At 67.4% G+C, this 56746-nt stretch carries 56 protein-coding genes and 1 tRNA gene (2 of these 57 only partly in view); 19 read left to right on the top strand and 38 right to left on the bottom strand.

Features of this window, described 5'->3' with window-relative positions; genetic code table 11:
* The 8 genes from LL236_RS04815 to prmC all read right to left on the bottom strand — a co-directional run.
* On the bottom strand, positions 1 to 142 hold the 5' portion of the coding sequence (locus tag LL236_RS04815) for a F0F1 ATP synthase subunit delta (protein WP_228177662.1). It extends 647 nt beyond the left edge of the window; the window shows 142 of its 789 coding nt (coding positions 1-142); its start codon is at positions 140 to 142; the stop codon falls past the left edge of the window.
* Positions 142 to 696: a F0F1 ATP synthase subunit B gene (locus LL236_RS04810; protein WP_228177661.1), complete on the bottom strand. Its 555-nt coding sequence runs from the start codon at positions 694 to 696 to the stop codon at positions 142 to 144. The genes LL236_RS04815 and LL236_RS04810 overlap by 1 nt, the downstream gene beginning before the upstream one ends.
* Before the next feature lie 29 nt (positions 697 to 725).
* Entirely contained in the window at positions 726 to 959 is a 234-nt protein-coding gene (atpE, locus tag LL236_RS04805) for an ATP synthase F0 subunit C (protein WP_292728372.1), read from the bottom strand.
* A gap of 42 nt (positions 960 to 1001) precedes the next feature.
* Positions 1002 to 1793 (bottom strand): F0F1 ATP synthase subunit A, encoded by a 792-nt coding sequence (atpB, locus tag LL236_RS04800; RefSeq protein ID WP_228177660.1) that lies wholly within the window; start codon positions 1791 to 1793, stop codon positions 1002 to 1004.
* Between the two features lie 165 nt (positions 1794 to 1958).
* A complete protein-coding gene (locus LL236_RS04795) occupies positions 1959 to 2426 on the bottom strand; it encodes a hypothetical protein (RefSeq protein ID WP_228177659.1) in 468 nt (155 codons plus the stop codon).
* Positions 2423 to 3580: an MraY family glycosyltransferase gene (locus tag LL236_RS04790; RefSeq protein ID WP_228177658.1), complete on the bottom strand. Its 1158-nt coding sequence runs from the start codon at positions 3578 to 3580 to the stop codon at positions 2423 to 2425. Before LL236_RS04790 ends, LL236_RS04795 begins: the two co-directional genes overlap by 4 nt.
* Positions 3577 to 4287, bottom strand: coding sequence for an L-threonylcarbamoyladenylate synthase (locus LL236_RS04785; RefSeq protein WP_228177657.1), 711 nt, complete (start codon positions 4285 to 4287; stop codon positions 3577 to 3579). Before LL236_RS04785 ends, LL236_RS04790 begins: the two co-directional genes overlap by 4 nt.
* A 50-nt stretch (positions 4288 to 4337) precedes the next feature.
* Positions 4338 to 5234, bottom strand: coding sequence for a peptide chain release factor N(5)-glutamine methyltransferase (prmC, locus tag LL236_RS04780; protein ID WP_228177656.1), 897 nt, complete (start codon positions 5232 to 5234; stop codon positions 4338 to 4340).
* A 111-nt stretch (positions 5235 to 5345) separates the two neighbouring features.
* Here prmC and cysK point away from each other — a divergent pair, with 111 nt between their 5' ends.
* Both cysK and epsC read left to right on the top strand, forming a co-directional pair.
* Positions 5346 to 6284, top strand: coding sequence for a cysteine synthase A (cysK, locus tag LL236_RS04775; RefSeq protein ID WP_228177655.1), 939 nt, complete (start codon positions 5346 to 5348; stop codon positions 6282 to 6284).
* Between the two features lie 2 nt (positions 6285 to 6286).
* On the top strand, positions 6287 to 6865 hold the full coding sequence (gene epsC, locus LL236_RS04770; RefSeq protein WP_228177654.1) for a serine O-acetyltransferase EpsC: 579 nt from the start codon (positions 6287 to 6289) through the stop codon (positions 6863 to 6865).
* 3 nt (positions 6866 to 6868) lie between these two features.
* Here the strand turns inward: epsC and LL236_RS04765 are convergent, their stop codons facing one another.
* The 3 genes from LL236_RS04765 to LL236_RS04755 form a co-directional block, all read right to left on the bottom strand.
* On the bottom strand, positions 6869 to 7375 hold the full coding sequence (locus LL236_RS04765) for a hypothetical protein (protein ID WP_228177653.1): 507 nt from the start codon (positions 7373 to 7375) through the stop codon (positions 6869 to 6871).
* Positions 7376 to 7618: 243 nt separating this feature from the next.
* Positions 7619 to 9349 (bottom strand): amidohydrolase, encoded by a 1731-nt coding sequence (locus LL236_RS04760; protein ID WP_228177652.1) that lies wholly within the window; start codon positions 9347 to 9349, stop codon positions 7619 to 7621.
* Between the two features lie 39 nt (positions 9350 to 9388).
* A complete protein-coding gene (locus LL236_RS04755) occupies positions 9389 to 9793 on the bottom strand; it encodes a hypothetical protein (protein ID WP_267189575.1) in 405 nt (134 codons plus the stop codon).
* A 137-nt stretch (positions 9794 to 9930) separates the two neighbouring features.
* Here LL236_RS04755 and LL236_RS04750 point away from each other — a divergent pair, with 137 nt between their 5' ends.
* Positions 9931 to 10947: a sodium:calcium antiporter gene (locus LL236_RS04750; protein ID WP_228177650.1), complete on the top strand. Its 1017-nt coding sequence runs from the start codon at positions 9931 to 9933 to the stop codon at positions 10945 to 10947.
* 43 nt (positions 10948 to 10990) lie between these two features.
* Here the strand turns inward: LL236_RS04750 and prfA are convergent, their stop codons facing one another.
* The 13 genes from prfA to LL236_RS04685 form a co-directional block, all read right to left on the bottom strand.
* The gene (gene prfA, locus LL236_RS04745) at positions 10991 to 12073 is read right to left on the bottom strand and encodes a peptide chain release factor 1 (protein ID WP_228177649.1); all 1083 of its coding nucleotides are present in this window, start codon (positions 12071 to 12073) and stop codon (positions 10991 to 10993) included.
* A gap of 30 nt (positions 12074 to 12103) precedes the next feature.
* Entirely contained in the window at positions 12104 to 14185 is a 2082-nt protein-coding gene (gene rho / locus LL236_RS04740) for a transcription termination factor Rho (protein WP_228177648.1), read from the bottom strand.
* Between the two features lie 212 nt (positions 14186 to 14397).
* Entirely contained in the window at positions 14398 to 15345 is a 948-nt protein-coding gene (gene thrB, locus LL236_RS04735) for a homoserine kinase (protein ID WP_228177647.1), read from the bottom strand.
* The gene (thrC, locus tag LL236_RS04730) at positions 15342 to 16430 is read right to left on the bottom strand and encodes a threonine synthase (RefSeq protein ID WP_228177646.1); all 1089 of its coding nucleotides are present in this window, start codon (positions 16428 to 16430) and stop codon (positions 15342 to 15344) included. Before thrC ends, thrB begins: the two co-directional genes overlap by 4 nt.
* A gap of 1 nt (position 16431) precedes the next feature.
* Positions 16432 to 17769: a homoserine dehydrogenase gene (locus LL236_RS04725; RefSeq protein WP_228177645.1), complete on the bottom strand. Its 1338-nt coding sequence runs from the start codon at positions 17767 to 17769 to the stop codon at positions 16432 to 16434.
* The gene (lysA, locus tag LL236_RS04720; protein WP_292727697.1) at positions 17766 to 19193 is read right to left on the bottom strand and encodes a diaminopimelate decarboxylase; all 1428 of its coding nucleotides are present in this window, start codon (positions 19191 to 19193) and stop codon (positions 17766 to 17768) included. Before lysA ends, LL236_RS04725 begins: the two co-directional genes overlap by 4 nt.
* A 137-nt stretch (positions 19194 to 19330) precedes the next feature.
* Positions 19331 to 20341 carry an adenosine deaminase gene (add, locus tag LL236_RS04715; protein ID WP_228177643.1) on the bottom strand — a complete coding sequence of 337 codons (1011 nt, stop codon included), beginning with the start codon at positions 20339 to 20341 and terminating at the stop codon, positions 19331 to 19333.
* Positions 20341 to 21084, bottom strand: coding sequence for a GntR family transcriptional regulator (locus LL236_RS04710; protein WP_228177642.1), 744 nt, complete (start codon positions 21082 to 21084; stop codon positions 20341 to 20343). The genes add and LL236_RS04710 overlap by 1 nt, the downstream gene beginning before the upstream one ends.
* 64 nt (positions 21085 to 21148) lie before the next feature.
* Positions 21149 to 22084, bottom strand: coding sequence for a nucleoside hydrolase (locus tag LL236_RS04705; RefSeq protein WP_228177641.1), 936 nt, complete (start codon positions 22082 to 22084; stop codon positions 21149 to 21151).
* A 66-nt stretch (positions 22085 to 22150) separates the two neighbouring features.
* Positions 22151 to 23221: an ABC transporter substrate-binding protein gene (locus LL236_RS04700; RefSeq protein ID WP_228177640.1), complete on the bottom strand. Its 1071-nt coding sequence runs from the start codon at positions 23219 to 23221 to the stop codon at positions 22151 to 22153.
* A 162-nt stretch (positions 23222 to 23383) separates the two neighbouring features.
* Positions 23384 to 24214, bottom strand: coding sequence for an LmeA family phospholipid-binding protein (locus LL236_RS04695; RefSeq protein WP_228177639.1), 831 nt, complete (start codon positions 24212 to 24214; stop codon positions 23384 to 23386).
* A 3-nt stretch (positions 24215 to 24217) separates the two neighbouring features.
* Entirely contained in the window at positions 24218 to 25882 is a 1665-nt protein-coding gene (argS, locus tag LL236_RS04690) for an arginine--tRNA ligase (protein WP_228177638.1), read from the bottom strand.
* A 194-nt stretch (positions 25883 to 26076) separates the two neighbouring features.
* Positions 26077 to 26913 carry a transglutaminase-like domain-containing protein gene (locus LL236_RS04685; RefSeq protein WP_228177637.1) on the bottom strand — a complete coding sequence of 279 codons (837 nt, stop codon included), beginning with the start codon at positions 26911 to 26913 and terminating at the stop codon, positions 26077 to 26079.
* 107 nt (positions 26914 to 27020) lie between these two features.
* Here LL236_RS04685 and LL236_RS04680 point away from each other — a divergent pair.
* Together LL236_RS04680 and LL236_RS04675 are read left to right on the top strand one after the other, a co-directional pair.
* Positions 27021 to 27093 (top strand) — tRNA-Arg (locus LL236_RS04680).
* A gap of 302 nt (positions 27094 to 27395) precedes the next feature.
* Positions 27396 to 28628 (top strand): alpha/beta hydrolase family protein, encoded by a 1233-nt coding sequence (locus LL236_RS04675; protein WP_228177636.1) that lies wholly within the window; start codon positions 27396 to 27398, stop codon positions 28626 to 28628.
* Between the two features lie 101 nt (positions 28629 to 28729).
* On the opposite strand, the gene LL236_RS04670 is transcribed toward LL236_RS04675, so the two are convergent.
* The 4 genes from LL236_RS04670 to LL236_RS04655 form a co-directional block, all read right to left on the bottom strand.
* Entirely contained in the window at positions 28730 to 29644 is a 915-nt protein-coding gene (locus LL236_RS04670) for a CPBP family intramembrane glutamic endopeptidase (protein WP_374198005.1), read from the bottom strand.
* Positions 29641 to 30300 (bottom strand): tRNA (guanosine(46)-N7)-methyltransferase TrmB, encoded by a 660-nt coding sequence (gene trmB / locus LL236_RS04665; protein ID WP_228177635.1) that lies wholly within the window; start codon positions 30298 to 30300, stop codon positions 29641 to 29643. The genes LL236_RS04670 and trmB overlap by 4 nt, the downstream gene beginning before the upstream one ends.
* A gap of 89 nt (positions 30301 to 30389) precedes the next feature.
* Complete coding sequence (locus tag LL236_RS04660) at positions 30390 to 31679, bottom strand: mannosyltransferase family protein (RefSeq protein WP_228177634.1); 1290 nt, start codon at positions 31677 to 31679, stop codon at positions 30390 to 30392.
* 108 nt (positions 31680 to 31787) lie between these two features.
* On the bottom strand, positions 31788 to 32627 hold the full coding sequence (locus tag LL236_RS04655) for a DUF3097 domain-containing protein (RefSeq protein ID WP_228177633.1): 840 nt from the start codon (positions 32625 to 32627) through the stop codon (positions 31788 to 31790).
* Positions 32628 to 32766: 139 nt separating this feature from the next.
* On the opposite strand from LL236_RS04655, the gene LL236_RS04650 reads away from it, so the two are divergent.
* From LL236_RS04650 to LL236_RS04635, 4 genes are all read left to right on the top strand, one after another.
* On the top strand, positions 32767 to 34791 hold the full coding sequence (locus LL236_RS04650; RefSeq protein WP_228177632.1) for a TPM domain-containing protein: 2025 nt from the start codon (positions 32767 to 32769) through the stop codon (positions 34789 to 34791).
* A gap of 42 nt (positions 34792 to 34833) precedes the next feature.
* Positions 34834 to 35571, top strand: a complete 738-nt coding sequence (locus tag LL236_RS04645; RefSeq protein ID WP_228177631.1) for a PspA/IM30 family protein — start codon at positions 34834 to 34836, stop codon at positions 35569 to 35571.
* Positions 35572 to 35583: 12 nt separating this feature from the next.
* Positions 35584 to 36399 carry an arginase family protein gene (locus LL236_RS04640; protein ID WP_228177630.1) on the top strand — a complete coding sequence of 272 codons (816 nt, stop codon included), beginning with the start codon at positions 35584 to 35586 and terminating at the stop codon, positions 36397 to 36399.
* Positions 36400 to 36464: 65 nt separating this feature from the next.
* Entirely contained in the window at positions 36465 to 36878 is a 414-nt protein-coding gene (locus LL236_RS04635) for a Fe-S oxidoreductase (RefSeq protein ID WP_228177629.1), read from the top strand.
* Here LL236_RS04635 and LL236_RS04630 read toward each other — a convergent pair.
* Positions 36868 to 37581 carry a tyrosine-protein phosphatase gene (locus LL236_RS04630; RefSeq protein WP_228177628.1) on the bottom strand — a complete coding sequence of 238 codons (714 nt, stop codon included), beginning with the start codon at positions 37579 to 37581 and terminating at the stop codon, positions 36868 to 36870. The two genes, LL236_RS04635 and LL236_RS04630, sit on opposite strands and share 11 nt — an antisense overlap.
* 126 nt (positions 37582 to 37707) lie before the next feature.
* Here LL236_RS04630 and LL236_RS04625 point away from each other — a divergent pair, with 126 nt between their 5' ends.
* The 6 genes from LL236_RS04625 to LL236_RS04600 all read left to right on the top strand — a co-directional run bounded on the left by LL236_RS04625 (position 37708) and on the right by LL236_RS04600 (position 43884).
* Positions 37708 to 38655, top strand: a complete 948-nt coding sequence (locus tag LL236_RS04625; protein ID WP_228177627.1) for an alpha/beta fold hydrolase — start codon at positions 37708 to 37710, stop codon at positions 38653 to 38655.
* 124 nt (positions 38656 to 38779) lie between these two features.
* Positions 38780 to 40291, top strand: coding sequence for an ABC transporter substrate-binding protein (locus LL236_RS04620; RefSeq protein WP_228177626.1), 1512 nt, complete (start codon positions 38780 to 38782; stop codon positions 40289 to 40291).
* Between the two features lie 83 nt (positions 40292 to 40374).
* On the top strand, positions 40375 to 41325 hold the full coding sequence (locus LL236_RS04615; RefSeq protein WP_228177625.1) for an ABC transporter permease: 951 nt from the start codon (positions 40375 to 40377) through the stop codon (positions 41323 to 41325).
* Positions 41322 to 42251 carry an ABC transporter permease gene (locus LL236_RS04610; protein WP_228177624.1) on the top strand — a complete coding sequence of 310 codons (930 nt, stop codon included), beginning with the start codon at positions 41322 to 41324 and terminating at the stop codon, positions 42249 to 42251. The genes LL236_RS04615 and LL236_RS04610 overlap by 4 nt, the downstream gene beginning before the upstream one ends.
* Positions 42248 to 43039, top strand: coding sequence for an ABC transporter ATP-binding protein (locus LL236_RS04605; RefSeq protein ID WP_228177623.1), 792 nt, complete (start codon positions 42248 to 42250; stop codon positions 43037 to 43039). Before LL236_RS04610 ends, LL236_RS04605 begins: the two co-directional genes overlap by 4 nt.
* Complete coding sequence (locus LL236_RS04600; RefSeq protein WP_228177622.1) at positions 43036 to 43884, top strand: ABC transporter ATP-binding protein; 849 nt, start codon at positions 43036 to 43038, stop codon at positions 43882 to 43884. The genes LL236_RS04605 and LL236_RS04600 overlap by 4 nt, the downstream gene beginning before the upstream one ends.
* On the opposite strand, the gene LL236_RS04595 is transcribed toward LL236_RS04600, so the two are convergent.
* From LL236_RS04595 to LL236_RS04585, 3 genes are read right to left on the bottom strand one after another with little or no spacing between them, the layout of a single operon-like run.
* Entirely contained in the window at positions 43817 to 44455 is a 639-nt protein-coding gene (locus LL236_RS04595; RefSeq protein ID WP_228177621.1) for a GNAT family N-acetyltransferase, read from the bottom strand. The two genes, LL236_RS04600 and LL236_RS04595, sit on opposite strands and share 68 nt — an antisense overlap.
* 9 nt (positions 44456 to 44464) lie before the next feature.
* Complete coding sequence (locus LL236_RS04590) at positions 44465 to 45163, bottom strand: uracil-DNA glycosylase (protein WP_228177620.1); 699 nt, start codon at positions 45161 to 45163, stop codon at positions 44465 to 44467.
* Between the two features lie 3 nt (positions 45164 to 45166).
* Positions 45167 to 45667, bottom strand: coding sequence for a phosphoribosyltransferase (locus LL236_RS04585; RefSeq protein WP_228177619.1), 501 nt, complete (start codon positions 45665 to 45667; stop codon positions 45167 to 45169).
* A gap of 63 nt (positions 45668 to 45730) precedes the next feature.
* Here LL236_RS04585 and LL236_RS04580 point away from each other — a divergent pair, with 63 nt between their 5' ends.
* Complete coding sequence (locus LL236_RS04580; RefSeq protein WP_228177618.1) at positions 45731 to 47239, top strand: MFS transporter; 1509 nt, start codon at positions 45731 to 45733, stop codon at positions 47237 to 47239.
* A 129-nt stretch (positions 47240 to 47368) separates the two neighbouring features.
* On the opposite strand, the gene LL236_RS04575 is transcribed toward LL236_RS04580, so the two are convergent.
* A complete protein-coding gene (locus LL236_RS04575) occupies positions 47369 to 48145 on the bottom strand; it encodes an SDR family oxidoreductase (protein ID WP_228177617.1) in 777 nt (258 codons plus the stop codon).
* A gap of 138 nt (positions 48146 to 48283) precedes the next feature.
* Between LL236_RS04575 and LL236_RS04570 the strand changes: the two genes are divergently transcribed.
* Positions 48284 to 49606 carry a bifunctional o-acetylhomoserine/o-acetylserine sulfhydrylase gene (locus LL236_RS04570; protein ID WP_228177616.1) on the top strand — a complete coding sequence of 441 codons (1323 nt, stop codon included), beginning with the start codon at positions 48284 to 48286 and terminating at the stop codon, positions 49604 to 49606.
* Positions 49607 to 49749: 143 nt separating this feature from the next.
* The gene (gene metX, locus LL236_RS04565; protein ID WP_228177615.1) at positions 49750 to 50955 is read left to right on the top strand and encodes a homoserine O-acetyltransferase MetX; all 1206 of its coding nucleotides are present in this window, start codon (positions 49750 to 49752) and stop codon (positions 50953 to 50955) included.
* A 17-nt stretch (positions 50956 to 50972) separates the two neighbouring features.
* Here the strand turns inward: metX and LL236_RS04560 are convergent, their stop codons facing one another.
* The 3 genes from LL236_RS04560 to LL236_RS04550 are packed head-to-tail and all read right to left on the bottom strand — an operon-like array spanning position 50973 to position 53469.
* Positions 50973 to 51281, bottom strand: a complete 309-nt coding sequence (locus LL236_RS04560; RefSeq protein WP_228177614.1) for a thiamine-binding protein — start codon at positions 51279 to 51281, stop codon at positions 50973 to 50975.
* Complete coding sequence (locus LL236_RS04555) at positions 51278 to 52561, bottom strand: hypothetical protein (protein ID WP_228177613.1); 1284 nt, start codon at positions 52559 to 52561, stop codon at positions 51278 to 51280. Before LL236_RS04555 ends, LL236_RS04560 begins: the two co-directional genes overlap by 4 nt.
* A gap of 56 nt (positions 52562 to 52617) precedes the next feature.
* Complete coding sequence (locus LL236_RS04550) at positions 52618 to 53469, bottom strand: ADP-dependent NAD(P)H-hydrate dehydratase (protein ID WP_228177612.1); 852 nt, start codon at positions 53467 to 53469, stop codon at positions 52618 to 52620.
* A gap of 27 nt (positions 53470 to 53496) precedes the next feature.
* On the opposite strand from LL236_RS04550, the gene LL236_RS04545 reads away from it, so the two are divergent.
* Positions 53497 to 54573, top strand: coding sequence for an NADH:flavin oxidoreductase/NADH oxidase (locus LL236_RS04545; protein ID WP_228177611.1), 1077 nt, complete (start codon positions 53497 to 53499; stop codon positions 54571 to 54573).
* Positions 54574 to 54583: 10 nt separating this feature from the next.
* Here the strand turns inward: LL236_RS04545 and LL236_RS04540 are convergent, their stop codons facing one another.
* Both LL236_RS04540 and LL236_RS04535 read right to left on the bottom strand, forming a co-directional pair.
* Positions 54584 to 55651 carry a hemolysin family protein gene (locus LL236_RS04540; protein WP_228177610.1) on the bottom strand — a complete coding sequence of 356 codons (1068 nt, stop codon included), beginning with the start codon at positions 55649 to 55651 and terminating at the stop codon, positions 54584 to 54586.
* On the bottom strand, positions 55648 to 56746 hold the 3' portion of the coding sequence (locus LL236_RS04535) for a hemolysin family protein (protein ID WP_228177822.1). 227 nt of this gene lie beyond the right edge of the window; 1099 of the gene's 1326 nt are visible here — the last part of the coding sequence; the start codon falls outside the window, past its right edge; its stop codon occupies positions 55648 to 55650. The genes LL236_RS04540 and LL236_RS04535 overlap by 4 nt, the downstream gene beginning before the upstream one ends.

Below are 56746 nucleotides of genomic sequence, written 5' to 3'. Positions count from 1 at the left end.
CGAGCGCGCCGCTGAGCTGCGAGGTCTGGCCGAGCTCACGCGCGGCGACGAACAGCTCGCGGGCGACGGTCAGGTCGACGCTACGAGCCGCAGCCAGCGCCGCGGTCGTTTCCGCGAGCGCCTGATTCGTCGCGCTACCCATTACTTCGCCGCCGTCTCGGATGCCTCGAGATCGGCGAGGAAGCGGTCGACGACGGCCTTGGCCTTAGCGTCGTCCGACAGGGTCTCACCGATCACACCGCCGGCGAGGTCGAGGGCCAGGGTGCCAACTTCGCCGCGCAGCGACACGAACGCGGTCTGGCGCTCGGCGTCGATCTGAGCGTGCGCGGCAGCCGTCAGGCGCGCGGCCTCGGCAGACGCGCTCTCCTTGGCCTCGGCGACGATCTTCTTGCCGTCCTCGCGAGCGGCGTCGCGGATTTCACCAGCCTCGCGGCGGGCATCAGCCAGCTGCGCGGTGTACTCCTCGAGGGCGGCCTCAGCCTTGCGCTGGGCCTCGTCGGCCTTCGCGATGTTGCCTTCGATCGCCGCAGAACGCTCGTCGAGCAGCTTTTTCATCCGCGGCAGAGCGTACAGCCAGAACAGCACGAGGATGACGATGAAGCACACCGACGACCAGATGATGTCGTACCACGCCGGGATGAGCGGGTTGTGCGCAGCCCCCTCTTCGGCGGCGTACGTGACAAGAGCCGTGAGCATCCTGTCTCCTTAAGGCTGGGTGAGTCGGATCAGACGAAGATGAAGTAGGTGGCGATACCGATGAACGCCAGCGCCTCGGTGAAGGCGATACCGATCCACATCAGCACCTGGAGGCGACCGGCGAGCTCGGGCTGACGAGCGACGCCCTCGATCGTCTTGCCGACGACGATGCCCACGCCGATGGCCGGGCCGATGGCGGCGAGGCCGTAGCCCATCGTCGCGACGTTGCCGGTGACCTGGGCGAGAACCGTAGTTGCGTCCACGGATTTTTCCTTTCGGTTGAGGGCGGCTTCGGGCCGACCCGCTTAGTGCTCTTCCGCCACCGCGAGCTGGATGTAGACCGCGGTGAGGAGGGCGAAGACATAGGCCTGGAGGACGGCCACCAGGATTTCGAACAGAGTGAAGACGAACCCGAAGGCGAGGCTGCCGGCTGCCAGAGCCGACCACCAGCCACCGAGGTCGAAGAGGAAGAACTGGGTAGCCGCGAAGAAGAGGACGAGCAGGAGGTGACCGACCATCATGTTCATAAGCAGACGGAGAGTCAGCGTCACCGGACGGATGATGAAGGTCGAAATCAGCTCGATCGGGGTGACGATGATGTAGATCGGCCACGGAACACCCGAGGGGAACAGCGAGTTCTTGAAGAAGTTCTTCGGGCTCTTGCGGATACCGGCGTAGATGAACGTCACGTAGCTGATGATCGCGAGCACCAAGGGCACGGCGATGACGCTGGTGCCGGCGATGTTCATGAACGGGATGATCCCCGTGATGTTCATAAAGAGGATCATGAAGAACATCGTCGTGAGGATCGGCAGGAACCGTTGGCCGTCCTTCTTGCCCAGCAGGTCTTCGGCGATGTTGACGCGCACGAAGTCCAGGCCCATCTCGACGAGGCTCTGGAACCGGCCGGGAACCACCCGCATCCGGCGCGTGCCGAGCCAGAAGATCAGGACGATGGCGATCGTCGCAGCGAACTGAATCAGGTTGATGCGGGTGACGGCGAGCGCCTCGATCCCGAACAGATGGAAGATCGGCTCCGGGAAGAACTCATCGACGGACGGGCCGTGGAAACCCCCGCCATCTTCGGCAGTGGACACGATAAGGCTCGCAGCTTGAGTAAACAGCGCTGGCTCCAGCTTCGGGGCACCGGGGATAAGCCGTTGCGACGATGGGCGATGAGTTGGCGATCCCGGCAGCGCTCGTCAGGCGAACGGGCGGGCGCAAGACCACATTAGCAAACCCGGAGGGGTCTCGGCGCCGCGTCACTCCCTTACGGAGGTGTCGTCGGGGTCTGCGGTCGGCAGTTTCGTGTCGCTCGCGTAGGGCAACCGCATTCGGGTGAGCACGATGACGTCGACGGCGAGCGAAGCGAGAATCCCCGCGACGATGGCAAGGAAGAACACGAGCGAGTTCACCCACGGCTGGTCGCGCACCACGAACAGCACGACCAGGAACACGATGAATTTCAGCAGCCAGCCGCCCAGCACGATGCCGAAGAAGATCGGAACGTAAAGGTCGGTTCCGAACCACCGGTTGGCGATGAGGATGCTGACGCTCGTGATCCCGAGGAACACCGCTGCCAGCAGCACGCCGAGCAGCGCACTCCAGAGCCCGGACTCGCCGGCGACGAGGTAGCCGACGAGGGCACCGACCACGGCGAGTGCGCCAGTCACAATTGCCGACCAGATCACCGTGGTACGCAGGATCGGGGTGCTTGACACGGTGCTCACGAGGCCTCCTGGGCGGTGGTGACGGGGGCGGGGCGGCGCCCCCGGGGCATGAGGGTGACAACGAGGCAGGCGATAGCGCCGACGACTCCGAATCCGACGCCGAGAAGGTACTCCCCCGGCCAGTCGGAGGCGGTTCCGATATACATCAGCAACATCGAAAGACCAACGATGGCGGTCCAGGCATAGAAGATGAGCACCGCGGTCCGGTCGCTGTGACCCATGTCGAGCATCCGGTGGTGCAAGTGCTTGCGGTCGGGCGAGAACGGCGACTTCCCGGCGCCGACACGACGGATGATCGCGAGACCGAAATCCAGCAGCGGCAGCAGCACGATAGTGATCGGCAGCAGGATCGGGATGAACGCACCGAGCAGCTGCGACCTTCCGAAGTTGTCGGGGTCGAGCTGTGACGGGGTGATCTGCCCGGTGATCGCGATGGCCGACACTGCCATCAACAGGCCTAGCATCAGGGCTCCGCTGTCTCCCATGAAGAGCTTCGCTGGCGTCCAGTTCAGCGGCAGGAACCCGATACAGGCGCCGATGAGCGCCGCGGCGATGAAGGATGCGAGGTTGAAGTAGGTGGTCGCTCCGGCGTCGCGGACGAGCAGGTACGAGTACGCGAAGAAGACCCCGTTGGCGATGAGGGCGACACCGGCGACGAGCCCGTCGAGCCCGTCGATGAAGTTGACGGCGTTCATCACGATCACGATCGACAGGACCGTGAGCACGAAGCTCATCCAGCTCGAGCCGACAGTCAGCCCGCCGATCGGGAGCGAGAGGATCTGCAGCTTGCCGAACCAGGCGATGATTCCCGCCGCCGCGAACTGCGCGCCGAGTTTGATCATCCAGTCGAGGTCCCAGATGTCATCGGCGACACCGACGAGGACGATGAGCGTCGTTGCGCCGAGGATCGCCCACACCGCAGCGGGGTCTGCCCAGAAGATCGAGAAGAACGGATGCTGTGACGAGGCCAGAAACGCGGCGACGATGCCGATGTACATGGCGACGCCACCGAGCCGCGGCGTCGGCGTCTTGTGCACATCGCGCTCCCGGATGCCGGGATAGAGCTTGTAGCGCATGCTCAACTGCCACACCGCCCACGCCAACACGAGGGTGATGGTCGCGGTCAGGATGACGACGAACAGGTATTGCTTCACGCGGATCCGGTGACGTCGGCATCCGTCTCGACCGGCGGCGCAGCGGGGTCCTCGAGCAGGTCGCCGATTACCTCGCGGATCTCATCAGCCGTCACCGCGCCAACCCGCAGGATTCGCGCCGTGCCGGGCTCGCGACGGGCAAGTCCCGTGGCGTCGAGGATCGTGGAGGGAACTCCCGTGGCGACCGGCCCCGAGTCCAGATACACGTCGATGCGGTCGCCGAGCATCTGGTGGGCGCTGAGGATGTCGATGGCTGCCGCTTCACCCGTCAGATTCGCGCTGGAAACTGCGAGCGGACCGGTCTCTTCAATGAGTTCGAGAGCGATGCGGTGATCGGGCATCCGAACCGCGACCGTGCCGCGGGTCTCGCCCAGGTCCCACGTCAAGGACGGCTGCGCGGGCAGCACGATCGTCAGTCCCCCGGGCCAGAACCTCTCGATGAGTCGCTCGACCGGCTCCGGCAGTTCAGCCACGAGGGCGCGAACCATCGCGGTTCCTGCGACGAGCACAGGCGGCGGCGACTCACGGGTGCGACCCTTGGCATCCAGCAACCGCTGCACGGCGGCAGCGCTGAACGCGTCGGCGGCTACCCCATAGACGGTGTCGGTCGGGATGACGACAAGGGCACCCCGGCCGATCGCTTGGCGCGCCTGTCGCATGCCGGGCAGAAGCTGGGCATCGTCACGGCAGTCGAAGATGTCGGACATGGCCTGCTCAGTCTACGGAAGCTGCGGGCTGTTCCGGGAAGCGGAGGCGGTTACGGATGCAGCGCGGTGGTGACCCGGTCACGGCGCGTGAGATCCATGTGGGTCGCGGCAGCCCGCCATCCGTCAGCACTCAGCAGATCCCGGATCTCGGCGCCCTGGCTCTCGCCGTGCTCGATCGCCACGATCCCCCCGGGGTGCGCAAGGCGCAGCGCCGTCGCACTGACCTGCCTGACGACATCCAGTCCGTCTGCTCCGCCGTAGAGAGCAGTCGGCGGATCGAACCAGCGGACCTCGGGATCGCGTGGCACCGCGGCATCCGGTACGTAGGGCGGATTGCTCACCACGACGGATGCCGTCCCGTCGAGGTCGGGAAAGGCGCGCGCGAGATCGATGAAGGCGAGGGCGGCGTTCTGGGCACCGACATGAGCGAAGTTCTCTTTTGCCCACACGAAGGCATCGACGGCGTTCTCGGCGGCGAAGACGCGGGCGTGCGGAGCCTCGGTCGCCAGTGCGAGAGCGATCGCGCCCGACCCGGTGCCGAGGTCGATGGCGATCGGCGAGGGTGACGCCGCCGCGAGCAGCGCATCCAGCGCGATCTGCACGAGGGTCTCGGTCTCCGGACGCGGCACGAACACTCCCGGCCCGACCCGCAGCTCGAGATGGCGGAACGGGGCAGTTCCGGTGATGTGCTGCAGCGGCTCCCGGCTCGCACGCCGCGCCACCAGGCCGTGGAAGTGCGCGTCGGATGCCGCATCCAGCGTGTCGCCGCGAAGGGCCGCTGCCTGCAACTCACCGCGACCTACGCGCAGAACGTGCGCCAGCAGCAACTCGGCATCCACGCGAGCATCGCCGATGCCAGCTGCGGTCAGAGCGTCGGTCGCGGCGGACAGGGCACCGGCGATCGTCTCGGTGGGGCGGATGTCATCGGGGGCACTGTGGGCAGGCATAGGCGCCCCAAGCCTAGGACCCCGGGACGTTCTTCGTCACAATCGGGCCCCCGCCGGTGAGGCTCGCCTAAGCTGAATGGCTGTCACCCACGTCGCCCGAAAGGCCCCGAAATGACCGGCATCCACAACGACATCACCAGTGCGTTCGGCAACACCCCCCTCGTCCGGTTGAACCGGGTCGCCGAGGGTGTGGAGGGCACCGTGCTGGCAAAGCTCGAGTTCTACAACCCCGCCTCCAGCGTCAAGGACCGCCTCGGCATCGCAATCGTGGATGCTGCGGAAGCATCCGGCGAGCTCCCCCCGGGCGGCACGATCGTCGAGGCAACCAGCGGTAACACCGGTATCGCACTGGCCATGGTCGGTGCGGCACGCGGCTACAAGGTCATCCTGGCGATGCCCTCGTCGATGTCGACCGAGCGCAAGCTTCTGCTCAAGGGTTACGGCGCCGAACTCGTGCTGACCGACCCGGCTCAGGGCATGAAGGGCGCTGTCGCGAAGGCCGAGGAGATCGCCGCCGAAACGCCGGGTGCGGTTCTGGCCAAGCAGTTCGCCAACGAGGCGAACCCCGCCATCCACCGCAAGACCACCGCTGAAGAGATCCTGCGTGACACCGACGGCAAGGTCGACTACTTCGTTGCCGGTATCGGCACGGGTGGCACGATCACGGGCGTCGGCCAGGTCCTCAAGGAGCGCGTGCCCGGCGTCAAGGTCGTCGCTGTCGAGCCGAAGGATTCCCCGCTGCTGACCGAGGGGCGCCCCGGTCCCCACAAGATCCAGGGCATCGGCCCGAACTTCATCCCCGAGATCCTCGATCAGGATGTCATCGATGAGGTGATCGACGTCGAGTTCGACGACGCGATCACCACCGCCCGCGCCGTGGGCACGAAGGACGGCATTCTCGTGGGCATCTCCAGCGGTGCTGCAGTGTGGGCTGCCCTCCAGGTCGCGGCCCGACCCGAGGCTGCGGGCAAGAACATCGTCGTGGTCATCCCCTCCAACGGCGAGCGCTACCTCTCGACGCCGCTGTTCGAGCACCTGCGCGAGGACTGAGCGTGGGGGTGCTCCACGTCGTCGGCCGCATCCGCGAGGACATCGCAGCGGCCAAGCTCCGAGACCCTGCGGCCCGCAGCGGTCTCGAAATCGCGGTGCTCTACTCGGGCCTGCACGCGATCTGGGCGCACCGCATCAACCACTGGCTATGGACCCGCAACGCGCGCTTCCTTGCGCGCGCCGGGTCACAGCTCACTCGCTGGCTCACCGGCATCGAGATCCATCCCGGAGCACGGATCGGTCGCCGCTTCTTCATCGACCACGGCATGGGCGTCGTGATCGGCGAAACTGTCGAGATCGGCGATGACGTCCTGCTCTACCACCAGGTCACGCTGGGCGGACGGCAGCGCGAGGGCGGCAAGCGCCACCCCACAATCGGCGACGAGGTGGCAGTCGGCGCCGGCGCGAAGATCCTCGGCCCGATAACGATCGGCGACCGCTCGGTCGTGGGCGCGAACGCCGTGGTCACGCGGGACGCGCCGGCAGACAGCATCCTCACCGGCATCCCGGCGAAAGCCCGCAAGCGCAAGGACGGCATGGACACCCGCGCCATCCTGACCATGCCCGACTACCAGATCTGACTCTCACGCCGGTCGTGCGCGGCGCCACCGGCCCCGAGGTTCGCAGAATCGCACGAAGTTCGCAGGATGCCGCGACAATTGTGCGAACTTCACGCCTTTCTGCGAACTTCGCGCGGGGCGGCTTCGCTCGTGCGTGCGTGTCGCTCCCCCGCTGATCAGGATCGCGGTGGCAGGAGAGAACCCGGCGCTGAGCCTGCGACCGATGTAGATCGACGCTGCAACCGAAATGACGGTCACCGGCAGCTGACCCAGCGACACCTCGACTGTCGAGAAGCCGTAGACGTATTGCCAGATGTTGGCGAGCTGCAGGATGCCGACGGCCTGCGCGAGATTGAATGCGATGCCCATGCCGATTGCGGCGAGGAAACCGGGATTGCGGAACAGCTGCATCGGGAAGAACGGATGCGCGCCGCGCAGTTCCACCACAGCGAAGAGGGCCAGCAGCGCGGCACCCGAGGCCAGCGGTGCCCACGTGAGCGGCGAGGTGAGCCCCTCGCCGGCATGGGACACGCCGGCCGATCCGGTCGGCGAGGAGGCCGGTGGAGATGACGGTAGCCGCAAGCATCAGGGTTGACACGCTGGCAGCGATCGCCTGGAGTCCGGCATCCCTCTGCAGCGCGCGAGCGGACTCGACCAGCGCCGTGCTCGCGATCGTGGGATCAGCGGTCTGGACCCCACCCATGATCCCCAGCAGCGGGATCGCGAGCGCCGTCTGCCGACGGGAGACTCCCGCGCCGACAGCGGAGGCAGCGCTCACGCGTCGGCTCCGGGAAGGTGACAGCACGCCGGCACGCCGTACGTACGCAACTGCGCGAACGCGGCGTCGTCGACCTGGTGGGATGCCGCGGCAAACTCCCCGAGATCGATGCGAGAGCCGCCGAGCCATGTGCCGAGGACTCCGATGGCACCGATCTTGTCGGGCACCACGGCATACGGATCAGCATCGAGCTCGACGAAGTCAGCGAGCTTGCCGACCTCGATGGAGCCGATCTCATGCTCGCGCCCGAGAGCGAACGCGGCGTTGACCGTGTGTGCGCGCAGCGCCTCATCCAGCGTCGCTGCCTGTTCGGGGGCATGCAGGTTTCCGGACGAGCACCGGCGAGTGACTGCAGCCTGCATGTTCAGCAGCGGCGTGGGAGGCGTGACAGAACCGTCATTGTGGAACGAGACGGGCAGGCCCGCGTCGAAGGCATCCCGGAATCGCTGCCAGGACCCACCCACGGCCGGCTCGAACATGCCCCCGTCGAGCAGATCGCCCCAGTAGTAGAACTGGAAGGGGCCCATCGAGGGCACGGCGCCGATCGAGGCCATCCGGGCGAACTGGTCGGCGCGCGCACCGCCGATGTGTTCGACCCGCCAGCGGTGATCGCTCTCGATCATGTTGTGGCGGCCGAGCACCGTCGTGAAGGCATCCAGCACGATGTCGATCGCGATGTCACCATTGGCGTGGAACGCCATCTGCCACCCTTCGCCGACGTGCGCCTCCAGCAGCGCGTCAAGCTGGTCGCGGGTGTAGTTCATCATCTTCTCGCCGGGGATTCCGGGCGCGATCCCCGCGGCTCGGGTGACCTCGGTGTCAAGGTACGGCGAGCTCATCGCGACGTTGCCGACCCACGGCGATCCGTCGGCCCAGAGCTTGATTCCCTGCTTGCGCAGCATGTCGTCGGGGGCAGCTGAGGTGAACCGATCTCCGCAGTCTGCCTCCGTCGACATGTGGTACAGCGAGATCCTGAGCGGGCTATTGGGGAGCGAGGCAAGAGCTTCGTACGCAGGCTTCAGCTCGGTCTTGTACGTGTGTTCCGAGGTCGAGGTGATCCCCGCTGATGACAGCAGCACGTAGTACTCAACGGCGCCCTGCAGCGGATGCGGCCCCTTGGCGATCGCCTCGAGAACGGGAGCTGCCTGCGCCATCGCCGCGGGGATCTCGGTGGCCACGCCGTTGAGGGAGCCGTCGGCATTACGGCCGAAGAAACCACCCACGGGGTCCTCGGGCGGGTTCTTCACCCAACCGAGGTGCTCAAGGACCGCGGTCGTGACATAGGACGTGTGGCCCGAGTTGCCGAACACCATCACCATGCGGTTCCCGAAGATCGCATCGAGTTCGGACGCTGTCGGATCGGCGTGCTGCTGCAGCAGGCCATCGAAGCCGAAGAACGCGAGCGGCTGGTCAGCGGGCGTCTCGTCGATGGCCTTCCGGAAGGCTGCGACGACGTCATCCCACGTGGGCGCGAACCACGGCGCAATCCAGTACGCCGGAGGCATCGTCGCCATGCCGCTGAGAACCGGATGCGAGTGCGGCTCGACGAACCCGGGCAGCAGAGCGGCGGCGCCCGTATCGTGCACTCTCGCCCCGGGCAGCGCCTGCTGACAGTCAGCCGCTGTTCCTACCGCGACGATGCGCCCGTCCGAAACGGCGACAGCCTCTGCTCGGGTGCGCGCTGGATCCATCGTGATGATGGTGCCCGCGGTGACGATGACGTCCATGTCTCCCCCACTGTCTGCCGCCTCCGGCCGCGGCTCTCGCTACTTCTCGGAGCGACGCTCCTCGACCTTCTTCTTGATGAAGACCATCGGCAGCAGCCACGTCGCGAGGGCAGTGACCAGCCACACGATGACGGGCGCGAGAATCCAGGTGAGCACGAAGGGCTCACCGATGCTGATACCGCCTCGGGGGATGAGCACGACGATCACGAGCGCGACGAGGGTCGAGATGATTCCGATCCCGCCGAGCAGGGCCGGCGCGTTGCGCTTGGCGACCGTCGCGATCCACGGCGAGAGCACGCTCTGGAGCACCGCGAAGATCAGCACGGCGAGGACGAAGCCCCACCAGTCAGCCCAGTCGATGCGGAAGCCCGGAAGCAGCAGGTCGGCGGCGATCAGCCCGACAGCTGCGGATAGCACGAAGATCAGGGCGCGGATGAGGAACATGACCACGCCCCGACAGTAGCGCGTCGACCCACGCAGCGACAGGATGCCGTGCGGCGCCGCTCCGGGAAAGTCAAGGCCTGCGGCTCTGTGCGCTCCTCTTGCTACCGTGTGTGGCTGCGAATCGCGGAAGGGGCGCCGTGGACGGGACCTGGGGACTGTGGCAGAGTGCGGTTGCACTCACCGCTTCGATCGTCGTGCTCTGGTTCGCCGGTACCCGTCTTGCTCGCACTGCCGACGAGCTGGCGGGCCGGACCGGAATGGGGCGTGCGATCGCGGGAGCTGTGTTCCTCGGCGCGGTGACCTCGCTGACCGGCATCATCACCACGATCACCGGAGCGCTCGCCGGGGATGCCGGGTTCGCGCTTGCCAACCCGGTAGGCGGGGTGGCGATTCAGACAGTCTGGCTGGCGGTGGCCGACCTCCTCTACCGGCGCGCGAACCTCGAGCACGCCGCGGCCTCGCTCGAGAATCTCGGGCAATCTCTGACCCTCGTCGCACTGCTGACAATTCCGGTGATCGCCTACGCGACACCCACCCTCTCGTGGGGATGGATTCACCCGCTGTCACTTCTGATCCCGGTGATCTACGTTTACAGCCTGTTTCTGCTGCGACGGATGCGGGCCGACGAGATGTGGAGTCCGCGCCGGACGTCGCAGACGGTTGACGACGATGACACGACGCAGCCGACGACATCTCTCCCCCGCCTGTGGGTCACCTTCGCGGGACTCGCCCTCGTCACGGCAGGGACCGGATGGGTCATCGGCCGCGCGGGGCTGGGAGTTGCGGCGGCGACGGAGTGGCCGAGCGATGTCACCGGGTTCACGGTGACCACTGCCATCAGCTCGCTGCCCGAACTGATCACCCTCATCGCGGCGGTCCGGATGGGCGCTCTGACCCTCGGGGTCGGGAACATCATCGGCGGGAACGTGTTCGACACGCTGATGATCTCGATAGCCGATGTGTCGTACCGCGACGGCACCATCTACGAGGCCGCAGGTCCGTCGAGTCTGGTGCTGTTGGCGGGAACAGCGTTCATGTCAGCGGTCCTCGCGATCGGGCTTCTCGTGCGCGATCGTCGCGGCATCGGATTCGAAGGGGTCGCGATTCCCGGCGTCTACCTCGGGACGATTGGCCTGGCCATCGTTGCGCGGTAGAGACCGTCGGGGCGGGCTATGCGGCCAACCGGGTGGCGGGGAATCAGTTCCCGCCTGACCCCAGAGCCGCGAGCCGTTCCTCCTCGTCGGCGGCGATGCACGACGCGATGATCGGCTCGAGGGCACCGTCCATCACCTGATCAAGGTTGTAGGCCTTGTATCCGGTACGGTGATCGGCGATGCGGTTCTCGGGGAAGTTGTACGTGCGAATGCGCTCGGAGCGATCCATCCCTCGGATCTGCGAGCGCCGGGCATCGGATGCCGCGGCATCCCGCTCCTCCTGCTGCTTGGCCAGCAGCCGGGCTCGCAGCACGCGCATCCCAGCCTCGCGGTTCTGCAGTTGCGACTTCTCGTTCTGCATCGACACCACGATTCCGGTTGGCAGGTGCGTGATCCGCACCGCGGAGTCCGTCGTGTTCACCGACTGGCCACCCGGACCTGACGAGCGGAAGACATCGATCTTCAGGTCGTTCTGATCGATGTGGATCTCTTCGGGCTCGTCGACTTCGGGAAAGACCAGCACACCGGTGGTCGACGTGTGGATCCGCCCCTGTGACTCGGTGGCGGGAACGCGCTGGACGCGATGCACACCCCCCTCGTACTTCAGGTGGGCCCACACTCCCTGCGCCGGATCGCTCGAGGAGCCCTTGATGGCGACCTGGACGTCCTTGAACCCGCCGAGGTCTGACTCGTTGCGCTCGAGCAGTTCGGTCTTCCACCCCTTCGAAGCGGCATACTGCAGGTACATCCGCAGCAGATCAGCGGCGAACAGGGCGCTCTCTGCGCCGCCTTCGCCCTGCTTGATCTCCATGATCACGTCGCGCGCGTCATCCGGGTCGCGCGGAATCAGGAGCCGTCGGAGCCGTTCCTGGGTGTCGGCGAGGCGCTCTTCGAGGGCCGGGACCTCTTCGGCGAAGGCGTCGTCTTCGCGCGCGAGGTCGCGGGCAGCGACAAGGTCGTCGGATGCCGCCACCCACGCATCGTGGGCAGCGACGATCCGACTCAATTCCGCGTACCGCCTATTGACCCGCTTTGCGCGGGCGGGGTCCGCGTGCACCGCCGGATCGGACAGCTCAATCTGCACCTCGCGGTGCTCGTCGATCAGCGCACGGACGGAGTCGAACATCGCCGGCTCGGCCATCTCGATGCCGCCGGGTCAGCGGATGCTGTTCTCGTGCCCGTGACCGTGTCCGCCAGCGCCGTGACCGTTGGAGGTCGGCGCCGGAATCGACTTCTGCATCTGCACGAGGAACTCGACGTTGGACTGGGTTTCCTTGAGCTTGCCGAGCACGACCTCGAGCGCCTGCTGGGGGTCCAGGCCCGCGAGAGCGCGACGGAGCTTCCAGGTGATCTTGACCTCATCGGGCGAGAGCAGCATCTCTTCGCGGCGCGTGCTCGACGCGTTGACATCCACCGCGGGGAAGATGCGCTTGTCGGCAAGCTGACGGTTCAGACGCAGCTCGCTGTTGCCCGTGCCCTTGAACTCTTCGAAGATGACCTCGTCCATCTTCGAACCGGTCTCGACCAGCGCGGTCGCGAGGATCGTGAGCGATCCGCCGTTCTCGATGTTGCGAGCAGCGCCGAAGAAGCGCTTCGGCGGGTAGAGCGCCGAAGCGTCGACACCGCCGGTGAGGACGCGCCCAGAGGTCGGCGCCGAGATGTTGTAGGCGCGGCCGAGGCGGGTGATCGAGTCCAGCAGCACGACGACGTCACGGCCGAGCTCAACGAGGCGCTTGGCGCGCTCGATGGCGAGCTCGGCAACGGTCGTGTGGTCTTCGGCGGGACGGTCGAAGGTCGAGGCGATGACCTCGCCCTTCACGGTGCGCTGCATGTCGGTGACCTCTTCGGGCCGCTCGTCGACGAGCACGACCATGAGGTGGACCTCGGGGTTGTTCGTCGCGATCGCGTTCGCGATCTGCTGCAGCACGATCGTCTTGCCAGCCTTGGGCGGCGCGACGATGAGGCCGCGCTGGCCCTTACCGATCGGGGCCACCAGGTCGATGATCCGCTGCGTGAGCTTTTCGGGCGCCGTCTCCAGGCGCAGACGCTCCTGCGGGTACAGCGGCGTGAGCTTGCCGAACTCGACGCGGTTCGCGGCGTCGTCGACGGACAGGCCGTTGACGGCATCCACCTTGACGAGGGCGTTGTACTTCTGACGGCCGGTCTGCTCGCCCTCGCGGGGCTGCTTGATAGCGCCGACGACGGCGTCACCCTTGCGCAGGTTGTACTTCTTGACCTGGCCGAGCGAGACGTACACGTCACTCTGGCCGGGAAGGTAGCCGGTCGTGCGGACGAACGCGTAGTTGTCGAGCACGTCCAGGATGCCGGCGATCGGAATCAGGACGTCGTCCTCGCCGACCTCGGGCTCGAACTCGTCGTTCTGGTTCGGACCGCGGCGCTTGTTGCGCTGCCGGCCACGACCGCCAGACGAACCGCTGTCGTCATCAGAACCGGTCGACGCCGACTGCTCGGCACCGCCCGAAGAACCACCGTTGCCGTTGCCGTTGTTACCCGCTCCGTTGCCGCTGCCCCCGGATGCCCGGTTGCGGCTACGACTCCGGCTGCGGCTGCGGCTGCGGCTGGGTGTGGACTCCTCGCTGGCGTCGTCGGAGGACTCGGCATTCGTCGCCGACTCGTCGGTCGTTGCGGCCTCGGCTGACGCGGCATCGGGTGCGTCGCTGTTGTCCGCACTCTTGTTTTCGTCCGCGGGCTTGTCCGTGGTTTGGTCCGCGGAGTTGTCGTTCGACGCTTCAGCCGGCTTCTCGGCCTGCGGCTCAGCCGGCGTCTCTGCCGGCGTCTCAGAGGCGGACTTGTCAGCCGTCGTTTCGGCGGCGACGTCGGTGCTCTTGGCCCGGCGAGGCGCACGCTTGCGTGCCGGCTTGGCCGGCGCTTCCGCGGGCTTCTCCTCCGCCGGGGCTGCCTCGTCTGCTGCATCTGCCGGAGCGTCGGCGGCGGGCTGCTCGGCAGCCTCGCCCGCGGGTGTCGCCGCGGCGGCTTCGGAAGCCGGAGCAGCATCGGGTGCCTCGGCTGCCGCGGGCTCCGCTGCCTCTGCCTCAGATCCCGGAGCGTCGGCCTCTGCCTCGGCTGCCGGCGCGCCTGCGTCGGGTGCTGCCTCGTCGGTCGATGCCTCCGAAGCTGCGGTTTCGGTCGGTGTGGCGGCCTCCTCGGCCGCGGGGGTGGTCTGGTCGACAGCGTCGCTCTCGGACGCGTCGGTCTGGACCTCGGAGATGGACTCCACGAGTACTCCCTTGTGTACCTAATGTGCGGTGAATCGAATGATGTGCGGATCCGCACGTATGAAGAAGCCGCCGCGATGGGCTCGACGTGCTGAGCGGGACTCAGCGTCTCGTGCTCATCTGCCTCTCCTCGATTCCTTCCGGGCAGAGATGTCCGGATTCGGGTGATCGAGGGAATTGCGGAGGCTTCGCAGATATGCGGCGGGGGCCAGATTCACGAGTACGTGGAACCCCCCGCGTGCTCCTTCACTGTACCACCCTTGACGTCGACGGCCAGCATGTGAGCCTCCCACGGGGTGTCCGTGACCTGTTCGGCGACGGCTGCAGCCTCGAGGCGACGACCCGGCCCGTCGGCCAAGACCAGCACACTCGGGCCTGCCCCCGAGACGACGGCAGCGAAGCCGTGCTCACGCAGCGTTCGCACCAACCGGTCGGTTTCGGGCATCGCCTGCGCGCGGTAGTTCTGGTGCAGCTTGTCTTCTGTGGCGGCAAGCAGCAGCTCGGGGCTCTGCGTGAGAGCCGCGATCAGCAGCGCCGACCGTGAGAGATTGAAGACTGCATCTTCTCGTGGCACTTGCAGGGGTTGGAGACTGCGGGCAACGCTCGTTGACATCGTGAAGCTCGGAACGAACACCACGGGCGAAACGCCGCGATGCACCAGCAGCTTCTTGTGCTGCGGCATCGCCTCGTCCATCCACGCGATCGTGAGACCGCCGAACAGCGCGGGTGCGACGTTGTCGGGATGCCCCTCGAGTTCTGTTGCCAGGCGCAGCATCGTGTCGGGCCCGATCTCGACATCGCCTTCCAGCAGTCCCTTGACGGCCAGGATGCCCGCCACGACTGCCGCACCCGAAGATCCGAGGCCGCGGCCGTGCGGGATCGTGTTGCGCGCCCGCAGACGCAGGCCGGGCATGGGGCGGTCGACGGCTTCGAAGGCGTAGGCCATTGCCCGCACCAGAAGGTTGGACTCGTCGCGGGGAATCTCGTCGGCGCCTTCGCCTTGGGCCTGGATGTCCAGGCCCGGCTCCCGAAGCGAGGTCACGACCAGGTCATCGTAGAGACTGAGCGCGAGCCCCAGTGTGTCGAATCCGGGACCCAGGTTCGCACTGGTCGCGGGCACGCGCACCACGACCGACCGTTCGGCAACCCGGGCTGCGTTCACGCGGTTGCCCCTGCGCGCGCGAGCCCCAGCACCGAGGCCACCTCAGAGGTGGTCGCGTCCACGACAGTCGGCCGGGCTTCCGTGCCGTCAGCATTACGCAGAGCCCACTGCGGGTCCTTGAGTCCGTGACCGGTGACGGTCAGCACGACAGTGGACCCCGTCGGAATCACTCCCGCCTCGGCACGGTCGAGCAAGCCCGCAACGCTGATCGCGGAGGCCGGCTCGACGAAGACGCCGACCTCACCGGCGAGGATCTTCTGCGCGGCAAGGATCCGCTCGTCATCGATCGCGCCGAACCAGCCATCGGTTGCCGCGCGCGCCTCGAGTGCGAGCTCCCACGATGCCGGGTTTCCGATCCGGATGGCGGTGGCGATCGTCTCCGGGTTCTTGACGACTTCACCGCGCACGAGCGGAGCACTTCCCTCTGCCTGGAAACCGAACATCCGAGGAACGCGCGTGGCGACACCACGTTCGGCCTCCTCGCGGTACCCGCGAGAGTAGGCGGTGTAGTTGCCGGCGTTGCCGACCGGGATGAAGTGGAAGTCAGGCGCATCGCCGAGGACCTCGACGATCTCGTAGGCAGCAGTCTTCTGCCCCTCGATGCGGTCGGGGTTGACCGAGTTCACGAGGTGAACCGGATAGTTGTCGGCGAGTTCGCGTGCGATCTCGAGGCAGTCATCGAAGTTGCCGCGGATCTGGATGAGCTGACCGTTGTGCGCAACAGCCTGGCTGAGCTTGCCCATGGCGATCTTGCCCTCGGGTACCAGTACTGCCGCCGTGATCCCGGCGTGGGCAGCGTAGGCGGCAGCGGATGCCGAGGTGTTGCCCGTCGAGGCGCAGATGACGGCCTTGGCGCCGTGCTCGACGGCTCGAGAGAGGGCCACGGTCATCCCGCGGTCCTTGAAGGAGCCGGTCGGGTTCATACCCTCGAACTTCACCCAGACCTGGGCTCCCGTGCGCTTCGAGAGCGCCGGGGCCGGGACGAGGGGCGTGCCGCCCTCGCCGAGCGAGACGACCGTCGACTCCGCCGTCACCCCCAGGCGATCGGCGTACTCGTTCATGACTCCGCGCCACACGTGTGCCACGTCAATCTCCTTCTACTCGCAGGACCGAAACGACCCGGTCCACGACGTCACTGTCAGCAAGGCGCTCGACCGTCTCGCTGAGATCCTGTTCCAATGCCTTGTGGGTACCGATCACGAGGCGGGCAACGCCCGTCGGGTCGGCGGCGACGCGCGCGAGCGGGTCGGCTGACGCGTCAGCCACCGACTGCTCGACAGTCGCGATCGAGACGCGGCCCTCGCTGAGGATGCCGGCCACTGTCGCCAGAACACCGGGCTCGTCGGTGACCTCGAGGGTGATCTGATACTGGGTAGTCACGTGCCCAATCGGCAGGATCGGCAGGTTCGCGCGGGTCGACTCGCCGACACCCACGCCGCCGGCAATGTGGCGGCGCGCTGCCGAGACAACGTCGCCGAGCACCGCGGATGCCGTCTGCACGCCGCCCGCTCCGGCACCGTAGAACATCAGGTTCCCGGCGGCCTCGGCCTGCACGAAGACCGCGTTGTTCGCACCGTGGACGCTCGCGAGCGGGTGCTCGCGAGGCACGAGGGCCGGGTAGACGCGCACCGAGATGGCGTCCCCGGAGCCGTTCGCGACCCGCTCACAGACGGCGAGGAGCTTGATGACGTACCCCGCCTTGCGCGCGGCATCCATCATCGGCTTGTCGATCGCGGTGATGCCCTCGCGGTGAACCGCCTCCAGCGGCACCGACGTGTGGAAGGCGAGGCTCGCGAGGATCGCGGCCTTCTGCGCGGCGTCGTAACCCTCGACATCCGCCGTCGGATCAGCCTCGGCGTACCCGAGCGCCTGCGCCTGCGCGAGGACCTCACCGAAATCGGCGCCCTCGGTGTCCATCCGGTCGAGGATGTAGTTGGTCGTGCCGTTGACGATGCCCATGATGCGCTGCACCCGGTCGCCGGCGAGCGAATCGCGCAGGGGCCGGATGATGGGAATCGCGCCCGCCGCTGCAGCCTCGTAGTAGACCTGCGCGCCGACCTGGTCGGCGGCCTCGAAGATCTCCGGGCCGTGCGTGGCAAGCAGCGCCTTGTTGGCGGTCACGACATCTGCGCCCGAACCGATTGCCTGCAGCAGGTTCGTGCGGGCAGGCTCGATCCCGCCCATCAGTTCGATGACGATGTCGGCACCGAGGATGAGGGTCTCGGCATCCGTCGTGAACAACTCGCGCGGCAGGTCGGCGTCGCGCGGCGCATCAGGATTGCGCACGGCGATGCCCACGAGTTCGAGGCGGGCTCCGGCGCGGTCTGCCAGTTCGTCGGCGTGCTGACGCAGCAGCGCGGCGACCTGGGAGCCGACGGCCCCGGCGCCCAGCAGCGCGACGCGGAGGCGGCGATAGTCGGTCATGCCGTCCTTTCGGTCGGGAGGATGCCGGCGTCACGCGCCAGCAGGTCATCGATGGTCTCACCGCGCACGATCACGCGGGAGCGTCCGGCACAAACCGCCACGACGGCTGGACGCGGGAGGTAGTTGTAGTTGCTGGCCAGCGAAAAGCAATACGCGCCGGTGGCGGGGACGGCCAGGAGGTCCCCGGGCGCCACATCGGCGGGGAGGTATTCGGCATCCACGACGATGTCACCGGACTCGCAGTGTTTGCCGACGACGCGGACCAGCTGGGGCGCCGCGTCGCTGACCCGGGACGCCAGGCGCGCGCTGTACTGAGCGCCGTAGAGCGCCGGCCTCGCGTTGTCGCTCATTCCGCCGTCCACGCTCACGTACAGACGCTCGAGCCCGTCCTCGAGAGCGACTGCCTTGGTCGTCCCGACGGTGTAGAGGGTGACCCCCGCCTGCCCGACGATCGCGCGGCCCGGTTCGAAGGCGAGATTCGGCATCCGGATGCCGCGCGCGGCGCACTCGGCGGCCACGGCGTCGGCGATCCCGTCGGCGAGAACCTCGATCGTCGTGGGGGCATCGGCACGGGTGTAGGCGATGCCAAAGCCGCCGCCGAGGTTCAGGACCCGGAGGTCTTCGGCTGCATCCGTACCACCCTGCAGATCTGCGTAAAGCCCCACGATGCGGGCTGCCGACTCGGCGAAACCGGCGGTACCGAAGATCTGTGAACCGATGTGGCAGTGCAGACCGATCAGCCGCAGCCCGGCGATCTCACGCACCCGCGCCGCCGCCAGAGCTGCGTCGGCGAGAGTGAACCCGAACTTCTGGTCCTCGTGCGCTGTGGCAAGGAAGTCGTGGGTTTCGGCGTGGACACCGCTATTGACACGAATGAGCACGGGTTGCACGACGCCGGCAGCTTCCGCGACGGCAGCGAGACGCTCGATCTCCTGGAAGCTGTCGACGACGATCGAGCCGACACGGACAGCGACCGCCTGCTCGAGCTCGGCGACACTCTTGTTGTTGCCGTGCACCCCGATCCGGGCCGGGTCGGCACCTGCTGCCACGGCGACGGCGAGTTCACCACCGCTGGCGACGTCGACAGCGAGGCCGGCATCGGTGACCCAGCGCACCACCTCTGTGCTCAAGAACGCCTTCCCGGCGTAATAGACCCGCGCCGCTACCCCGTGACGCGCCGCAGCGGACGAGAACGCCTCACGAGCACGCAATGCATGAGCGCGCACCTCGCTCTCGTCCAGTACATAGAGCGGCGTGCCGTAGTCCCGGGCAAGCGCTGACGCCCTCACTCCCCCGACGACCAGTTCGCCGCTGGCATCGCGCGCGGCATCCGTCGGCCACACGCCATCGACCAGGTCGTTGGGGTCCGACGGCACGTCCAGCCACGCCGGCACGGGCGGGGCGGAAGTCGGGTGGGCGGACACGCAGAAGCCAATCAGTGAAGTCTTCGGCGCCGAACGAGCGGCGCGAGCAGGTCTCGGGCGGTCAGCGCACGCGCCGAGACACTCCGGTCAGTCTAGGGCACCGGGTATCCTCGCCCGGGAATCCGCTGGCTGCACGCTCAGGCCTGCGCACCGTGTTCCGGCGGGGGGCCGAGACGGCTCCGCCACTGCCGCCTCACGCCGTCGGCCACGAAAGCCGCGTCCACGCTGTGGCGCGACAGCTCCCGGATCATGGACTCGTCGAATCCGAGGTGCTCACGCAGCACCGTGACCTCGCCCGAGAGCAGGGAGCCGGTCTGACGAGGATTGTCGTCGCCGAGGACGACGCGCGCCCCGGCGCGGGCGAACCGCGCCGCCGGGTGCTCCGCCATCGACGACACCGCACCCGTGTAGACGTTGGAGGTCGGACAGACTTCGATGGCGATGTCACGCTCGACGAACCAGCGGATGAGATCCGGCTCCTGCGCAATGCGCGCGCCATGGCCGATCCGCGTGGCGCCCAAGAGCTCCACCGCCTGCTGAGCTGCATGCCCGGGTGCCGCCTCCGCGGCGTGGCATGTGATGCCCAGTCCCGCGCTGCGCGCTATCGCGAACGCATCGCGATAGCGCTCGAGGTCGGGGAAGAGCAGTTCGTCTCCCGCAAGGTCGAACCCGACCACACCGCTTCCCGCAGCGCGGGCCGCGGAGCGTGCCACCGCCTCATTCACCTCGGTCGGGTCACTGCGCAAGGCCGCGACGACGACCCCGGCAGAGATCCCGGTGTCAGCCGTGCCGGCCGCGATGCCCGTGCACATCGCCCCGATGACGGCGTCGAGCTCCGACAGCGTCGACGCATGCGAGGCGGGGCCGAATCGCAGCTCGAGGTGATCCTCACCGTCGGCCGCGGCGTCCTCGACGGCCTCCCGCGTGATCCGCTCGAGCAGGTCGAGGCGCGAGAAGAACGGAAACGTCGCGACGACCTTCACGAGGTAGGTGGTGAGATCTGCGGGGCCGTCCAGCTGCAGCGCCGCCACCCAGTCGCGCTCGGCATCCGGCATCCCGAGTTCTCGCGCGACCTGCGCCGCCGTGCTCGGCCGCACCCGCCCTTCCAGGTGGGAATGCAGATTGATCAGAAGAGGCGTGGCGACCATCACGCGCTCTGCTGGAGCGAGATGGTGCCGGCTTCGGACAGGACGACGCTCTTGGCGAAGAGCACCACCGCGCCGCGGTAGGAGACACGCTGCGTGAGGATCAGCGCGCTCGTGTCGGGATCGACGCCGAGCGCATCGGCGCGGTGATCGCCGAGGACGCCCACCGAGACATCGCAGGCACTGGAGACCTGGGACGGGCCCACCGACGAGAGGAGCCGAGTCAGCGCCGACGCCCCGGGCATGCTGTCGCTCGCCGGGTCTGCGAACGCGGACGACACCGACGCGGGAACCGCCTCGAATGCCAGCGCGATCGCCCGCCCACCTCGCCGGAGCACGGATTCCCATGTCCAGACGGCAGCGCACGCGTCGAGCCCGAGAGCCCACGAGAGCAGATCGGAAGCCTGCTGCATCTCGTGGCTGAGGCGATCCACGGTGACGGGGCCGGCAGGATCGCCGAGCAGGAACTCCAATCCGCGCACGCGCTCCAGACCGACGCGCGGAAGGGCGTGGCTGACGAACCGACCGACGCCGCGCCTCGTCGAGATCAAGCGGTCCTCCTCGAGCAGGAGCATCGCCTCTCGCACAACCGGCCGACTGACGCCGAGCGACGCACAGAACTCGGCGTCGCTGGGCAGCACGGACCCCAGAGCGTAGGTCCCGTTGCGAATAGCCCGGGAGATGCTGTTGTAGACCGCGACCCGAAGGGGCTGCCCGACGGTCAGAGTCAAGGGCTCGAGGGTCATGGAGCCTTCTCTCGTGGCTAGGGTCGTAGCGGTCATCACGGTGTCCCCGCCCCGGATCGCGGGTTCACGCGAGGACGCGGAGCATCGTCTGGAAGAACAGGTCCTCGTCGATCTCCTCGATCACCCGCGCGTTCGGCTCGCGGCCGGACCGGCGGACCGAGTCCACAAGGCAGTAGCCCGTTGCGACGCCGCTCGCGGTCTCGACGTCCACATAGTAGTCGCTCGCCTTGGTGACGATCCCGGGCTCCACGGCGATCGCGGCGGCGATGGAGTCGGGGTGGGTGCTTCCGTCCATGCCATGCGCTTTCTTGTTGTACGCGAGCGTGCCACGATTCGCGCGCACGAAGAACCGGGAGGCTGGCGTGTCGAGCGCTTCGATCTGCGACAGCTTCCCGAGGTCGAACACCCCCTGACGCATCACCAGATCCCACGGCACGAGCGTGGTGCGAAAACCTGCTCGCAGCACGAGCGCCGCCGCCTCGGGATCGTGGAAGAAGTTCGCCTCGGCGGCCGCAGTGATGTTCCCCGCCGCGTTGTTGGTGCCGCCCATGATGATCAGCTCCTTCACGTTCCCCGCGAAGGACCGATCGGCCGCGGCTGCCAGGGCGAGGTTGGTCAGCGGCGCCTGAGCGATGATCGTGAACTCACCGGGGTTCGCCGCGACGAGGCGAAGGAGCGCGACCACGGCGTTCTCGCTCTCGGGGCGTTGGTGGGCGCGGGGGAAACCCGCACCGCCGAAGCCGTCGGCACCATGGACGTACGACGAGTCGTCGAATGGCGCCAGCAGCGGTAGCCGGGCTCCTTCGTACACGGGGACCTGCCCCGCGCGCCCTGCCACCTCGATCGTGTAGAGGGCGTTCTCGACCATCTGGTCGAACGCGACATTGCCGTAGTTGATCGTCACCGCCTCGAGGCTCGCACCCGGATGGCGCAGGCCGATCAGGAGCGCGAAGGCGTCGTCCTGGGCGGTGTCGGTGTCGATGATCATTCGCAGGGTCATGGGATCTCTCCTCAGAAGGGGCAACGCCGACGGGGCCCGCGCTGGGAGCGCGGACCCCGCATGTGGTCAGGAACCGAGGTCGGCGAGTTCGGGGAACTCCGCGTACACCTCGTCGAGCAGGCTCAGGTCGAACAGGTCCTCCGCCGAGACATCGATTCCCGCTGCGGCCAGACTCGCGAGCGTGCGCTCCTGGAGCTCCGGGGAGATCGTCAAGAGCCCATGTGCGACGGTGTCGGCCGAGACGATGAGGGCGTTCTGCTCCTGTGCGCCGGCCCGGACGGCGACCGGGTCGAGGTCGAGGGCCGTGCCGAACACGTCGGTCACGAGCCGGACCGTCTCATCGACGTCTCCCACAGCATCCGCCCAGCCCTGGATCTCTGCTCGAAGGAACGACTTCAACGTCTCGCGGTTGTCCGCGACGGACTGGTCGGTCGCCGTGATCGTCTTGGCGACGAACGGGAGCCCGTTCGTCGCGAAGGGCAGCGTGGTCGTCGCGATCCCCTGCGCCTCCAGGACGAGCGGCTCATTCGTGAGGTAGGCGATGAATCCGTCGACCTCATTGTTCACGAGGGGGGCGGGATCGAACTGGACGGGGACGACGGTGACCTCTGCCGCATCGATGCCGTTCGCCGCGAGCAGCGCCGCGAACAGCGCGGCGTTGCCGTCCTGCACGCCGATCCGCTTGCCGATCATGTCTTCGGGCGAGGTGATGTCGGCACCATCTGCCAGGGAGAGCACCGCGAAAGGGTTCTGCTGGAAGACCGCGCCGAGGATCTTCAGCGGCGCCTGCTCACGGGCGACCGCCGCTCCGACGGTCGCTGCATCGCTGAAGGCCACATCCGCGGTTCCGCTGATGAGCTCGGGAACCCCGGCCGAAGGACCCGGCACCAGTTGGACGGGCCCGAGGCCCGCCTCCTCGTAGTAGCCGTACGTTTCGGCGAAGTACTCCCCGGCGAACTCTTCGTTGAAGATCCAGCTGAGTTGCGCTGTCAACGCAACGGTGTCCGAGGAGGCGGCAGGGGTGCCTGACGCGTCCGAGGGAGCTGACGAGCACGCCGCGAGGGCGAGCGCGGCGGCGAGGACTGCTGCAGGACCGGCGGCGCGGCGAGCGCGGCGGGAGGCTGGTGCGGTGGTCATTGAACGGGCTCCGGGATCGAGGGTGCCGGCACGGATGCGCCGGTTCCCCCGACGGTACGGAGCGCGCGTTTCGTCGCAGCATCCGCCAGGTTTCCATCTGATTTCAGATATCAGTTGTCAGACATCTGTTTAAAGGAAGACACGCGAGATCGCCACTCCCCCTCAGGAACAAGAGCCGGTCTTCGACGCGCCGTCGAGCATCAGCCCGTCGATGTCGAAGGTCGCGACCAGTTCGTCATCCGTGACTGAGGCGTCTGTCAGCGTCGCCGCGGCCGGCAGGTACTGCGCGACGCAGATCTGCCAGTCCTGCAGAATCGGGTCGGCGAGAGACCCGAACTGGTCGCGCACCCCGTCGGCGGTGACTGCCAGTCCACTGACCTGCAAACTGTCGGGTCGAAGCACGAGTTCGCCGGCCTCGGCGCTCGGCACCAGCGACAGCGAAATCGGGATGCCGAACCCGAACAACGACAGCTCGGTTCCGACGACGATCGCGGGGTCTTCCAGCGTGAGCTCGACGATGTCGATCTGCGCGACGCTGTCGGTGAGGGCTGCGACCTGGGCCTGGTCGAGGGTCACCGTGGCTACTCCCGCACCCACGGTATAGGGCGCCGTCGTGCTCACCCCCTGCAGGGCGACGTCGACATCGGCCGTCGTCGGACCGAGCGGAACGTCATCGGAGGAGAGCCGGAGATCATCGAGACTGCCGGTGAGCAGCTGCAGGGTGAGCGGCCCCGCGATCGACACATCGACGGGTTGGTCGGTGGGCAGGTCCAGACTCGTCCGCACCTGGCTCGCAATGCCCGCCTCGATGGTCGATCGCACGACGGTCTCCACGATGACGACGACCACCACCGCGATGACGATGAGCGCCGCCGCGACCCCGACGATCCACGGCCACACCCGGCGGCGCTTCTTCGGCTCCTCGGGAACCGCGAGCACCCACCCCGCGCGCAGGTCCGGCAGCGGGTCGGTCGGGTGTTCGGCATCCGTCATCGGTTACATCCGTTCCGGGGCTCCAACGCCCAGCAGCGTCAGTCCGTTGCGCAGCACCTGACCGGTGGCGTCATTGAGCCACAGCCGCGTCTGGTGCACCGGCTCGATCGGGTCATCGCCGAGCGGGATTACCCGGCAGTTGTCGTACCACCGGTGGTAGAGGCCCGCGAGCTCTTCGAGATAGCGGGCGATGCGGTGAGGCTCGCGCACCTCGGCGGCGAACGCGACAGTGCGGGGAAACTCCTGCAGGGCGCCCAGCAGAGCCGACTCGGTCTCGTGCGTGAGGGTCTCGGGCGCGAACACGCTGCGGTCAACGCCTGCTGCAGCGGCATTGCGGCCCACGTTGTGCGTGCGGGCGTGTGCGTACTGCACGTAGAACACCGGGTTATCGTTCGTGCGCTTCTGCAGGATGTCGAGGTCGATGTCGAGGTTCGAATCCGTGGAACTGCGCGTGAGCGCGTAGCGGGCGGCATCCACCCCGACGGCCTCGACGAGGTCTTCGAGGGTCACAACCGTCCCGGCGCGCTTGGACATGCGCACGGGCTGGCCCTCGCGCAGCAGGTTCACCATCTGGCCGATGAGGATCTGCAGGTTGACATACGGCTCGTCGCCGAACGCCGCGCACATCGCCATGAGGCGCTTGACGTAGCCGTGGTGGTCGGCTCCGAGCATGATGATGCAGCGGTTGAAACCGCGTTCGCGCTTGTCGAGGTAGTAGGCGAGGTCACCCGAGATGTAGGCGGGCTGACCGTCGCTCTTGATGACAACGCGATCTTTATCGTCACCGAAGTCGGTCGATCGCAGCCAGGTCGCGCCATCCGCCTCGTAGATATGGCCGAGCTCGCGCAGCCGCGCCACGGCCCGGGTGACCGCACCGGATGCGTGCAGGTCGTTCTCGTGGAAGTACACGTCGAAGTCGACGCCGAACTCGTGCAGGCTCTGCTTGATCTCGTCGAACATGAACCCGACACCGAGCTCGCGGAACGCCTCTTGCTTGGCGTCGGCATCCAGGGCGTCGAGGTCACCGTCGTAGGCATCCGTGACGCGCGCCGCGATGTCGGCGATATAGGCCCCGCCGTACCCGTCTTCGGGAGCCGGCCGCCCCTCCGCCGCGGCGACGAGGCTGCGCGCGAACCGGTCGATCTGGGCGCCGTGGTCGTTGAAGTAGTACTCCCGCGTCACGTTCGCGCCCTGCGAGGCAAGGATGCGGGCGAGGGCGTCTCCAACGGCAGCCCATCGGGTGCCGCCGATGTGGATCGGACCCGTCGGGTTCGCCGAGACGAACTCGAGGTTGATGACCTGGTCACCGAGCGCCGTCGACGTACCGAACGCAGCGCCCGCGTCGACGATCGTTTTGGCGAGGGAACCGGCGGCCGCGGCATCCAGTCGGATGTTGATGAACCCGGGGCCCGCCACCTCGACGCTCGCGACGCCGTCGACCTGCGAGAGCCCCGCGGCGATCTCGGCCGCGAACTCGCGCGGGTTCACGCCGAGGCTCTTGGCGAGCTTGAGCGCGGCGTTGGAGGCCCAGTCGCCGTGGTCGCGGTTCTTGGGTCGCTCGAGCGGGAGGTCTGCGACTGTGAGATCGGATGCCGCGCCGTCGCGTCGAGCCTCGGCAAGAGGCGTGATCACGGCGAGGAGTGCGGCGGAGAGTGCGTCGGGGTTCATGGCCGATCCAGTCTAGGCGCGCACTGCCCCTCCCCTGCCGCGGCGGCCCGGCGCCCCCGCTCGTGGCCCGGCCCGCCGCCCTCATTCCGCAATCCTCAGCCGCGAGAATCCGATCCGGCGCCGAGAATCCGCTCGGGAACTGCGGTCAGAGGCGCCCAATCGAATTCTCAGCGCGTTGGTGGGATGTTCGCCGCTCAGGCCAGCTGCACGAGCGAAGCGAAGTCGTCGGATGCTGCGTGGTCGGGGACGGATGCCTCGGGTGCTGCATCCGTGTCGGGCGAGGAGATTCGGGCGTCCACGCGCATCCGATCGAGGCTCAGGTTTCCGCCGTGGTAGCTGAGGAAAGCGCAGTCCGCGGCATCCCGCCCGGTCGCGATGCGTACGAGGGAGCGCCGGTCGGCGAGCCGGGTCGCATCGATGACGTACCAGGCGCCATCGAGGAAGGCCTCGGCCACGGCGTGGAAGTCCATCGGCTCCAGCCCCGGCGCGTAACAAGCGGTGTAGCGGGCGGGCACATCCATGGCGCGCAGCAGGGCGATGACCAGGTGAGCGTAGTCACGGCACACGCCTTGACCCGTCATCAGGGTCGTGACTGCGGAGTCGGTGCCAAGGCTCAGTCCCGGCGTGTAGGTCACGGTTTCGGACACGAACTCCGACACCGCGAGCAAGAGGTCTTCGCCGTTGATACCGCGGAACTGACGCCGGGCCTGCGAGAACACCTCGTCTGACTGCGCGTACCGGCTCGGCCGCAGGTAGGTGATCGCCTCGAGATCGCTCGTGGGACGAGATGTCACCTGCTCGTCGACGACGGCGTCGTAGCGAACCTCGAGCACTCCCGGCTCGCCGCAGAAGCGGTGCAGGCGGCTTCCGGTCTGGTCGATGATCTCGATCGGTGTGTAGACCCGATCCCCCTGCGAGAACGTGAGGTTTTCGCTCAGGACAGGTGCATGCTGGGCGACGGCGATCTGGAAAATGAGGTCGATGGATGCCCGGAGTTCCAGGTCCAGTTCGGCGGTCACGATGCGATGCACCGGAGTATCCTCGCACGCCGCGAGGACCTGCGGATGACGCGTCCTGATGCCCCGTGTTCGGGGTGATCAGGGCGGGCCCGGCGCGCGATGGTAATCTCGATCGGTACGCCTCCGTAGCTCAGGGGATAGAGCGTTGGTTTCCGGTACCAAAGGTCGCAGGTTCGATTCCTGTCGGGGGCACGTTACGGCGAGAGGATCGTCCCGAAGGGGCGGTCCTCTTGCCGTATCTACACCACCCCTCAGGCGGGCCCCTGCCGCCGGAGGCTCCGCGGGCCGCGCAGCGGCGCGTGGAGTGGCGGTAGGGCGCGGGGGCACGTTACGGCGAGAGGATCGTCCCGAAGGGGCGGTCCTCTCGCCGTATCTACACCACCCCTCAGGCGGGCCCCTGCCGCCGGAGGCTCCGCCGGCCGCGTCCGCACACACCACTTCCGCTGCGGCGCTCGCCCCGATAGCCTGCCCCCAACTGCACTCGGGGAGAGATGGTGGCGAATCTATTCAGCAGGCACGCGCACGACGTCTTCGAGACGGGGTTCTACAGCGAAGACTTCGACTTCGAGGTGCGAATCCAGCTCGGACAGGCTCCCTACGGCGGCGCGGATGTCGGCGAGGTGCTGCGGACCATCGCCGACGTGAAGGATGGTGACCACGAGGGCTGGCACCAAGCCTGGAGCGCACTCGGCGAACGCCTCGCCGGTCAGGCCGCGGCCTCAGCGGATGCCGGGCATCGCACCAGCGCCGCGGCGGCTTACCTTCGCGCAGCAAACGCCTACGCCCCCGCCGTGAACGCGGCGGCGTCCCTGGGCGACACCGACAAGCTGCAGCACACCTTCCGCGCCCACCGGGCCGCATGGGACGCGTTTGTCGACCGCGCGCCATACCGCGCCGAACGCATCGCGATCCCGTACGAAGACACGACGATGCCGGGCTACTTGTTCACGGCGAGCACGGACGGCGAAAAGGCACCGACCCTCATCCTCGTCAACGGCAGCGACGGATCGATCAGCAGCATGTGGGCAACCGGAGGTCTCGGCGGCCTCCAGCGCGGCTACAACGTGCTCATGTTCGACGGCCCCGGTCAGCAGTCGATGCTGTTCGACAAGGACATCCCGTTCCGCTACGACTGGGAGGCTGTCATCACACCGGTCGTCGACGTGCTCGTTGCTCGGGATGACGTGGATGCCGACCGTATCGTGGCCTACGGCATCAGCCAGGCCGGGTACTGGCTCCCCCGCGCCCTGGCGTTCGAACACCGGATCGCGGCAGCGGTGGCTGACCCCGGAGTCGTCGACGTGTCTCAGTCGTGGCGCGCCGGCATCCCGAAGTCCGAGATGGAGCTCGTCGAGAAGGGCGAGAAGGAGAAGTTCGATCGCGGGATGGAGATGGCGTTGCGCTACTCGAAGTCGGTCTCGCGCCTGTGGAACTTCCGCGCGAAGCCGTTCCGGAAGGACAGTCCGTACGACACGATGGTCGAGATGCTGCGCTACCGGCTCGAGCCAGACGATGCCGCGAAGATCACGACGCCGCTCCTGATCACCTCTCCCGAGAAGGAACAGTTCTGGCCGGGCCAGTCCGAGCAACTCGCTGCGATGGTGCCGGATGCCACGCTTCAGCCCTTCACGGCAGACGAAGGCGCCGACTACCACTGTCAGCCGCTGGCGCGCCTCCTCACCGACGAGCGGATGTTCGACTGGCTCGACACCCGGCTCGGGCGCTGAAGCCCCGCGCGGCCGCGTCCTGGCCGAACTCGCGCCAGCGAACACCAACTCGCCTGAACGAACACCAACTCGCGTGAACGAACACCAACTCGCGTGAACGATCAGACGAGAAAGAACCCGTCGAACAGGCCCGGATTGTGGGCGTGGACGAGGACGGCGAAGACCACCGCGTCGAAGAGCAGATGCACGGTGACGACGTACGCGAGTGAGCGGGTGACGAGGAAGATGTAGCCCTGGAGGAGGGCGAACGGGATCGTCAGGAGCGGGCCCCACGCCTGGTAGCCGAGCTCCCACAGGAACGAGACGAACACGATTGCCTGAAGCAGGTTCGCGGTGATCGGATGCATGTGCCGGAGCAGCAGGACAAAGACCGTGCAGATGAAGAAGAGCTCATCCCAGATGCCCACGGCACCCACGCCGACGAACAGCCGGGCGATGAGGTCGGGAGTGTCAACCACCGGCCAGTTCAGGTACACACCCGAGGTGATGAAGTAAAACGGCAGGATGAGCCACCCGAGCACGAGCACGCCCACAAGCCACGCCCACTGAAACCACGTCCAGCGCCCGCCACCTCGCCACGGGAATCCGATCGCCCGATCTCGGTAGACGAACCGTGAGACGAGATACGGAACTGCCACCGCTCCCCCGAGTGCCACCGCGAAACGCACGATGGCGAGGTTGTCGAGCTCGGCCTTGAGCGGGATGGCACTGACGATCAGCATCCCCATCGCAATGAGCGAGAGATCCCGAACGATCGAGGGCTCGCGAGACACGGCCCGGGCCGTATCCGACCGCTCCCCCGCCCGTGTGGTCAGGCGGACCGTAGCGGGCGCGAACCGCTCCACCAGGACCGCCGCGATCAGGCCCGCAGCCAGGAGCGTCCACCCGAGCCACGGGATCAGCGCGACGAAGAACGCTGGAGCTGCCAGTACGACCAGCGAGGCCGGAAGGACGCGCCACGAGAGCGCAGGAAGCCTATGCGGGGCACTGTGCGCGGCATCCGCGTGGCTGCTCACGCAGACCGCCGGTAGGTGAGGTCACGGATCTCGCGCCCGGCACGAGTGCCCTTGCGCTCGAAAGCCGTGAGCACGCGCCCGTCGAAGCGGGGCGCCCACTCGCCGTCGAAGGCGCGAGTGAAGCCCGGCGCAGCGTCCAGCACCGTAACCATCTGGTCGGCGTAGTCCTGCCAGTCCGTGGCGAGTCGAAGAACGCCATCCGCACGCAGAACGGACGCCGCGAGCGCCGCGAACTCGGCGGTCACCAGCCGCCTCTTGACGTGCTTCTTCTTGTGCCAGGGGTCAGGGAAGAAGATCCACAGTTCGTCGACGGATGCTGAAGGCAACAGATGCTCGAGAACCTCGGGAGCGTTGCCCTCCACGAGTCGGAGGTTCTCGAGGTTCGCCCGGTCGGCATCGAGCATGGTGCGCGCGAGGCCGGCGCGGAAGACCTCAACAGCAAGGAAGTTCGCTTCCGGCCGGGCCGTTGCCGCGTGTACGATCGCGTGCCCCTGGCCCGACCCGATCTCGACGATCAGTGGCGCCGTCCGTCCCCACACCGTCGCCGGGTCGATTGTCGATTCGGCCCGGATGCTCGTTGAGGCAGCATCCCGTTCGACGGGGATGAGCATGCGCGGACTGACCTCGTTCCAGGCCCGCTGTTGCGCCTCCGACATCCGGCCGCTTCGGCGGACGAACGAGACCGGTTTCAGACGAAATCCCGTCGGGGCCTCATGGGGAGATGTCACAGCAGGCGCCCGACCGGTCACGGATACCCGATGGTCCACAGCAGGAACACCGCCACCACCTGCAGACCGAGACAGCCCAGCAGGAGCCATTGCCTGCGATGCTGCGTCGATGAGAAGCGCTCGTCGCCGAGCAGCGGTGAGAGCGGCATCATGAGGCGGAAAGTCGACTGCTGCGGCAGGAAGACGCCGAAGAGGTAGAGGCCGTAGCTAGCCGCGTACGCGACGATCACCAGGCCCAGCTTGCGCGTCGGCTTGGAGAAGATCCACCAGGCGAACGCCGCCATGATCGCCAGTACGACGAGGATGCCGAACACGTTGAGGTACGTGCCGAAGAACCGGAACCACGGCGTCAACGGCACGAAGTCGCCGGTACCGACGAGGGGAATCCACCAGGCGGTCTCGGTGCGAACGTAGGCGTGCGGAATGCCGGTGACGGCATCGGCGATGTAGGTCCACGACAGACCCGCCGACGCGATCGCTATCCCGCTCGCAGCAAGGCTGAGGCGCTGGGTCCAGGGGAATGGATCGGTGCGGTGCTGCATCCACCGCACCAGGAATACGATGCCAAGGCCCAGCGCAAGAGCGAGGACGCCGGGGCGGGTATAGGCGGCGAGCACACCCACGGGCAGGATGAGGAGGTACTGGCGCTTGATCGCGAGGAGCAGGGCTGTGAAAACGAGCAGCAGGAAGAGCGACTCGGCGTACGCGAGCACGTAGACGAAGGAGAGCGGGGCGAACGTGAACAGCACGATGCCCCACCAGGATGCCTGCGGCGTGGTCACGCGCCTCAGCAGGAGGAAGAGCACGAGGGTCGCGCCGAGGCTTGCCGCGATGCTCACGATGACCCCGATGATTCCCTCGTTCACGCCGGTGAGGTCAGAACCCACCCGCTCGAGAAACGGCAGGACCGGGAGGAACGCCCAGTCGTTGGTCTGGACGATCCCCTCCTCCATCGGAAGCCGGATCGGATAGCCGGTGCGTGCGATGTTGAGGTAATGGTCGGCATCCCACCCCGTGAGGAACGTGAGAAAGCTGCGCACGTGGATGCCGAACGGACCGAATCCCAGGTCGGCGAGGCGCGAGATCTCGAAGAACATCCACAGCAGCCCGAAGTTCACTGCGCGGCCGATCGCCCAGATTCCGACGACCTTTGTCAGCGTCCCCGATGCGATCGGTTCAACGCCGACGCGCGGCGAGGTCAGGTCGGCAAGCCATGCACCGAGAGCGCGAGGAACGCCTCGCCATCTCCGGGAGGAGGGGGCTCTCCGAGGGGAGAGCGCGACATCCTGTCGAGAGGTGGGAACCACTGGTGACCTTTCGCGCACACAAAAGGAGGCGAGAACCCCTTCTTCTTAGTATGCCAGCACCGAGCTGGGAACCTCGTGCCGCTCCATTCACCTGTCGTGCGGCGTGCCCTACTGCGGTTCTGTGACGTAATCGATCAGCTCTTCCACGCGGCCGAGCAAGCTGGGTTCGAGGTCCCGGTAGCTGTCGACCGCACCGAGGATCCGACGCCAGGCACGCGCCAGGTCCGCGGGGGTATCGCTCGGCCAACCGAGGGCGCGGCACGTCCCGACCTTGATGTCGACGCCGCGTGGGACGGTCGGCCACGCGCGAAGCCCGAGCGACCCGGGCCTGACGCATTGCCAGACGTCGATCTCGGGATGGCCGACGATGAGAACGCTCTTGCCATGCCGTCCGCGGGTGATCTCTGCGGCAATGCGCGCCTCTTTCGAGCCCGGAACGAGGTGATCGACAAGGATGCCGTACCGGCGGCTCGCCGATGGGGGCTCCTCATCGAGCATGGCGGCGAGGCGGTCGATTCCTTCGAGGTACTCGACCACAACACCCTCGGCACGCAGGTCATCTCCCCAGACCTTTTCCACCAGCTCCGCGTCATGGCGACCCTCGACGAGGATGCGGCTTGCCCGGGCGACGCGCGCCCGCTGTTGGGGAGCCGCGAACGAACCGGATGCCGTGCGCTGGGGTTGCCGCGATGCAGCGGGCCGGTGAGCGACGAGCACGACGTGCGAGCCGTCCAGGAGGAATCCGGGTCCCAGCGGAAATCTGCGTCGCATCCCGAAGCGGTCCTCGAGCTCCACGGTCGCGGCATCCGCCCGGGTCACCGCGCCACAGAATCCGTCTGCCTGCACCTCGATGACAAGACCCCGCTCTGCCGGCACGCTCGCACTCTCGGAGCGCCCGTGGCCGCGCCAGCCGTTTGCGAGCACGTCAGTTCCATAGCGATCATCCACCACCGCACCTGCCTTCCGGGCACTCACCCTACGACGCACGCTGTGAGGATCCGGTGCGCCCCGCGGAGCGCTTCCGCACGGGCGCACGGGATCAATAGGATCGAAGGGCGCAGGCTGTGGCGCGCCAGGAGGGAAATCGATGCCGACTCGGTGGTCGTTCGGGGCGGTCGCGAGCGCGCTCACTATCGCGCTCGCGGCGCCGCTCAGCGCCGCGGCACCCGCGTTCGCGACCGACCCGGTCACGCTCGACTCTGCGTACGTGCTCGACGAGGTCGATGCGCTCAGCACGTCAGATGAGGCAGCGGCCAACGCCCGGCTGGCAGATCTTTACGCGTCGACCGGGGTTGATCTCTATGCCGTATTCGTCGACGACTTCACCAATCCGTCCGACAGGAACGAGTGGGCTGATGCCGTTGCGTATGACAACGGGCTCGGGCAAAGCCAGTACCTTCTCGCGGTTGCCACCGACTCCCGGCAGTTCACCATCTCAGCTGACTCGTCGGGTCCTCTGAGCGAAGACCAACTGCTGGCAATCGAGGCGGATCTCAAGCCCTTCCTCAGCTCCGGTGACTACCTCGGGGCGATCACAACGGCAGCCGATAGCTTTGAGACAGCGCTCACCGGCGGATCCGGGGGCGGCGGTTTCTTCGCGGTCGTGTTGCTCGTGGTCGTGGTTGCCGCCCTTGCTGGCCTGGTCTTGTGGATCGTCATCCGTTCGCGGCGAAAGCGAAAAGCTGGTCCGCAGGCGGTGAGTCTCGATGAGCTCGCACGGCGCGCCGCATCAGCACTCGTCGCAACCGACGACGCCATCACAACCAGCACCCAGGAACTCGGGTTCGCTCGCGCGCAGTTCGGCGACGCTGCAGCTGCCGAGTTCGAGAAGACCCTCGCTGCTGCACGAACAAGCCTCACGGAGGCGTTCTCACTGCAGCAGCGCCTCGACGATGCCGAACCCGACACTGAGGCTCAGATCCGCGAGTGGAACCTCACGATTCTCGACCTGTGCAAGAAGGCGAACGCAGCGCTCGATGAGAAGGCCGCGGAATTCGAAGCACTGCGCGAGCTGGAGCGCACCGCTCCGCAAGCGCTCGAGCGCGTTGCCCAGGACCGCGAAGAAGCCTCAGCCGGCATAGCCGGCGCTGAACGCGCGCTCTCTGACCTCGAGGCATCGTTTCACCCGGACGCCATTGCGACCGTTGCTGACAACCCCGAGCAGGTCCGCGAGCGCATCGCCTTCGCTGACACTGCGCTCTCCAAAGCCCGGCAGGACCTCGCTGCCGGCAAGACAGCAGAGGCAGCGGTCGCGATTCGCGGCGCCGAGGATGCTATAGCCCAAGCACTGCAGCTGGAGCACGCGATCGACACGCTGGCACGGGACCTTCGGCAGGCTGCAACGACCGCGCAGAGCGTCATCGCCGGGCTCGAGGCCGACATCGCTACCGCGCGCGCACTTCCCGATCCCGATGGGCGTCTGGCCAGCGTGGCTGCCAGCACGACGCAACAGGTCGCGTCGGCCCGCGCTCTCTTGGATGCCTCCCAGCAGCGCCCGCTCGCGGCGTTGCACGCACTCCAGGAGGCGGACCGGCAGATTGACGAGGTGCTGCAAGCAGCGCGGGATGCTCAGGCCCAGGCGCTGCGAGCCCAGCAAGCGCTCGCGCAGATCACGGCGCAGGCAGGTGCTCAGATCTCCGCTGCAGACGACTTCATCGCTGCCCGGCGCGGCGCGGTCGGCGCACAGGCCCGGACGAGGCTGGCCGAGGCGCGCGCGAGCCTGGCCACCGCGCAGCAGGTCCAGGTTTCCGATCCGGCGCAGGCCATCCCGCACGCGCAGCGCGCCGAGCAGCTCGCGGCGCAGGCGATCCAGGCCGCGCAGCGCGATGTGGGGGCCTTCGACGTCGGCGGGTACGGCGGCTCCCGCAGCGGTGGATCGAACGGCATGATGGGCGCGGTCCTCGGCGGCATCGTGCTCAATTCGATCCTCTCCGGCGGCGGCGGTTCGCGGCGCGGTGGATTCGGCGGCGCCATGGGCGGCGGATTCGGCGGGCGTTCCGGCCGCGGCGGATTCGGCGGGGGTTCCGGCCGCGGCGGATTCGGCGGCGGATCCCGCGGCGGTGGGTTCGGCGGCGGGGGATCCCGGGGCCGCCGCGGCGGAGGCCGCTTCTAGGCACGATCATCACCACTCACATCCAGACGAAAGGACACACCGATGGCAAAGCAGTCCATCTTCGGACGCATCTCCACCCTCGTGAAGGCGAACATCAACGCGATGCTCGACCAGGCCGAGGACCCGCAGAAGATGCTCGATCAGCTGGTGCGCGACTACACCAACAACATTGCGGACGCCGAGGCTGCAATCGCTGAGACGATCGGCAACCTGCGCCTGCTCGAGCGCGACCACCAGGAAGACCTGCAGTCAGCGTCTGACTGGGGCAACAAGGCGCTTGCCGCGAGCCGCAAGGCCGATGAGTTCCGCGCGGCGGGCGATTCCGTGGATGCTGACAAGTTCGACAATCTCGCCAAGGTTGCCCTCCAGCGCCAGATCGCAGCCGAGAACTCGGCGAAGGCAGCAGCACCGCAGATCGCGTCGCAGACCGAGGTCGTGAACAAGCTCAAGGACGGCCTTAACGGCATGAAGCAGAAGCTCGAGCAGCTCAAGGCCAAGTCCGCCGAGCTGGTCGCGCGTCAGAAGACCGCCGAGGCTCAGACGAAGGTGGTCGATGCCGTCAAGTCGATCGACGTCCTCGACCCGACGAGCGAGCTCGGCCGCTTCGAAGAGAAGGTACGCCGCCAGGAAGCTATCGCGCAGGGCAAGACCGAACTTGCCGCCTCGAGCCTGGACGCCCAGTTCGAGAGCCTCGAGGACCTTGGCGAACTCACGGAGGTCGAAGCTCGTCTGGCCGCCCTGAAGTCCGGCGGCGCCGCGAAGCCCGCCATCGAAGGCTGATCGAACTCGCCGATGGCTCACTTCGTCATCGCCCCGCAGTGGCAGGGCTCCGGGTCGGCTCGCGCGATGCAGCTGATCGACGGCGCCGAAGCCATCGCGGGCGACCTCCCGGCTTCGGCCTGCACCCGCTTGGAGGTGCCGGTCGAAGCCGGTGAAAGTCTGGACACGGGCATCCGTCGCGCCAGCTCACTCGGACGCATCCGCGACCTGGTTCGGGATGCCGTAGCCGCTAGATCGGAACCGGTGGTGGTGATCGGCGGGGACTGCGGGGTGTCCCTCGGTGCACTGGAGGCCGTCGCCGCCGAGGATGTTGCGGTCGTCTGGCTCGATGCGCACGCCGATCTGAACACCCCGGAGTCCTCACCCAGCGGAGCGTTTTGCGGCATGGTGCTGCGCGCAGCTCTCGGAGACGGAGCGGATCGGCTCCGACTTGCCCGCGGCATCCTGACGCCCGATCGGCTCGTGTTGGCCGGCACTCGGGAACTGGACGACGCCGAGCAGCAGTACATCGATGAACACAGCATTCGCCGGGTGCTGCCCGGGGACCTGGTGGATCCCGAGGCGCTGGTCGCCGCTGTGGCCGACACCGGCGCGTCACGGGTCTACGTTCACATCGACCTCGACGTCCTCGATCCCTCCGTCATGACAGGGGTGTCCTTGCCCGTTCCGTTCGGGCCGACTGCCAGCGAGGTCATCGCCGCCGTCCGAGCCCTGCGTGACCGCTTCCCCCTCGCGGGGGCGACGATCGCAGAGTTCTCTCCCGCGTCTGCGGATGCCGCGATCGAGGACATGCCGACGATCCTGCGCCTGGTCGGGGCCGTGGCGTGACCCCGATTCCAACCCCGCCACCGGGGTGGGAGGCTAGCGCGGAGCGAGCCGTCGCGCGAGGTCGGATGCTGGATCGCTGGCTTCCGCTGCTGGACTCCTCGGTTTCGCGCGCCGGCGCCGTCGTCGGAACCGCCATCGGCTTCGTCTGGGGGTTCCTGTGGAGCACCGGCAGGGTGCGGCAGCATCGAGGCGCCGACGACACGGTGCTGTATGTCTTTTCCGGCATGCCCTCGTGGACGTTCCCGCGTGGCGGCGTTTGCGTCGGCGCCTGCTACCTCACTGCCGACAACGACGGCCCGCGCGTGCTGCGGCATGAGCTCGTCCACGCCAGGCAATGGCGGCGGTATGGGATGCTCATGCCGCTGCTCTACCAGCTCGCCGGCCGTAACCCGCTGCGCAACCGGTTCGAGATCGAGGCGGGCCTCGCGGACGGCAACTACATCCCGCGGCAGCGGCCGAAGAGAGCCGTCAGTCGATGAGCACCTCGTCCAGCGCGACGAGTTCGTCATCGCTCATGCCGTGGGCGCGCAGGTAGTCTCGCGGCGATCCGTACGCGGCGTCCAAGCTCGCGAGGAGCCTCGACATCGCCGCCGCCGGCGACTTCGTCGCCAGTTCCTCGAGGTTGACTGACTCCGGGTGGAACTGCCGGATGCGTGCGACCACGTCGCGGTTGCGCGAGGGCGGCAAGAGCGCCTCCGTCCGCGCATAGTCGGCGACTACGGCGTCCCGGTCGACCCCGGCGGCTGCCAACGTGATGGCCACGGTGACTCCCGTGCGGTCTTTGCCGACCGTGCAGTGCACCAGGACCGGCTGATCGGCGAGAACGCCACGAACGACCTCGACCACACGGGCCGCGGAGTCCTCCACGAGGCGGCGATACATCTCCGTGAGCGGAACGTCCTCGACGAAGAACGAGGCCACCGAACCCAGAAACAGCGGAACCCGCTGGACCACGAGTTCGCGGTCATCGAATCGGCTGGGCGCGCCGGCGACTTCGGCGTCGTCGCGAAGGTCGATGACGCGACGGATGCCGAGACCCGAGAAAGCACGGATGCCGTCCTCATCGAGCCGCGCGAGGTTCCCCGACCGGTACAGCACACCCGCCCGCGTCCGCGAGACGCCGGCCGGCAGACCACCGGTGTCCCGGAAGTTGATTGCGCCGGAGATGTCGAGTGTGCTCACGTTCCTCGACCCTATCCCGGGCAGAGTGACCTGCGGCTGCGCGCACCCGGTCGTCGCCGCCGCCAGAGCGGGGCCACAATAGTGTCATTGCCCAAGCCACGCCCAAGCAGCCGAGGACGGACAGCGATGACCACGCCCGACGATGAGTTCCGGTTTCTGGCCACTGACGCTCGCAGCGTCGGAGTGGCAGGCGATCTCCCACCGGTCGAGCGCATTTCCCTCGCTCTCGACGACGGACGCACCCTGAGCGCCCTCCGCTTCGGTGACACACCGCCAGTGGTCACCTTTGTCCACGGCGCGGGCCTCAACGCCCACACCTGGGACTCGACGATCCTGGCGCTGGGTCTGCCCGCCCTCGCGATCGACCTCCCCGGCCACGGCGATTCGTCCTGGCGGCCTGACGCCGCCTATGCCGCGGCGAACCTCGCTCCGGATGTGGCAACGGGCATCCGGGCGTGGACGTCGGCGCCACAGCTCGTCGTCGGACACTCGCTGGGAGGTCTGACCGGTGCTGCGCTGGCGGCATCCGTTCCCGAGCTCGTGACGCAACTGATCATGATCGACATCACCCCGGGCATCGATCCCAACGCAGAGGCTGCGCAGATCCGGGCGTTCTTCGCGGGACCGACCGACTGGGCCAGCCGCGACGAGTTGGTTGATCGCGCACTGGCCTTCGGCCTCGGTGGGGGTACCCGCGAGAAGGCCGAACGCGGGGTGTACCTGAACTCGCGAGTACGCGAAGACGGACGCGTCGAATGGAAGCACCACTTCGCTCACCTGGCGTCGGCCCTCGCGGCAGCGCCCGAGCTTGCCGCCCAGGTCGACGCGCAGCAGGATGCGCTCTCCGAGATCCTGTCGGCGACGGGATGGAACGATATCGCCGCCGTGACAGCGCCGCTGTCGCTGATCCGCGCCGAACAAGGCTTCGTGACGAGCGAAGATGCGGCGGAGTTCGCGAGGCGCCGGCCCGATGCCGTCGTCGTCACCCTCCCCACGGGTCACAACGTGCAGGAAGAGGCTCCGCTTGCACTCGCTCAAACCATCACGGAGCTGCGCGGCGCCGGGCAACGATGACGTCACGTTCGCCTCTCGATGAGGGGAACACAGCAACCGGACCCTAGAGTTATCTACCGCAGATCCCCTTCGTGCTCCGCGTGCCCACCACCTTCGCAGCGGATGCCCCCCGGAAAGGACTCCCATGTTCCGCCGCACCGCTCTGGCCGCGTCGGCCTTGCTCGCCGCGAGCGCCCTCGTTCTGACAGCCTGCACCGGAAGCAGTGACCCCGCATCGACGGCGACGGGGGCTCCTGACCCTGACGCATCTGTCGCGATCCGGCTCGTTCTGGAACCGGGGAACCTCGACATCCGGCAGACCGCGGGCGCCGCGCTCGACCAGATCCTCATCGACAACGTCTACCAGGGGCTCGTCGGCCGCACCCCGGAGCAAGACATCGTCCCTGTTCTCGCCGAAGAGTACGACGTGTCGCCGGATGGGCTGACGTACACGTTTTCTCTGCGCGAGGGTGTGACCTTCGGCGACGGGCAGGAACTCACTCCGCAGGATGTCGTGTGGTCGCTCACCACTCGCCGCGACACCCCGGAATGGGCTGACTCGGCTCGCCTCGCAAACATTGCGTCGATCACCGCCGAGGGGCAGGACATCACGCTCACCCTCTCCGAACCCGACTCAAGCCTGCTGTGGAACCTGACCGGTCGTGCCGGGCTGATCCTCAAGGAGGGCGACACCGTCGAGTACGCCACCGCCGCCAACGGCACCGGCCCGTTCCTGCTCGACTCGTGGCGCCAGGGCGACTCGATCACGTTCGTCCGCAATGACGCGTACTGGGGCGAACCGGCAGCCACGGCAGAAGTGGTGTTCGACTACATCCCCGAAACGCAGGCTGCCCTGAACGCGGCACTGGCCGGCGAGGTCGACGTCGTCACGGGGTTCGACGCCAACTTCACCGAGCAGATCGAAGCAGACGGCGGTTTCGAGGTCGTGCTCGGGCAGTCGACCGACAAAGGCACGCTCGCGATGAACCAGTCCGCCGGCAGCCCGCTGGCAGATCAGCGCGTGCGGCAGGCGATCCGTCAGGCGATCGACCACTCTGCATTCACCGACGCATTCGGCGCGGGCCAGACTCTCTACGGCCCGATCCCGGAACTTGACCCCGGCTATGAGGACCTCTCCGACGTCGCACCGTACGACCCCGACGCCGCGCGGCAGCTACTCGCAGACGCAGGCGCCGAGGATCTCGATCTGACGCTCACGATCCCGTCCTTCTACCCGACGACGATCCCGCAGATACTCGTCTCCGACCTCAACGAGGTAGGTATCACCCTCACGGTGAACAGCGTCGACTTCCCGACCTGGATCAACGACGTCTACATCAACAAGGACTACGACCTCAGCTTCGTGTTGCACACCGAAGCCCGCGACTTCGAGAACTGGGCGAACCCCGACTACTACTTCACCTACGACAACCCCGAGGTGCAGGAGCTCTACCAGGAGTCGCTTGCCGCAACTGACGAGACCGAAGCTGCAGCCCTCCTGGCCGAGGCTGCCCGGATCGTTTCCGAAGACGCAGCCGCAGACTGGCTCTATAACGGCGCATCCATCGTCGCCGTCGGAACGAACGTCACCGGGATGCCCTCCATCAACGTCAACGAACGACTCAACCTCGCCAACCTCGCCAAGATCGCGGGCTGAGGCGAGACTGACGGGGTCATCGTGATGCGTCGGCCCGCGCCCGCCCCGGCGGCGCGGGCGGTGTCGCTCATCCGGAGCGACCCGTGACCCGGTACGTCGTGACCCGGCTCGGGCTGCTCGCGGTGGGGCTCGCCGTGGCAAGCGCGATCATCTTCGTGACGCTTCGTGTTCTTCCCGGAGACGTAGCCCAGCTGATCGCGGGCACAAACAGCACGCCTGCGCAGATCGAGGGCATCCGGGAGCAGCTCGGGCTGAACAAGCCGTTGATCGCGCAGTATCTCGACTGGGTGGGCGGGGTCCTTCGGGGAGACCTTGGCGCGTCGCTACTGACCGGCACCCCGGTGGCAGAAGAACTCGCCGAGAAGGCTCAGGTCACGGTGCCCCTCGGCATCCTTTCGCTGTCCATCGCGGTTCTCTTCAGCGTTCCGCTCGGTGTGGCCTCCGCGATCTGGCGCGGCCACCGCCGCGGCACCATCATGAGTGTCAGCGCGCAGACCGTCGCGGCTGTGCCGGTGGTGTGGGCCGGCATGATGCTTGTCGTCGTCTTCGCCGTATGGCTGGGGTGGCTGCCGGCGCAGGGGTTCCCGCGCAACGGATGGGACGACCCGGCCGCCGCGGTGCGCTCGCTGATCCTCCCCGCTGTCACGATCGGGATCGTGGAAGGCGCCATGCTGCTTCGCTTCGTGCGCAGTGCGACGCTCCAAGCCGTCGGACAGGATTACGTACGCACAGCAGCTGCCAAGGGGCTGACCCGCACCACGGCGCTCATCCGGCACGGCCTGCCGAACGTCGGTTTGTCGGTCATCACGGTCCTCGGGCTCCAGGTCGCCGGAATCATCGTGGGCGCAGTCATCATCGAGCAGCTCTTCTCCCTTCCCGGCATCGGCCGCATGCTGGTTGACGATGTTGGCGCACGTGATCTACCCAAGGTGCAGGGCGAGTTGCTGGCCCTCACGGGCTTCGTACTGATCGTGGGATTCTTCGTCGACCTGCTCCACCGGATTCTCGATCCCAGGCAACGGGAGGCGTCGTGACTCCCCCTCCAGATGGCGATCGCCGCACACCCCAGCAACCGACTCGGGCGCGGTGGCTCGGTCGCGTATGGGCGGTGCCGACGGGACGCTTCGGGATCTGCGTTGTCGTGGGAATCATCCTGGTGGCTCTGATCGCCTGGATATGGACACCGTTCGATCCGCAGCAGGTCAACGTGCAAGACCGCTGGCTTCCGCCCAGCTGGCCGCACCTGCTCGGTACGGATGGCGCGGGGCGCGACATCCTGAGCCTCGTGATGGCCGGCGCAGGGACGACGCTCTGGGTGGCAGCCGGGTCGGCGGTCGTGGCCACAGTGCTCGGAATCGCCCTGGCGAGCCTTGGCGCTCTCACCACGCGCTGGGTTCGCGAATCGGTGGCGGTCCTCATCGACATCCTTGTGGCGTTCCCCGTGCTGCTCGTGGCCATGATGATCTCCGCCGTGTGGGGCGGGTCGCTGTGGGTCGTGATCTGGTCGGTGGGAATCGGCTTCGGCGTCAACATCGCCCGCGTCACGCGACCCGAGCTGCGACGCGTCCTGCACAGCGATTTCGTGCTCGCAGGAACTGCGGCCGGCCTCAGCCCGACGCAGAATCTGTGGCGCCACCTCCTCCCGAACGTCGCACCGGTGTTCATCGTGCAGCTGTCGTGGGCGATGGCAGTCGCTGTGCTCGCCGAAGCCGGGTTGTCGTACCTCGGGTTCGGTGCTCCAGTGACCGAGCCCTCCTGGGGAGTCCTGCTTCAGGATCTCCAGGACTACCTCACCGTGTACCCGCTCGCCGTTCTCTGGCCGGGGCTGGCGATCACGGTGACGGTGCTCGGGCTGAACCTGCTCGGCGATGGCATCCGAGAGGCATCCGACCCGACTCTGGTCTCCAGGACCGGCGCAGCGCGTGCGTCGCGCACGCATATGCCCGAGGTGGTCTCATGAGCCTCGAAGTGCAGGGCCTCACCGTCGAGATCGGCGGCGAGCGCGTCGTCGACGGTGTCTCGTTCGGGATCCCTAACGGCGGCGCTGTGGGACTCATCGGTGAATCCGGATCAGGCAAGTCCCTGACGGCGCTCGCGATCATGGGCCTCTTGCCCGAAGGTGCGACGGCGTCGGGAAGCGTCAGGTGGCAGGGACAGGAGATCCTCGGCCTTGAGGAGCGGGCTCTCGCCAAGCTCCGGGGCGACGAGATCGGAATCGTGTTCCAAGATCCCCTGACAGCTCTCAATCCTGTCCGGACAGTCGGACGTCAGATCGCAGAGTCGGTTCGCATCCACGAGCGCTTGCGAGGCCGCGAGCTTCGGGAGCGTGCCATCGCCGAGGCCGCTCGCGTGATGCTGCCCGAGCCCGAGGCCATCATCAAGCGCTATCCGCACCAGCTCTCCGGGGGCCAGCGCCAGCGCGTGGCTATCGCCATGGCACTCGCATGCAGGCCCCGGCTGCTCATCGCCGACGAACCGACGACGGCGCTCGATGCGACAGTGCAGGCCGAGATCCTCGATCTGTTGCGCGGCCTCACCGCCGACGAGGACATGTCGCTGCTGTTCATTACTCACGACCTTGCAGTGCTCGCGCAGATCGCGACCCAGGCGGTGGTACTCGAGCGCGGTCGCGTCGTCGAGGCCGGCGAGGTTTCCCGCCTGCTCAGCGAGCCCCGCGCGACTGTCACCCAGGGACTGCTCAGGGACGCTACCGCGACGCTGTGGCGGGGCGAGGGCAGCGACGCATGAGCACCGAGTTCGTCCGCGCCGAGGGTCTCACCCGACGTCACCGCACCCCGTCCACGCGGCTTTTCGCGAAGCCCGCTGTCACAACGGCGCTGGATGCTGTCGACCTCACGCTCGAAGAAGGACACGCCCTTGGCGTCATTGGCGAGTCCGGGTCGGGCAAATCCACCCTTGTCCGGCTCCTCCTCGGCCTGGACAGACCGACCTCAGGTTCGGTCCACATCGACGGCCGCGAGGTAGACGCGTCGTCATCGGCGAGATCGCTGCGGTGGCTTCGTCGGGAGACCGGCATCGTCTTTCAGGACCCCTACGCCTCGCTCGATCCTCGTATGAGCGTGGGGCGCATCGTCGGCGAACCGCTGTGGGCGCTTGGCGTCACCGGGGACCGGCGAGCGCGGGTGCGGGAGGTCCTCACACAGGTAGGTCTGGATGCCGCGGCGGCCGACAGGTTCCCGCGCGAGTTCTCTGGGGGTCAGCGTCAACGAATCGCTCTCGCGCGAGCGATCGTGCACCGCCCCCGCCTGCTCGTCGGTGACGAGCCGCTGTCGGCGCTCGATGTCACGGTGAGAGCCCAGATCCTTGGTCTGTTCGACCGACTCAGACAGGACGAGGGGATGACGATCATCATGGTCTCCCACGACATCGGAGTCGTGCAGAACCTGTGCGATCGGGTGGTGGTCATGAAGGACGGACGGATCGTGGAGCGGGGCGAGACCTCCCGCGTCTTGCGCGCACCGGAGGCTGACTACACGCGGGCGCTCCTGGCGGCGATCCCCTCGATCACTCCCCCGGGCGAGACTCCCGCGGAGGACCGCCGCGACGGAAGAGCCCCTTCTTCACCGGCTTGAGCGACTTCTGGAGGTAGATCGTTCCCAGCCACCGCCCGAACTTGAAGCCGACGCGGCCCATTCGGCCGACTTCCGTGAAGCCCAGCCGCTCGTGGAGTGCCACTGACGCCTCAGCGCCTTTGTCGCTGATGACTGCGACGATCTCGCGAATACCCTTCCGCTGACAGGCCTCGATGAGCGCCTCGAGCAGGGCCCGCCCGAGCCCCTTTCCAGCAGCTGCCTGACCGAGGTAGATGGAATTCTCCACGGTGTAGCGATAAGCCGACTTCCCTGCCCAAGGCTGGACGAGCGCGTACCCCAGGATCTGGCCTGACGGTGACTGTGCCACCAGGAAGGGCAGGTCAAGTTTGCGCAGAAACGCGAACTTCTCGCGCCACTGGGCGATCGACCACACTTTCTCATCGAAGGTCACGACGGAGTTGCGCACGTAGTAGTTGTAGATCTCCCGAATGTCGGGAATGTCGCGTTCCTCCGCGGCACGGATGACGTAGCTGAACGGCCCTTCGGGCTCCGGCCGCCGTCGCAGATGGAAGGGAAGCCGCCGCTTCTTCTCGTATTCCTCTTCCAGCATGAGATCAGCCTACGCCGACGGTTCCACGCGCCAGTCGATCGGATCCGCGCCCTGCTGCTCGAGCAGCTCGTTGGCACGGGAAAAGGGTCGCGATCCGAAGAATCCGCGGCTTGCAGACAGGGGCGAGGGATGCGGCGACTCGATGATCGGAGTCGATCCCAGCAGCGAGCGCAGGCCCGCGGCATCCCTCCCCCACAGGATGGCGACAAGGGGGTGGTCGCGTGCTGCCAGCGTGCGAATCGCGTGCTCCGTGACAGCCTCCCACCCCCAGCCACGGTGCGAGCCGGGAGCGCCCGGCGACACCGTGAGGACGCGGTTCAGCAGCATGACGCCCTGATCGCTCCAGGCCGACAGATCGCCGTGGGAAGCAGGCCGGATGCCGAGGTCGTCGTCGAGCTCTCGGTAGATGTTCGCGAGGCTTCGGGGCACGGGCCTGACGTGGGCGTCGACAGCGAACGAGAGACCGATGGGATGACCCGGCGTCGGGTACGGATCCTGCCCCACGATGAGGACCCGCACGTCCGCCAGCGGCCGGGCGAAGGCGCGAAGGACCCGATCTCCTGCCGGCAGGTAGCGCCGCCCCGCCGCGACCTCGGCCCGCAGGCGCTCCCCGATGCCCGCGATCTGATCGGCGACCGGGGAGAGCGCATCGGCCCAGCCACTGTCGATCAGACCCGCGTCGGCGAGCTCTGGCAGAGACATCGCCATGGGTCAGGCCGATTCCCTCACCGCGGCATCCTGCTCGATGACCGACCCCTGCCACGACCACGGGAAATCGATCCACAGGTCGGTGTCTTTCCAGGACCAGTCCGGACGGATGATCGTCGTCGGCTTCGTGTAGATGACGACGCTGCGCACAATCGCGCCTCGATCGATCAGGAGGCGCACCGCGAGGTCGAGCGTGCGCCCACTGTCGGCGACGTCATCCACGAGCAGGACGCGCCGGCCATCGAGGTAGGCCATATCCATCTCGGGAGGCAGAAGCTCGGGATCGGGGAGCACAGTGCCGATGCCGGTGTAGAACTCGACGTTGATCGCCCCGCAGTTCTTGATTCCCAGGCCGTAGGCGATGGCACCGGCAGGCAGGAGCCCGCCGCGGGCGATGGCGACTACCACGTCGGGCATGAACCCGTCAGCCACGATCGTGCGGGAGAGCTCGCGCGTCGCATCTCCGAACCCCTGCCACGTCAACGTTTCCCGCTCGGTCGTCACCGGTTCTCCTCTCGGTTGCCCCCGCACCAGACTAGGCGCGGCCGCGGTGCTATTCTCGCGGGCATGCCCGCCGCATCCGCCCTCGACCGGTTGCGCGGAACGGGCCTGGGAATCACTGCAGGGCTGATCGGCTGGTTCATCCTCGTCGAATTCGTCAGCGGCATCATCCAGGGCTACTACGTTCCGCTCTTCAGCGACATCGTCATCGACCTCGGCATCCATGACTCGGACGTGAACTGGTTCGAGGCAGCCCAGCTGTTGCTGTCTGCGATCGTCGTTCCGATTCTCGCGAAGCTCGGCGACATGTACGGGCACAAGCGCATCCTGCTGATCTCGTCGATCCTGACCGCCGCTGCCAGTTGGTGGCTCGTGTTCGCGGGAGACTTCTGGACGTTCCTGATCGCCTGGGCGTTGCAGGGGTTCTACGTCGTCTGGCTGCCCCTCGAGGTCGCGCTCATCTTCGAGCGCGGTCGCCGCCAGAACCGGGGTGTCTCTTCCACTCGACGCGCAGCCGGGCTCCTGGTCGTCGGGTTGCAGGCCGGTGCGATAGCCGGCGCCTTGGCCGCAGGAGCGATCTTCGAAGCCACCGGCGGCGATCTCACCGTCACGATGATGATCCCCGCGATCGCGGTCACCCTCATTGCCGGTGTCATCTGGCTCGGCGTTCCCGAGTCCGAGCCGACGCCCGGCCGGCGCCTGGACACGTGGGGGTTCGTGCTGCTGACCTGGGGCCTGCTGCTGGTCACCGGCGCCCTCGTCTACATGCGCATGATCCCGCAGCTGGATCTGGGCGAGAACGCGTGGTGGTGGGTAGTGGCACTCTTCGCCGCAGGACTCGCCGTCTTCGTCTGGTTCGTGAAGTTTGAACTGCGCCAGGACGACCCCGCTATCGACATCCGCGTCCTGCGCCGTCCCGAGATGTGGCCGGTGCAGACGACGGCCTTCCTCGTGGGAATCAGCCTGCTCGGCGCCCAGGGGCCGCTGTCGACATACGCGGGCACCGATTCCTCCCTCGGTTACGGTCTTGGACTGTCTGCCTCGCAGCGCTCCTACGTCATCGGCGTCTACCTGCTCTCCCTCATCATCGGCGCCATCATCTTCGCCATCCTGTCCCGGCGCGCCAACCCGCGACTCATCCTGATCGGCGCCTCGCTTCTGGTCGGCATCGGCTACACGCTGTTCCTGCCGTTCCACCTCGAGCTGTGGCAGGTCCTGCTGAACCTCATGGTCGCGGGCCTCGGCTCCGGAGCCCTGGTCGGGGCGCTTCCGGCTGCTGCGGCAGCTGCGGCGCCCCGCGGACAGACCGGGATCGCGTCGGCGCTCACCAACACCACCAAGACTGTGGGCGGCGCCTTCGCGTCAGCCGTGTTCGGGGTGCTGCTGGCTGCAGGCGCCGGAGCAGTTGCCAGCGAGACCGCAGCATCCCTCGGCGGCTATCTCGCCGTCTGGGCGATCTGCGCCGGCGGCGGGTTCCTCGCGGCCCTGCTGTTGCTGTTCGTTCCGAAGGTGGCCTTCGCCGACACCGATACGAGTCAACTCGACGCGACCCGGGGCAGCTCCCAGATGACCTGACCGCTCACCCGAGCGCGGCGCAGTCTCACATGTGTGCTGCTATTGTGCGCAACTGCGGCACATAAATGCGCAGCATCCGCACACAACGACCGCACACTCGTGACCGGTGGTGCAGGGCGAGCGGTCGGGCTACGAGAGGCGGGGCCGGAGCGGACCGCGGGCCAGCAGGTGCTGCGCCGACTGGGCAACGGGACGCATGGTGACGAGGTCGAGATTCACGTGGCCCGGCGCCTCCAGGGCGTAGCCGATGACGTCAGCGACATCCTCCGCAGTCAACGGATGCTGCACGCCCTCGTACACTGCCGCAGCCCGCTCGCGGTCACCGCCGACGCGGTTCAGCGTGAACTCCTCGGTGTAGACCATTCCGGGGGCGATCTCGACGACGCGCAGCGGCTCGCCGTTCAGCTCGAGGCGCAGGGCGCTGACAAGCATCGACTCGGCTGCCTTGGCGGCGTTGTACCCGCCGCCTCCGGGGTAGGCCACCTGCGCGGCGGTAGAGGTCACGAAGAGGAGGTCGGCGTGAGAGTCAGATGCCGCGCTCTGGCGCAACTGCGGCAGCAGTGCCCGTGTCAGCCGCTGCACCGCCAGGACGTTGACGTCGTACATCCATTGCCAGTCCGACGCCTCGCCGTCCTCGACACGGTCGGTGCCACGAGCTCCGCCGGCGATGTGCGCAAGGGCGTGCACGGCGCCGGAGCCGGCGAGGAACTGCGTCAGAGCGTCGATGTCGGCATCCGTCGTGAGATCCGCCGCGAACGCGACGGCACCAGTCTCCGCCTGCAGCGCCACCAGGCGCTCGGCGCGTCGCGCGACAGCGACGACCTCCCATCCGCTCGAGCGCAGCCGGCGCACCGTCGCCGCGCCGATTCCCGAACTTGCCCCCGTCACCACAGCGCGTCTGGTCATACCTCAACGCTAGCCGCCGCGGGACCGCCCGAGTGTTACGTCACATTTCCGCACTGTTGTTGACACGGGCTCATGTTCGTACTCTCGGTGGTGGCCGGTCGACCCGCCGACCGACCCCGAAGACTCAAGGAGCACACCATGTCCGCACCCGAGAACTGGAAGTTCGAGACCAAGCAGATCCACTCCGGCGCTGCACCCGACCCGACCACCAAGTCGCGCGCGACCCCGATCTTCCAGACCACCTCGTACGTGTTCGACAACGCCGACCACGCCCAGAACCTCTTCGCCCTGGCCGAGTTCGGCAACATCTACACCCGCATCATGAACCCGACGCAGGACGTCGTGGAGCAGCGCGTCGCGGCGCTCGAGGGCGGCAGCGGTGCCCTCCTCGTCTCCTCCGGCCAGGCCGCCGAGACCTTCGCTGTCCTGAACATCGCCCAGGCCGGCGACCACATCGTCTCGTCGAGCTCGATCTACGGCGGCACGTACAACCTCTTCAAGTACACGCTGGCCAAGCTCGGCATCGAGACGACCTTCGTCGAGAACCAGGACGACCCCGAGGAGTGGCGTCGCGCGGTCCGCCCGAACACGAAGCTCTTCTTCGCCGAGACGATCGGCAACCCGAAGATCAACGTCCTCGACATCCGCTCGGTCTCCGCCGTCGCCCACGAGAACGGCGTACCGCTGATCGTCGACAACACGATCGCGACCCCGTTCCTCATCCGTCCGCTCGAGCACGGCGCCGACATCGTCATTCACTCGGCGACGAAGTTCCTCGGCGGTCACGGCACCACCATCGGCGGCATCATCGTCGACGGCGGCAAGTTCGCGTGGTCGCAGAACGTCGAGAAGTTCCCCGGCCTCACCGAGCCCGACCCGTCCTACCACGGCGCGTCCTACACGACGGCTGTCGGCGACGGTCTTGCCTACATCATCAAGGCACGCGTCCAGCTGCTGCGCGACCTCGGCTCGGCGATCTCTCCGATCAACGCCTGGTTGCTGTTGCAGGGCATCGAGACCCTGTCGCTGCGCATCGAGCGTCACGTGCAGAACGCCCAGGAGATCGCCGAATGGCTCGAGAACCAGGATGACGTTGCGGCAGTGAACTACTCGGGTCTGCCCACCTCCCCGTGGTACGCCGCCGCGAACACCTACGCACCCAAGGGCGTCGGCGCTGTGCTCTCGTTCGAGCTCAAGGGCGGGGTCGACGCCGGTCGCGCCTTCGTGGACTCTCTCGAGCTGTTCAGCCACCTCGCCAACATCGGAGACGTGCGCTCGCTCGTCATCCACCCGGCATCCACCACCCACTCGCAGCTCACCCCCGAGCAGCAGCTCACCGCTGGCGTGACTCCTGGGCTGGTTCGCCTCTCCGTCGGTCTCGAGAACATCGAGGACCTGAAGGCCGACCTTGCCCATGCCCTCGCCGCAGCACGCAGCGTCGGAGCCGCAGCCAACGCCTGACCTGCGCGTCGCACCCGAAGGGTCGCAACACGCCGCACCGATCCCAGATCCTGCGGCGAGTTGCGACCCTTCGGCGTTGGAGTCCGGACGCGGGGAACGTCATATTGCGACGGGAACCGCGCCTGACCCGGGAGAATGGGCGAATGGACTGGCAGACCTCGGAAGACACGGTGCCCTCTTCGCCCGTGACCGAAGCCGACGCGCGCCTGCTCCTGGGAAGGCCCCCCGCGACAGGAGCATGGCGCGATGGCGACCCCGCCGGAGATCGTCACTTTGCTGCGTTCGGCGCTTTTCGGACCGAGGGTGGCGCCGAGCTTCCGGCCTACCGCCTCGCCTTCGAGACGTGGGGTGAGCTCTCCCCCGCGCGCAACAATGCGATCCTGATCCTGCACGCGCTGACCGGCGACTCGCACGTGCGCGGGCCCGCCGGTCCCGGACATGCCACCGATGGCTGGTGGGACGGGATTGTCGGCCCCGGCAGCGCGATCGATACTGACCGCTGGTTCGTGGTCGCGCCGAACATGCTAGGCGGATGCCAGGGGTCGACGGGGCCCGCGACGATCGCGCCCGACGGGTACGAGTGGGCGGCACGGTTCCCGTACCTCACGATCCGCGACCAGGTTCACGCGCAGCGGCAGCTCGCCGATGCCCTCGGCATCGACGTCTGGGCCGCGGTCATCGGCGGGTCGATGGGCGGGATGCACGCGCTCGAGTGGGCAATCGAATACCCCGACAGGGTCGCACGGGTAGCTGTGCTGTCGGCGCCTCCGGCGAACACCGCCGACCAGATCGCGCTCAACTCCGTGCAGCTCGATGCGATCCGGGTCGACCCGCGGTTCCAAGGGGGCGAGTACTACGACGCAGCCGACGGAGACGGCCCGCACCGCGGACTTGCGCTCGCCAGGCGCATGGCACTGCTGAACTACCGGTCACCCACCGAGCTCAACCAGCGTTTCCAACGCTCGTGGCAGTCCGAGGTCAGCCCCCTCGGCAATGGCGGCCGGTTCGCCGTCGAGTCGTACCTCGATTTCCACGGCAACCGCTTCACCCGCCGTTTTGACGCCAACACCTACATCACCCTCGTGGAGGCGATGAACTCGCACGACGTGGGCAGGGACCGCGGCGGCATCGAGGATGCGCTAGCCCGCGTGACTGCTACAGCCCTCGTGGTCGGAATCGACAGCGATCGACTATTCCCCATCGAGGGTCAGCATCGCATCGCGCGCGGCATCCGCACGAGCCTCGATGGCGATCAGGCGGCGGTCATCTCGAGCGACTTCGGCCACGACGGCTTCCTCATCGAGACGCCTATTGTGAGCGTCCACCTGCGCCGGCTCCTGGAGAGCTGACGGCGCAGTCTGCGGTGTCAGGACTCGTCGCTGAGGGCTTGCTCGAGGCGCTCAAGTTTTCCGTCGAGTTCGCCGGTGTAGCCGGGACGGATGTCGGCCTTGAGCACGAGCGAGACTCGGGAACCGTACGCGCCGACAGCCTCGGTCGCAGCCTTCACGACCGCGAACACCTCATCCCACTCGCCTTCGATCTCGGTGAACATCGATGAGGTGCGGTGCGGCAGACCCGATTCGCGAACGATCCGCACTGCTGCGGCCACGGCATCGTGAACCGAGCCGTCGGCACGGCCTGTGCCGCTGGGCGCGACGGAGAAGGCAACAATCATGAGGGAGACCTTTCGATGACGGATGCAGGACGTTTGTGTGATGCCAATCGGCCTGCACCGGACTCGGGGTTGCGGGCGACGCGCACCAGGTGGATGACCGACCAGACGAACATCACCACGAGGGCGAGGTTTCGCACCGTGAGCAAGGCGACGACCCCCGGGGCTGGATGGTCCGTCATGAGGAAGTTGTAGAAGATCGGGTAGACGATCTGAGTCAGCAGGCCCGTCGCGATGGCAAACGCCGCGGGGCGCAGCCACGTAGCGCGGTCGATGACGAGCCCGAGGACGATCGGCGCGACGATCCATGTCATGTATTGGGGCGAGCCGACCTTGTTGACGACGATGAGGGCGAGCACGAGCGCGAAGGCCAGTGCGGGGTAGAGGCGGACGACGGGCGCCCCGCGGCGAACGCCCCACAGTCCGAGGAGCAGGAGCGCCAGCACGGATGCCGCAAGCAGCGGCGTCATGACTGCGATCACCTCGTTCACGCCGGGGCCGCTGACCTGGAAGGTGAGCAGGTCGCTGGCGTAGTAGACCCTCGAATCCAGAACATCCAGTGCCGCGAACCACATGTATGGCGCCGAGACCGGTGCCTCGATCTGAAGGCCTCTGCCGGTCTGGTCGGTGATGAATCCGAAGAGATACCGTCCGCCCCCGAGAGCGAGTACCACCGCGATGGTGGCCGCCGACACGATGAGCGCACCACCGACGATGGCCAGGCGACGTCGCACCGCCACGACGGCCGCAGCCAACAGAGCGGCGGGCCACACCTTGATCCAGGTGCCTGCAGCAAGCAGCGCCGATCCGAGCCACGGCCGACGAATGAGCCACAGGCATCCCATGATCGCCAGGGGCACCGTGATTCCTTCGAGGCGGTACATGCCGACCGGGCCGAGCGCGACCATGAACGTGAGCCAGAACGCGGCGGCAATCGCCCGGCCACGGGAACGCGCATCACCGAGGAGCACGGCGAACGCGACGGCATCGACGAGCGTCACGACGATCGCCCAGGCCGGCGTGTACGACACCGCGGCCTCGAACAGCCACGCCGCGAGCATGGGCACGAGCGCTAGGGCCGGGTAGACCCACGGCTCCGTGATTCCCACGATCTGCCGCCCGGCCGGCCCGCAATAGTCCATCATGCCGAGGGCGCAGCCCGACCAGGGCTCGTACACCAGGTACACATCACCCATCGGTGCGTGCGGGAGCTGATAGCCCGCCACCGCGACGAAACCGTGTACCAGGGCGAACGCCACCCACATCCAACCCCGACGTGCCACGGCACCATCCTACGGAAGAGGCGGGGCCTACCCTGTCACAAGGCTGGTCGTGGTGATCACGATTCGCTGAGCACCGTGGGTGCTTCGGCGCTCGCCAAAAGGTGCCCGACCACGGGCGGGAGGTGCTCTGCGACATCCAACGCCGTGATCGGTCCGCCAGCAACCGACTCCGACGCTGCACGGGCGGCCTGACCGTGCAGCCAGGCCGCGGTCGCCGCACATGCGGCAAGTGACACCGACGCGCGCCGCGCAGCGGCTCCGGCCGTGACCGAGCCGAGAATCCCCGCGAGAACGTCTCCGGTCCCGGCTGTTGCGAGCCACGACGTCGGGGCCTCGATCGCGCACTCCCAACCCTCCGGCGATGCCACGACGGTCGTGGCCCCCTTCAGCAGCACAACTGCTCCGAGCGTGGCTGCGGTCTCTGCCGCGCTGGTGGCGCTCCGGGCGTCATCCGGGTCGAGCCCGAGCGCGGAGCGGAGCTTCGCATGCTCACCGGCGTGCGGTGTGATCACCGCCGGCGCTGTCGCCGATGCCGCGAGATCAAGCGCGCCTGCGTCGACGACGACGGGATCTGACCCGTCGAGAATGTTGCGCACCGCGCGCGTCTCGGCATCCGTGCGGGCTTCGACGCTGGTGCCCGACCCGATGACCCAGGCCTGCACGCGCCCCTCTGCCGTCACGGTTTCCGGACGCCGTGCCAGCACGAGCCGTGTGGCCCGCGACGGTCCAAGGTAGCGAACCATGCCGATGCCGGTGCGCCAGGCGCCCTCGACCCCGAGCACGGCGGCGCCGGGGAATTGCTGCGACCCGGTGCGAAGCCCCACGACCCCGCGGGAATACTTGTCGTCGCCCGCGGTTGGTCTCCCCAGGACGCGTCGCGCGTCATCTGCCCCCCATGACCGCAACATGCGAGCAACCCTACCTCTGGAGAATCGATGAGTCTGCTGTTCACCCCTGTCGAGATCGGTTCGCTGCGGGCCCGCAACCGCCTGTGGGTAGCTCCGATGTGCCAGTACAGCTCGACAGACGGGATGCCGAACACGTGGCATCTGACGCACCTGAGCTCGTTCGCGAGCGGAGGCGCGGATCTGGTGATGACCGAGGCGACCGCCGTGAGCCCGGAGGGGCGGATCAGCCCCGACGACACCGGGATCTGGAACGACCAGCAGCGTGACGCCTGGGCACCGATCGCTTCCGAGATCCGCTCTCGCGGAGCTCTTGCCGCCATCCAGCTCGCGCATGCAGGTCGGAAAGCGTCGACGTGGTCGCCCCTGAAGGCAGGCCGCGGCTCGGTGCCGATAGCCGACGGCGGATGGCAGGCGCTGGCACCCTCAGCGATCGCCTACGACGGCTACGCCGTTCCGCAGGAGATGGATGCCGACGGAATCGCGCGGGTCGTCAAGGATTTCGCCGATGCGGCCCGTCGCAGCGTCGAGGCGGGCTTTGATGTACTGGAGGTGCACGCCGCGCACGGCTACCTGCTCCACGAGTTCCTCTCGCCCCTGTCGAATCAGCGAACCGACTCATACGGCGGCTCGCTCGAGAACCGCGCCCGCCTGCTGCTCGAGGTGATCGACGCGGTCCGCGTCGCCGCGCCCACCACCCCGGTAATGGTGCGGTTCTCTGCCACGGACTGGGCCGAAGGGGGCTGGGGCGTGGCAGACACGGCGACTGTCGCCGCGTGGGCTGCTCAGCGCGGTGCCGTGTTCATCGACATTTCCAGCGGCGGCCTCGTCGCCCACCAGCAGGTCATCGCCGGGCCCGGCTATCAGGTGCCGTTCGCGCGCGAGGTGCGCGAGCTCGCGGGGGTCCCTGTGAGCGCCGTGGGCATGATCACGACGGGCGCGCAGGCCGAGGAGGTTCTCGCCTCGGGCGCAGCCGACGCCGTCATGGCGGCGCGCGAGTGGCTTCGCGATCCCCACTTCGCCCTTCGCGCCGCGACCGAACTCGACGTCGACATCGACTATTGGCCGGCGCAATACGAGCGAGCCCGCCTGATGCGGACGAGGTGAGCGCGAACCGCTACCGCTCGTTCCGCCAGCCGCGGCGCGTGGCATCCTGCACTTCGCCGACGAGTTCCTCGATGACATCCTCGAGGAAAAGGACGCCGGTGATGGTGCCGCCGGCATCCCGAACCTGAGCCAGGTGTCGTCCCTGCTCGCGCATGAGCGCAAGCGCATCCTCGAGGTCGGTGTTCTCGGTCACCGGCACCATGTGGTGGATGCGGGCCGGATCGATCGGCCTCACGACGTCGGTCGCGGCGCCCTCACCCTCGGCAGCGCGCAGGATGTCTTTCAGGTGGACGTAGCCGAGCGGGACACCGGCGGGGTCCACGATGACGTACCGCGAGAACCCGTTCTTGGCGACTGCGCGCTCGATCTGCTTCGGCGTCGTGTTCTGCGGCAGCGTCAGCAGATCTGCGAGCGGCACCGCGATATCGCGCGCCTTCTTCTCGGTGAACTCAACCACTGCGGCGACCGTTCCTGCCGTGTCCTCGAGCACTCCCTCCATACGAGACTGGGCGACGATCGTCGCGACTTCCTCAAGCGTGTAGGTCGAGGTCGCTTCGTTCTTCGGCTCGACCCGGAACAACCGCACGACGTGGTTCGCGATCCAGTTGAGCGTGACGATCACCGGGTGGAAGACCTTCGACACCCACACCAGCGGCGGCGCGAGCATCAGAACCGCGCGATCGGGCACCGAGAACGCGAGGTTCTTCGGCACCATCTCGCCGAACACGACATGCAGGTAAGACACCAGGACGAGGGCGATCACGAAGGCGATGACATCGACTACCGCATAGCTCAGCCCGGTGAGTTCGAGCGGCACCGCCAAGAGGTGGTGAATCGCCGGCTCCGAGACGTTCAGGATCAACAGCGAACAGATCGTGATCCCCAGCTGCGAGGTCGCGAGCATGAGCGTCGCGTGCTCCATCGCGTAGAGCGATGTCTTGGCGGCGCGTGAGCCGCGCTCGGCCAGAGGTTCGATCTGCGATCTGCGTGCCGAGATGACAGCGAACTCCGCACCGACAAAGAAGGCATTGGCCACCAACAGGACGACCAGCCATGCCAGGCCTGCCCAGTCGCTCACGAGGACACCTCCTCGTCGGCATCCTCACCGGGAAGCGCGGCGGGAACGAACCGAACCCGGTCGACGCGCCTGCCTGCCATCCGCTCCACCGAAAGGGTCCCCTCCTCGAGCTCGACGGTGTCTCCGACGACCGGGATCCGCTCGAGTTCGCTCATGAGGTAGCCACCGACGGTGTCGTACACGTCGCCGACGGGGATGCGGATGCCGACCCTATCGAGAACCTCGTCGGGCCGCAGCTCACCGGGGAACACGACATCCCGGTCGATGCGCACGATGTCGGTGCGGCGCCGGTCGTGCTCGTCGAGGACTTCACCGACGATCTCCTCGACGAGGTCCTCGAGGGTGACGACGCCGGCTGTACCGCCGTACTCGTCGACGACGATAGCCATCTGGTATCCGCGCGAACGAAGCTCGGCCAGGAGCGCGTCAAGATGCACCGCTTCGGGGACACGCAGCGGCTCGGTCGCGATCGCCCCCACCGGAACGGTTCCCCGCTTGCCGCGCGGCACTCCCACCGCGGCCTTCAGGTGAGCGATCCCGACGATGTCATCCATTGACTCCTCGTACACGGGAAAGCGGCTGTGACCGGTCGAGCGTGCGAGCTGGATGACGTCCTCGACGGAGTCGTCCGCGGCGAGCGCGTGAACGCTCGGCCGCGGCGTCATGACATCGGCGGCGGTCAGGCGCGCGAAGGTGAGGGAACGGTCGAGCAGCGACGCGGTGTCCTGCTCGAGGACGCCGGCGCTGGCCGAGCGGCGCACGAGGCTCGACAGTTCCTCCGCCGAGCGCGCACCCGAGAGCTCTTCCTTCGGTTCGACGCCTACGGCGCGAAGAAACGCGTTGGCGCTCCCGTTGAGCACGACGATCGCCGGCCGGAAGACGGTAGTGAACGCGGTCTGAAACGGCACGACGAGTTTCGCCGTCTGCCGAGGCACGGCCAAGGCGAAGTTCTTCGGTACGAGTTCGCCGATCACCATCGAGAAGATCGTCGCGATCGCCACACCGATGATGGCGGCGAGCGGGCTGATGACGGCATCCGGCCAGCCCCACCCAGTGAAGACCGGGCGTAGCAGACTCGAAATCGCCGGCTCCATG

Origin of the sequence: Microbacterium schleiferi (assembly GCF_020781975.1) — a bacterium.
GTDB lineage: Bacteria > Actinomycetota > Actinomycetes > Actinomycetales > Microbacteriaceae > Microbacterium.
Note: the sequence above shows the minus strand (reverse complement) of the source record. Positions and strands in the feature narration are given on the sequence as shown.

What these genes read in the sequence shown, in the direction of transcription:
- LL236_RS04810 (WP_228177661.1), bottom strand. Translation starts at nt 696, where the DNA reads ATGCTCACGGCTCTTGTCACGTACGCCGCCGAAGAGGGGGCTGCGCAC.
- LL236_RS04785 (WP_228177657.1), bottom strand. Translation starts at nt 4,287, where the DNA reads ATGTCCGACATCTTCGACTGCCGTGACGATGCCCAGCTTCTGCCCGGC.
- prmC (WP_228177656.1), bottom strand. Translation starts at nt 5,234, where the DNA reads ATGCCTGCCCACAGTGCCCCCGATGACATCCGCCCCACCGAGACGATC.
- cysK (WP_228177655.1), top strand. Translation starts at nt 5,346, where the DNA reads ATGACCGGCATCCACAACGACATCACCAGTGCGTTCGGCAACACCCCC.
- LL236_RS04760 (WP_228177652.1), bottom strand. Translation starts at nt 9,349, where the DNA reads ATGGACGTCATCGTCACCGCGGGCACCATCATCACGATGGATCCAGCG.
- LL236_RS04755 (WP_267189575.1), bottom strand. Translation starts at nt 9,793, where the DNA reads ATGTTCCTCATCCGCGCCCTGATCTTCGTGCTATCCGCAGCTGTCGGG.
- prfA (WP_228177649.1), bottom strand. Translation starts at nt 12,073, where the DNA reads ATGTTCGACTCCGTCCGTGCGCTGATCGACGAGCACCGCGAGGTGCAG.
- LL236_RS04725 (WP_228177645.1), bottom strand. Translation starts at nt 17,769, where the DNA reads ATGACCGACTATCGCCGCCTCCGCGTCGCGCTGCTGGGCGCCGGGGCC.
- add (WP_228177643.1), bottom strand. Translation starts at nt 20,341, where the DNA reads ATGGTCGCCACGCCTCTTCTGATCAATCTGCATTCCCACCTGGAAGGG.
- LL236_RS04710 (WP_228177642.1), bottom strand. Translation starts at nt 21,084, where the DNA reads ATGACCCTCGAGCCCTTGACTCTGACCGTCGGGCAGCCCCTTCGGGTC.
- LL236_RS04705 (WP_228177641.1), bottom strand. Translation starts at nt 22,084, where the DNA reads ATGACCCTGCGAATGATCATCGACACCGACACCGCCCAGGACGACGCC.
- LL236_RS04700 (WP_228177640.1), bottom strand. Translation starts at nt 23,221, where the DNA reads ATGACCACCGCACCAGCCTCCCGCCGCGCTCGCCGCGCCGCCGGTCCT.
- LL236_RS04695 (WP_228177639.1), bottom strand. Translation starts at nt 24,214, where the DNA reads ATGACGGATGCCGAACACCCGACCGACCCGCTGCCGGACCTGCGCGCG.
- argS (WP_228177638.1), bottom strand. Translation starts at nt 25,882, where the DNA reads ATGAACCCCGACGCACTCTCCGCCGCACTCCTCGCCGTGATCACGCCT.
- trmB (WP_228177635.1), bottom strand. Translation starts at nt 30,300, where the DNA reads ATGTCGGAGGCGCAACAGCGGGCCTGGAACGAGGTCAGTCCGCGCATG.
- LL236_RS04650 (WP_228177632.1), top strand. Translation starts at nt 32,767, where the DNA reads ATGCCGACTCGGTGGTCGTTCGGGGCGGTCGCGAGCGCGCTCACTATC.
- LL236_RS04645 (WP_228177631.1), top strand. Translation starts at nt 34,834, where the DNA reads ATGGCAAAGCAGTCCATCTTCGGACGCATCTCCACCCTCGTGAAGGCG.
- LL236_RS04640 (WP_228177630.1), top strand. Translation starts at nt 35,584, where the DNA reads ATGGCTCACTTCGTCATCGCCCCGCAGTGGCAGGGCTCCGGGTCGGCT.
- LL236_RS04635 (WP_228177629.1), top strand. Translation starts at nt 36,465, where the DNA reads ATGCTGGATCGCTGGCTTCCGCTGCTGGACTCCTCGGTTTCGCGCGCC.
- LL236_RS04625 (WP_228177627.1), top strand. Translation starts at nt 37,708, where the DNA reads ATGACCACGCCCGACGATGAGTTCCGGTTTCTGGCCACTGACGCTCGC.
- LL236_RS04620 (WP_228177626.1), top strand. Translation starts at nt 38,780, where the DNA reads ATGTTCCGCCGCACCGCTCTGGCCGCGTCGGCCTTGCTCGCCGCGAGC.
- LL236_RS04605 (WP_228177623.1), top strand. Translation starts at nt 42,248, where the DNA reads ATGAGCCTCGAAGTGCAGGGCCTCACCGTCGAGATCGGCGGCGAGCGC.
- LL236_RS04600 (WP_228177622.1), top strand. Translation starts at nt 43,036, where the DNA reads ATGAGCACCGAGTTCGTCCGCGCCGAGGGTCTCACCCGACGTCACCGC.
- LL236_RS04595 (WP_228177621.1), bottom strand. Translation starts at nt 44,455, where the DNA reads ATGCTGGAAGAGGAATACGAGAAGAAGCGGCGGCTTCCCTTCCATCTG.
- LL236_RS04590 (WP_228177620.1), bottom strand. Translation starts at nt 45,163, where the DNA reads ATGGCGATGTCTCTGCCAGAGCTCGCCGACGCGGGTCTGATCGACAGT.
- LL236_RS04580 (WP_228177618.1), top strand. Translation starts at nt 45,731, where the DNA reads ATGCCCGCCGCATCCGCCCTCGACCGGTTGCGCGGAACGGGCCTGGGA.
- LL236_RS04575 (WP_228177617.1), bottom strand. Translation starts at nt 48,145, where the DNA reads ATGACCAGACGCGCTGTGGTGACGGGGGCAAGTTCGGGAATCGGCGCG.
- LL236_RS04570 (WP_228177616.1), top strand. Translation starts at nt 48,284, where the DNA reads ATGTCCGCACCCGAGAACTGGAAGTTCGAGACCAAGCAGATCCACTCC.
- metX (WP_228177615.1), top strand. Translation starts at nt 49,750, where the DNA reads ATGGACTGGCAGACCTCGGAAGACACGGTGCCCTCTTCGCCCGTGACC.
- LL236_RS04560 (WP_228177614.1), bottom strand. Translation starts at nt 51,281, where the DNA reads ATGATTGTTGCCTTCTCCGTCGCGCCCAGCGGCACAGGCCGTGCCGAC.
- LL236_RS04550 (WP_228177612.1), bottom strand. Translation starts at nt 53,469, where the DNA reads ATGTTGCGGTCATGGGGGGCAGATGACGCGCGACGCGTCCTGGGGAGA.
- LL236_RS04545 (WP_228177611.1), top strand. Translation starts at nt 53,497, where the DNA reads ATGAGTCTGCTGTTCACCCCTGTCGAGATCGGTTCGCTGCGGGCCCGC.